The organism is Flavobacterium glucosi (assembly GCF_048286535.1).
Lineage (GTDB): Bacteria > Bacteroidota > Bacteroidia > Flavobacteriales > Flavobacteriaceae > Flavobacterium.
In genome coordinates, this window is the sequence record NZ_JBLVPK010000003.1 from 115,343 (window position 1) to 173,013 (window position 57,671).

The 57,671-nt window shown below is 33.3% G+C and carries 55 protein-coding genes (2 of these 55 running past the window's edge); 20 read left to right on the forward strand and 35 right to left on the reverse strand.

The annotated features are described in order from the left end of the window. The 11 genes from hisB to ACNQGD_RS06395 form a co-directional block, all read left to right on the forward strand. A protein-coding gene (hisB, locus tag ACNQGD_RS06345; protein WP_417993451.1) for a bifunctional histidinol-phosphatase/imidazoleglycerol-phosphate dehydratase HisB crosses the window boundary here: on the forward strand, positions 1-721 show its 3' portion. Its footprint begins 416 nt before the window's first position; the window shows 721 of its 1,137 coding nt (coding positions 417-1,137); its start codon lies off the left edge, out of view; its stop codon occupies positions 719-721. Between the two features lie 77 nt (positions 722-798). Continuing rightward, positions 799-1,380, forward strand: coding sequence for an imidazole glycerol phosphate synthase subunit HisH (gene hisH, locus ACNQGD_RS06350; protein WP_417998703.1), 582 nt, complete (start codon positions 799-801; stop codon positions 1,378-1,380). A 114-nt stretch (positions 1,381-1,494) separates the two neighbouring features. After that, positions 1,495-2,265: a 1-(5-phosphoribosyl)-5-[(5-phosphoribosylamino)methylideneamino]imidazole-4-carboxamide isomerase gene (locus ACNQGD_RS06355; RefSeq protein ID WP_417998704.1), complete on the forward strand. Its 771-nt coding sequence runs from the start codon at positions 1,495-1,497 to the stop codon at positions 2,263-2,265. A gap of 9 nt (positions 2,266-2,274) precedes the next feature. Further along, positions 2,275-2,634 carry a four helix bundle protein gene (locus ACNQGD_RS06360; protein WP_417998705.1) on the forward strand — a complete coding sequence of 120 codons (360 nt, stop codon included), beginning with the start codon at positions 2,275-2,277 and terminating at the stop codon, positions 2,632-2,634. 33 nt (positions 2,635-2,667) lie between these two features. Continuing rightward, positions 2,668-3,423: an imidazole glycerol phosphate synthase subunit HisF gene (hisF, locus tag ACNQGD_RS06365; protein WP_417998706.1), complete on the forward strand. Its 756-nt coding sequence runs from the start codon at positions 2,668-2,670 to the stop codon at positions 3,421-3,423. Positions 3,424-3,506: 83 nt separating this feature from the next. Further along, the gene (gene hisIE / locus ACNQGD_RS06370; RefSeq protein ID WP_417998707.1) at positions 3,507-4,106 is read left to right on the forward strand and encodes a bifunctional phosphoribosyl-AMP cyclohydrolase/phosphoribosyl-ATP diphosphatase HisIE; all 600 of its coding nucleotides are present in this window, start codon (positions 3,507-3,509) and stop codon (positions 4,104-4,106) included. 137 nt (positions 4,107-4,243) lie between these two features. Then, positions 4,244-5,377 (forward strand): alpha/beta hydrolase, encoded by a 1,134-nt coding sequence (locus ACNQGD_RS06375; RefSeq protein ID WP_417998708.1) that lies wholly within the window; start codon positions 4,244-4,246, stop codon positions 5,375-5,377. Between the two features lie 64 nt (positions 5,378-5,441). Next, a complete protein-coding gene (locus tag ACNQGD_RS06380; RefSeq protein ID WP_417998709.1) occupies positions 5,442-6,875 on the forward strand; it encodes a leucyl aminopeptidase family protein in 1,434 nt (477 codons plus the stop codon). Between the two features lie 3 nt (positions 6,876-6,878). Continuing rightward, positions 6,879-8,093 (forward strand): ATP-grasp domain-containing protein, encoded by a 1,215-nt coding sequence (locus ACNQGD_RS06385; protein WP_417998710.1) that lies wholly within the window; start codon positions 6,879-6,881, stop codon positions 8,091-8,093. A gap of 146 nt (positions 8,094-8,239) precedes the next feature. Next, entirely contained in the window at positions 8,240-9,295 is a 1,056-nt protein-coding gene (locus tag ACNQGD_RS06390; RefSeq protein WP_417998711.1) for an alkaline phosphatase D family protein, read from the forward strand. Between the two features lie 51 nt (positions 9,296-9,346). Continuing rightward, positions 9,347-11,002 (forward strand): M1 family metallopeptidase, encoded by a 1,656-nt coding sequence (locus ACNQGD_RS06395; protein WP_417998712.1) that lies wholly within the window; start codon positions 9,347-9,349, stop codon positions 11,000-11,002. A 43-nt stretch (positions 11,003-11,045) separates the two neighbouring features. Here ACNQGD_RS06395 and ACNQGD_RS06400 read toward each other — a convergent pair whose 3' ends face one another. Beyond that, positions 11,046-11,882, reverse strand: coding sequence for an AraC family transcriptional regulator (locus tag ACNQGD_RS06400; RefSeq protein WP_417998713.1), 837 nt, complete (start codon positions 11,880-11,882; stop codon positions 11,046-11,048). A 157-nt stretch (positions 11,883-12,039) separates the two neighbouring features. On the opposite strand from ACNQGD_RS06400, the gene ACNQGD_RS06405 reads away from it, so the two are divergent. Beyond that, positions 12,040-13,035, forward strand: coding sequence for a phytanoyl-CoA dioxygenase family protein (locus ACNQGD_RS06405; protein WP_417998714.1), 996 nt, complete (start codon positions 12,040-12,042; stop codon positions 13,033-13,035). A 50-nt stretch (positions 13,036-13,085) separates the two neighbouring features. Here the strand turns inward: ACNQGD_RS06405 and ACNQGD_RS06410 are convergent, their stop codons facing one another. From ACNQGD_RS06410 to ACNQGD_RS06485, 16 genes are all read right to left on the reverse strand, one after another. Beyond that, on the reverse strand, positions 13,086-13,961 hold the full coding sequence (locus ACNQGD_RS06410; RefSeq protein ID WP_417998715.1) for a sugar phosphate isomerase/epimerase family protein: 876 nt from the start codon (positions 13,959-13,961) through the stop codon (positions 13,086-13,088). A 24-nt stretch (positions 13,962-13,985) separates the two neighbouring features. After that, positions 13,986-14,879 (reverse strand): hydroxypyruvate isomerase family protein, encoded by an 894-nt coding sequence (locus tag ACNQGD_RS06415; RefSeq protein ID WP_417998716.1) that lies wholly within the window; start codon positions 14,877-14,879, stop codon positions 13,986-13,988. Positions 14,880-14,888: 9 nt separating this feature from the next. After that, complete coding sequence (locus ACNQGD_RS06420; RefSeq protein WP_417998717.1) at positions 14,889-16,127, reverse strand: nucleoside permease; 1,239 nt, start codon at positions 16,125-16,127, stop codon at positions 14,889-14,891. A 58-nt stretch (positions 16,128-16,185) separates the two neighbouring features. Further along, on the reverse strand, positions 16,186-16,923 hold the full coding sequence (locus tag ACNQGD_RS06425) for a 3-keto-disaccharide hydrolase (protein WP_417996304.1): 738 nt from the start codon (positions 16,921-16,923) through the stop codon (positions 16,186-16,188). Positions 16,924-16,955: 32 nt separating this feature from the next. Next, complete coding sequence (locus ACNQGD_RS06430) at positions 16,956-18,413, reverse strand: Gfo/Idh/MocA family protein (protein WP_417996303.1); 1,458 nt, start codon at positions 18,411-18,413, stop codon at positions 16,956-16,958. Positions 18,414-18,514: 101 nt separating this feature from the next. Then, positions 18,515-18,895, reverse strand: a complete 381-nt coding sequence (locus tag ACNQGD_RS06435; RefSeq protein WP_417998718.1) for a c-type cytochrome — start codon at positions 18,893-18,895, stop codon at positions 18,515-18,517. Between the two features lie 13 nt (positions 18,896-18,908). Beyond that, positions 18,909-19,961, reverse strand: a complete 1,053-nt coding sequence (locus ACNQGD_RS06440; RefSeq protein WP_417998719.1) for a sugar phosphate isomerase/epimerase family protein — start codon at positions 19,959-19,961, stop codon at positions 18,909-18,911. 40 nt (positions 19,962-20,001) lie between these two features. After that, positions 20,002-21,165, reverse strand: a complete 1,164-nt coding sequence (locus ACNQGD_RS06445; protein ID WP_417998720.1) for a Gfo/Idh/MocA family protein — start codon at positions 21,163-21,165, stop codon at positions 20,002-20,004. A 10-nt stretch (positions 21,166-21,175) separates the two neighbouring features. Further along, complete coding sequence (locus tag ACNQGD_RS06450; RefSeq protein WP_417995180.1) at positions 21,176-22,879, reverse strand: GMC oxidoreductase; 1,704 nt, start codon at positions 22,877-22,879, stop codon at positions 21,176-21,178. A 54-nt stretch (positions 22,880-22,933) separates the two neighbouring features. Next, positions 22,934-23,497: a gluconate 2-dehydrogenase subunit 3 family protein gene (locus ACNQGD_RS06455; RefSeq protein ID WP_417998721.1), complete on the reverse strand. Its 564-nt coding sequence runs from the start codon at positions 23,495-23,497 to the stop codon at positions 22,934-22,936. A 498-nt stretch (positions 23,498-23,995) separates the two neighbouring features. After that, positions 23,996-25,186: an ATP-grasp domain-containing protein gene (locus tag ACNQGD_RS06460; RefSeq protein WP_417995178.1), complete on the reverse strand. Its 1,191-nt coding sequence runs from the start codon at positions 25,184-25,186 to the stop codon at positions 23,996-23,998. A gap of 15 nt (positions 25,187-25,201) precedes the next feature. Further along, positions 25,202-26,032, reverse strand: a complete 831-nt coding sequence (locus tag ACNQGD_RS06465; protein ID WP_417995177.1) for a type 1 glutamine amidotransferase — start codon at positions 26,030-26,032, stop codon at positions 25,202-25,204. A gap of 40 nt (positions 26,033-26,072) precedes the next feature. Further along, positions 26,073-27,179: a carboxylate-amine ligase gene (locus ACNQGD_RS06470; protein ID WP_417995176.1), complete on the reverse strand. Its 1,107-nt coding sequence runs from the start codon at positions 27,177-27,179 to the stop codon at positions 26,073-26,075. A gap of 265 nt (positions 27,180-27,444) precedes the next feature. Next, positions 27,445-28,392 (reverse strand): ATP-grasp domain-containing protein, encoded by a 948-nt coding sequence (locus tag ACNQGD_RS06475; RefSeq protein ID WP_417995175.1) that lies wholly within the window; start codon positions 28,390-28,392, stop codon positions 27,445-27,447. Between the two features lie 18 nt (positions 28,393-28,410). Further along, positions 28,411-29,124: an esterase family protein gene (locus ACNQGD_RS06480; protein ID WP_417995174.1), complete on the reverse strand. Its 714-nt coding sequence runs from the start codon at positions 29,122-29,124 to the stop codon at positions 28,411-28,413. Positions 29,125-29,409: 285 nt separating this feature from the next. Beyond that, positions 29,410-29,808 carry a glyoxalase gene (locus ACNQGD_RS06485; protein ID WP_417995173.1) on the reverse strand — a complete coding sequence of 133 codons (399 nt, stop codon included), beginning with the start codon at positions 29,806-29,808 and terminating at the stop codon, positions 29,410-29,412. A 68-nt stretch (positions 29,809-29,876) separates the two neighbouring features. Here ACNQGD_RS06485 and ACNQGD_RS06490 point away from each other — a divergent pair, with 68 nt between their 5' ends. Continuing rightward, entirely contained in the window at positions 29,877-30,260 is a 384-nt protein-coding gene (locus tag ACNQGD_RS06490) for an acyl-CoA thioesterase (RefSeq protein ID WP_417998722.1), read from the forward strand. A 40-nt stretch (positions 30,261-30,300) separates the two neighbouring features. On the opposite strand, the gene ACNQGD_RS06495 is transcribed toward ACNQGD_RS06490, so the two are convergent. Together ACNQGD_RS06495 and ACNQGD_RS06500 are read right to left on the reverse strand one after the other, a co-directional pair. Beyond that, complete coding sequence (locus ACNQGD_RS06495; protein WP_417995171.1) at positions 30,301-31,557, reverse strand: mechanosensitive ion channel family protein; 1,257 nt, start codon at positions 31,555-31,557, stop codon at positions 30,301-30,303. Further along, entirely contained in the window at positions 31,550-31,828 is a 279-nt protein-coding gene (locus ACNQGD_RS06500; protein ID WP_417995170.1) for a DUF3817 domain-containing protein, read from the reverse strand. Before ACNQGD_RS06500 ends, ACNQGD_RS06495 begins: the two co-directional genes overlap by 8 nt. Positions 31,829-31,930: 102 nt before the next feature. Here ACNQGD_RS06500 and ACNQGD_RS06505 point away from each other — a divergent pair, with 102 nt between their 5' ends. The 4 genes from ACNQGD_RS06505 (at position 31,931) to ACNQGD_RS06520 (ending at position 36,976) form a co-directional block, all read left to right on the forward strand. Beyond that, positions 31,931-32,458 carry a DUF6155 family protein gene (locus ACNQGD_RS06505; RefSeq protein WP_417996293.1) on the forward strand — a complete coding sequence of 176 codons (528 nt, stop codon included), beginning with the start codon at positions 31,931-31,933 and terminating at the stop codon, positions 32,456-32,458. A gap of 106 nt (positions 32,459-32,564) precedes the next feature. After that, positions 32,565-34,109: a DEAD/DEAH box helicase gene (locus ACNQGD_RS06510; RefSeq protein ID WP_417998723.1), complete on the forward strand. Its 1,545-nt coding sequence runs from the start codon at positions 32,565-32,567 to the stop codon at positions 34,107-34,109. A gap of 150 nt (positions 34,110-34,259) precedes the next feature. After that, a complete protein-coding gene (locus ACNQGD_RS06515) occupies positions 34,260-35,597 on the forward strand; it encodes a DEAD/DEAH box helicase (protein ID WP_417998724.1) in 1,338 nt (445 codons plus the stop codon). A gap of 98 nt (positions 35,598-35,695) precedes the next feature. Beyond that, positions 35,696-36,976 carry an NAD(P)/FAD-dependent oxidoreductase gene (locus ACNQGD_RS06520; RefSeq protein WP_417998725.1) on the forward strand — a complete coding sequence of 427 codons (1,281 nt, stop codon included), beginning with the start codon at positions 35,696-35,698 and terminating at the stop codon, positions 36,974-36,976. 242 nt (positions 36,977-37,218) lie between these two features. Here the strand turns inward: ACNQGD_RS06520 and ACNQGD_RS06525 are convergent, their stop codons facing one another. Together ACNQGD_RS06525 and ACNQGD_RS06530 are read right to left on the reverse strand one after the other, a co-directional pair. Further along, on the reverse strand, positions 37,219-38,448 hold the full coding sequence (locus ACNQGD_RS06525; protein ID WP_417998938.1) for a multidrug effflux MFS transporter: 1,230 nt from the start codon (positions 38,446-38,448) through the stop codon (positions 37,219-37,221). Positions 38,449-38,567: 119 nt separating this feature from the next. Further along, positions 38,568-39,278, reverse strand: coding sequence for a sulfite exporter TauE/SafE family protein (locus tag ACNQGD_RS06530; RefSeq protein WP_417998726.1), 711 nt, complete (start codon positions 39,276-39,278; stop codon positions 38,568-38,570). 115 nt (positions 39,279-39,393) lie between these two features. On the opposite strand from ACNQGD_RS06530, the gene ACNQGD_RS06535 reads away from it, so the two are divergent. Next, positions 39,394-39,813 carry an Lrp/AsnC family transcriptional regulator gene (locus ACNQGD_RS06535; RefSeq protein WP_417998727.1) on the forward strand — a complete coding sequence of 140 codons (420 nt, stop codon included), beginning with the start codon at positions 39,394-39,396 and terminating at the stop codon, positions 39,811-39,813. A gap of 323 nt (positions 39,814-40,136) precedes the next feature. Here the strand turns inward: ACNQGD_RS06535 and ACNQGD_RS06540 are convergent, their stop codons facing one another. After that, positions 40,137-40,643 carry a DUF2911 domain-containing protein gene (locus ACNQGD_RS06540; RefSeq protein ID WP_417998728.1) on the reverse strand — a complete coding sequence of 169 codons (507 nt, stop codon included), beginning with the start codon at positions 40,641-40,643 and terminating at the stop codon, positions 40,137-40,139. 184 nt (positions 40,644-40,827) lie between these two features. On the opposite strand from ACNQGD_RS06540, the gene ACNQGD_RS06545 reads away from it, so the two are divergent. Both ACNQGD_RS06545 and ACNQGD_RS06550 read left to right on the forward strand, forming a co-directional pair. Further along, the gene (locus ACNQGD_RS06545) at positions 40,828-42,744 is read left to right on the forward strand and encodes a DUF294 nucleotidyltransferase-like domain-containing protein (protein WP_417998729.1); all 1,917 of its coding nucleotides are present in this window, start codon (positions 40,828-40,830) and stop codon (positions 42,742-42,744) included. 2 nt (positions 42,745-42,746) lie between these two features. Continuing rightward, positions 42,747-43,343, forward strand: a complete 597-nt coding sequence (locus ACNQGD_RS06550; RefSeq protein WP_417998730.1) for a 3'-5' exonuclease — start codon at positions 42,747-42,749, stop codon at positions 43,341-43,343. Positions 43,344-43,351: 8 nt separating this feature from the next. Here the strand turns inward: ACNQGD_RS06550 and ACNQGD_RS06555 are convergent, their stop codons facing one another. The 13 genes from ACNQGD_RS06555 to ilvD form a co-directional block, all read right to left on the reverse strand. Further along, positions 43,352-43,843 (reverse strand): 4'-phosphopantetheinyl transferase family protein, encoded by a 492-nt coding sequence (locus ACNQGD_RS06555; protein ID WP_417995151.1) that lies wholly within the window; start codon positions 43,841-43,843, stop codon positions 43,352-43,354. Positions 43,844-43,860: 17 nt separating this feature from the next. Then, complete coding sequence (locus ACNQGD_RS06560; protein WP_417998731.1) at positions 43,861-44,118, reverse strand: acyl carrier protein; 258 nt, start codon at positions 44,116-44,118, stop codon at positions 43,861-43,863. 99 nt (positions 44,119-44,217) lie between these two features. After that, positions 44,218-45,498, reverse strand: a complete 1,281-nt coding sequence (locus ACNQGD_RS06565; RefSeq protein ID WP_417998732.1) for a beta-ketoacyl-[acyl-carrier-protein] synthase family protein — start codon at positions 45,496-45,498, stop codon at positions 44,218-44,220. After that, positions 45,499-45,933 (reverse strand): 3-hydroxyacyl-ACP dehydratase FabZ family protein, encoded by a 435-nt coding sequence (locus ACNQGD_RS06570; protein WP_417998733.1) that lies wholly within the window; start codon positions 45,931-45,933, stop codon positions 45,499-45,501. Positions 45,934-45,935: 2 nt separating this feature from the next. Further along, positions 45,936-46,988, reverse strand: a complete 1,053-nt coding sequence (locus tag ACNQGD_RS06575; RefSeq protein ID WP_417998734.1) for a type III polyketide synthase — start codon at positions 46,986-46,988, stop codon at positions 45,936-45,938. Beyond that, positions 46,985-47,698: a methyltransferase domain-containing protein gene (locus tag ACNQGD_RS06580; protein WP_417996282.1), complete on the reverse strand. Its 714-nt coding sequence runs from the start codon at positions 47,696-47,698 to the stop codon at positions 46,985-46,987. Before ACNQGD_RS06580 ends, ACNQGD_RS06575 begins: the two co-directional genes overlap by 4 nt. Beyond that, entirely contained in the window at positions 47,699-48,829 is a 1,131-nt protein-coding gene (locus tag ACNQGD_RS06585) for an NAD(P)/FAD-dependent oxidoreductase (RefSeq protein ID WP_417998735.1), read from the reverse strand. A 237-nt stretch (positions 48,830-49,066) separates the two neighbouring features. Further along, a complete protein-coding gene (locus ACNQGD_RS06590; RefSeq protein WP_417998736.1) occupies positions 49,067-50,341 on the reverse strand; it encodes a mechanosensitive ion channel family protein in 1,275 nt (424 codons plus the stop codon). A 228-nt stretch (positions 50,342-50,569) separates the two neighbouring features. Beyond that, entirely contained in the window at positions 50,570-52,477 is a 1,908-nt protein-coding gene (gene acs / locus ACNQGD_RS06595; RefSeq protein WP_417995159.1) for an acetate--CoA ligase, read from the reverse strand. Positions 52,478-53,000: 523 nt separating this feature from the next. After that, complete coding sequence (gene ilvC, locus ACNQGD_RS06600; protein WP_417998737.1) at positions 53,001-54,470, reverse strand: ketol-acid reductoisomerase; 1,470 nt, start codon at positions 54,468-54,470, stop codon at positions 53,001-53,003. A gap of 100 nt (positions 54,471-54,570) precedes the next feature. Continuing rightward, a complete protein-coding gene (ilvN, locus tag ACNQGD_RS06605) occupies positions 54,571-55,095 on the reverse strand; it encodes an acetolactate synthase small subunit (protein ID WP_417998738.1) in 525 nt (174 codons plus the stop codon). 94 nt (positions 55,096-55,189) lie between these two features. Continuing rightward, positions 55,190-56,884 carry a biosynthetic-type acetolactate synthase large subunit gene (ilvB, locus tag ACNQGD_RS06610; RefSeq protein WP_417998739.1) on the reverse strand — a complete coding sequence of 565 codons (1,695 nt, stop codon included), beginning with the start codon at positions 56,882-56,884 and terminating at the stop codon, positions 55,190-55,192. Positions 56,885-56,965: 81 nt separating this feature from the next. Then, on the reverse strand, positions 56,966-57,671 hold the final stretch of the coding sequence (gene ilvD / locus ACNQGD_RS06615; protein ID WP_417998740.1) for a dihydroxy-acid dehydratase. Its footprint extends 968 nt past the window's final position; 706 of the gene's 1,674 nt are visible here — the last part of the coding sequence; its start codon lies beyond the right edge, outside the window; it ends in the stop codon at positions 56,966-56,968.

Consider the following 57,671-nt stretch of genomic DNA (forward strand, 5'->3'; position numbering starts at 1 on the left):
CTTGGGTTCAAAAGCGATTTTCATCAATACGGACGAAGAATTGGGTGGGAATGAGATTTCTTCTAAAAGACACGAATTAGATTCTGTTATTGCTTTACAAACTACGGATTGGAAAACAATTTATGAATTTTTGAAATTAGAGGAACGTTCTGCTTCCATAGAAAGAAAAACCAACGAGACAGATATTTCCATCAAATTAAACCTTGACGGAACCGGAAAAAGTAAAATCGAAACAGGAATCGCTTTTTTTGACCACATGCTGGACCAAATCGCACGTCACGGACAAATGGACTTGGAAATTCTTGTAAAAGGAGATTTAGAAGTGGATGAGCATCACACGATTGAAGATACAGCAATTGCGCTTGGCGAAGTTTTTGCAAAAGCATTAGGAAATAAATTAGGTATCGAACGTTACGGATTTTGTTTGCCAATGGACGATTGTTTGGCGCAAGTTGCGATTGATTTTGGAGGCAGAAACTGGTTGGTTTGGGAAACCGAATTTAAACGAGAAATGGTAGGAAAAATGCCAACAGAGATGTTTTATCATTTCTTCAAATCTTTCTCGGATGGGGCCAAAGCTAACATTAATATAAAAGCGGAAGGAACTAACGAACATCACAAGATAGAAGCCATTTTTAAAGCTTTTGCAAAAGCAATAAAAGTAGCTGTAAAACGCGATACGGAGAAAATGATTTTGCCAAGTACGAAAGGGATGCTTTAAAAAATTATGAATTATAAATTAAGTTTTATTAAGTATTAAATCCTTAATAAAACTTAATTTCTTAATGGTTAAAAAGAATGAAAATAGTAATCATAAATTACGGCGCAGGAAATATTCAGAGTATTATGTTTGCCATCGAAAGATTGGGATTCAAAGCCGTTTTGAGTAATAATCCAGAAGAAATTAAAGCAGCAGACAAAGTTATTTTTCCAGGCGTTGGAGAAGCAAGTTCAGCAATGAAAATGCTTTTAGAAAGTGGTTTAGAGACTTTGATTCCTACCTTGAAACAACCCGTTTTAGGGATTTGTCTGGGCATGCAATTGATGTGCAACAAATCGGAGGAAGGGAATACAAAAGGTTTGGGAATTTTTGAGGTTGATGTGATTAAGTTCACACCAAAAGTAAAAGTACCACAAATGGGATGGAACCAAATTTATAATTTGAAATCGCCTTTGTTTGAAGGTATTAATGAGAACGAATACATGTATCTCGTACATAGTTTTTATGCCCCCAATTGTTCTGAAGCCATTGCTACCACTAATTATGAAGTAGAATACGCCTCGGCTTTGCAGAAGGATAATTTCTATGGAACACAATTTCACCCAGAGAAAAGTGGCGATATTGGAGAACAAATTTTGGCAAATTTCTTGAAATTATAAATTTTAATGGCAATGGCAAAATTCAATAACAATAACAATCGTAAGTGAGATTGCTTCGTTCCTCGCAATGACAAATCTGAAATCAAAAATCGTTAATCCTCAATCTAAAATCCAATGAGAATAATACCCGCAATAGATATTATAGATGGAAAATGTGTTCGCTTGTCAAAAGGTGATTACAATACCAAAATTATATACAATGAAAACCCGCTTGAGGTGGCCAAATCATTTGAAGCACATGGAATTGAATATTTGCATCTGGTTGATTTAGACGGTGCAAAATCAAGCCAAATTGTCAATTATAAAATATTGGAACAAATTGCTACACAAACCAAATTGAAAATTGATTTTGGTGGTGGATTAAAATCGGATTCTGATTTAAAAATCGCTTTTGAAAGTGGTGCAAATCAAATTACCGGAGGGAGTATCGCTGTAAAAAACAGAACATTATTCGAAAAATGGATTGCAGAATATGGTTCTGATAAAATTATTTTGGGAGCAGATGCCAACAATGAAAAAGTGGCTGTTTCTGGTTGGTTAGAAGATTCAAACGAAGATCTGATTCCTTTTATACAAGATTACCAAGGCAAAGGAATTCAGTATGTAATTTGTACTGATATCGCCAAAGACGGTATGCTTGAAGGCCCTTCTTTTGATTTATATAAAAAAATACTTGATGAATGCAATATCACTTCGAGCGGAGTCGAGAAGTTGGAACAAGCCAACGGCATAAAATTGATTGCTTCGGGAGGAATTTCTACTTTTGATGAATTACCAAAACTAGCCGAAATGGGTTGTGAAGGAACAATAATTGGTAAGGCAATTTATGAAGGACGAATTTCGTTGAAACAACTGGAACACTATATTTTAAGTATGAATTATTAAGTATTAAATATGAGTGAAGACGTAATAAAAATAAAAAGTTTTTCTTTTGCTATTAGAATTGTTAATTTATATAAAACGTTAAATAATAGAAATGAATATGTGATTAGTAAACAAATATTACGCTCCGGAACTTCTGTAGGCGCAAATATTAGAGAGGCTAAAAATGCAGAAAGCAAAGCTGATTTTATTCATAAAATGGGTATTTCTCAAAAAGAAGCAGATGAAACATTATATTGGCTTGAACTTTTACAAGCAACAAATTATATTTCAAATGAAGAATTTTTAAGTCTAAATAATGATGGTGTAGAAGTTTTAAAATTAATAAAAAGCATAATTATTACTTCTAAAATCAATATCAAAAAAACTTAATAATTCATCCTTACAATTTAATACTTAATTTAGATGCTTACAAAAAGAATTATACCCTGTCTTGATATTAAAAACGGAAGAACTGTAAAAGGTGTTAATTTTGTAGACTTGCGGGACGCAGGAGATCCGGTGGAATTAGCCAAAATATATTCGGATGAAGGTGCTGATGAATTGGTTTTTTTGGATATTTCGGCAACGGAAGAACGGAGAAAAACCTTAGTGGATTTGGTCCGAAAAGTCGCTTCGACTATTAATATTCCGTTTACCGTTGGTGGCGGAATTTCATCAGTTAGTGATGTTGAAGTATTGTTGCAAAACGGGGCTGATAAGGTTTCCATTAATTCATCGGCGGTGAAAAATCCGCAGTTGATTAATGATTTGGCACAAAAATTTGGAAGTCAATGTGTGGTTGTTGCGATTGATGCCAAACAAATTGATGGACAATGGATTGTTCATTTAGTGGGCGGAAAAGTACCTACCGAATTGAATTTATTTGATTGGGCTAAAGAAGTGGAGCAAAGAGGCGCAGGCGAAATTCTGTTTACCTCGATGGACAATGATGGAACTAAAAACGGATTTGCCAATGAAGCTTTGGCTACACTTTCGGACTTAGTTAATATCCCTATAATTGCTTCTGGTGGCGCGGGAAACATGCAGCATTTTGTAGACACTTTTTTAGAAGGAAAAGCTGACGCAGCATTGGCCGCGAGTGTATTTCATTTTAAAGAAATTGAAATCAAAACATTAAAAACAGCCCTTAAAAATAATAATATCGAAGTTAGGATATAGAAACAGATAATAGAATAAAGAGAAAAGAAAATCGGATTAGATAATCTTTCAATCTTTAATTTTTCAATCTTTAAATTAAAAACATGAACATAGATTTCTCAAAAAACACAGACGGATTAATTCCTGCCATAATTCAAGATAGTGAAACCAAAACGGTTTTGATGTTGGGTTTCATGAATGCCGAAGCGTATCAAAAAACGGTTGACACTAAAAAAGTAACATTTTATAGTCGTACGAAACAAAGGCTTTGGACAAAAGGCGAGGAAAGTGGCAATTTTTTGAATCTGATTGATATCAAAAATGACTGTGATAACGATACTTTATTGATACAGGTAAAACCAGAAGGACCAACCTGTCATAAAGGTACGGATACGTGTTGGGCTGACAAAAACAAAGGGGATTATGGCTTTATTTCGAATTTAGAAGATACAATCCAACTTCGAAAAGAAAATGCCGATTCAGAAAAAAGTTATGTTGCTTCATTGTTTAAATTAGGGATGAACAAAATTGCCCAAAAAGTAGGGGAGGAAGCAATTGAAGTAGTTATTGAAGCCAAAGATGATAACGATGATTTGTTTTTGAGTGAAAGTGCAGACTTGCTCTTTCATTACCTTATATTGTTACAAGCCAAAGGATTTAAGCTAAATGATGTTGTTGAAGTTTTGAAGAGCCGCCAAAAGTAAAATTCATCAAATAATTTTTACCAATACAAACCCAATAGGAAATTCATTTGCTATTGGGTTTTCTTTTTTCTTTTATTTCAAATTGCAATCCACTATATTTACTATTATTTTAAAATTAAAGTACCAGAATGCAAGTGATGAATTTAGATAATACCACATTGACGCAAGAATTAAACAATCCAATACTAAATACGGGATTATATATAATCCTTACAACTGACGAAGATGATGCAAGACCTGTTTATATTTCTGGGAATTTCAATAAATGGCGTACGCAGGACAAAGAGTTTATGATGGAAAAAATTGGCAGTAACGTATACCATTACAAATTTTTACACGATTTTGATTATCCTGCAACCCTTTTGTATAAATTTACGAAAGGGGATTGGAGTGAAGTTGAGATTGACAGTCACGGCAATCGTACTGAAAACCGTTCAACACGCAATCATACTGGCATTCAAAAAGAACATGTCGCAAGATGGAGAAAAAACTGGTTGCCGTTTAAGCAATCTTTTTTACCTCAAGTTCAGTTGATTTCAGATGAATTTATAATTCCGCAACTCAATAAAACCAGAAAAATTTGGGCTTTGTTGCCTCATGATTATGACCATTCAAACGAAAATTATCCAGTCCTGTATTTGCAGGATGCCCAAAATTTATTCAATGAATCAGCCGAATTTGGCAATTGGGAAATTGATAAAAAACTGGCCGTTATGTCGGAATATAAAATTGGAAAAATTATAATTATTGCTATAGAACATGCCGAAGAAGATCGGATAAAAGAATATAATGTTGGGAAAACGGTTTTAGGAAAAGGTCAAGGTAAAAAATACATTCGATTTGTAACAGATACTTTAAAACCGTATGTGGACAGTAATTTTCGAACTAAAAAAGAACGGGAATTTACAGGAATAGGAGGAAGTTCTATGGGAGGATTGATTAGTATTTTTAGTGGATTGCGAAACCCCGAAGTTTATGGGAAATTAATGATATTCTCACCATCACTTTGGGTTGTCCCAGAATTAAAAATCAATGCTAAAAAAGCTAATTCAGCGGATACAAAAATCTATTTGTATGCTGGTGGTGATGAAAGTGAAACAATGATTGAGCATGTAAAAAAGTTTCAGGAAGATTTGATTTCGAACGAATTTGTAAAAGACAAATCAAAGATTAATTTAAGTATTAATAGACAAGGGAAACATAACGAAACCTATTGGAGTGATGAATTTCCTAAAGCAATAGAATGGTTGTTTTTCAATACAAAAGAGTAATGTATTTCTTTTAAATAAATCACATTCAGTTTAATAAATAATCTATAGAAAATTAAAAGAACAAATGAAAACAAATACATTACAAAACCTAACTGATTTTTCAGGAACAATATTGATTCCGGCTTTTGAAACGTATTCAAAAAGTATTGTTCCTATAACTTTTAATGGATTAGAAGTAACATCTAAAGTTTTTTTTGGAAAAAAAGACACCCATTATTTAGCCGAAAAAAACAACAATACGCATATCTTTATTGGTTTAGGAAAAACGATAGAATATAGATCATTGAAAACTATTTTTCGTCGGATTTCATCAAAACAAAAAGATAGTTTCAGTTCGAATGTTGCTTTAGTTATACCCGAACAATTTACTCAGGATCAGGTTGAAGCCATGATTTCAGGGTTGCTTTTAGGAACCTATAATTTAGGCCATTTTAAATCAGATAAAAAGGAACATCCTTTTTTAGATTCTGAATTTACATTGAATTTAGTTTCTGAAAAAGATTATTTGGCTACAGCCAAAAAAGGAATTAAAATTGCCAAAGCACAATTAGCGACCTATAATTTAGTTGATTTACCACCGAATACAATTACTCCAAAATACTTGTCGAAATGGGCTATGGAGACTGGCGAAAAATATGGCTTTGATGTAGAAGTTCTTGGTTATGAAGCTTCAAAAATTGCAGGTCTTGGCGCATTTTTGGCGGTAGGAAAAGGAAGTGAAAATGAACCACAATTTATCATTATGAATTACACTCCCGTTGCCGAAGTGGAACACATAAAACATGTTGGATTGGTGGGGAAAGGAATAACCTTTGACACCGGTGGATTAAATATAAAAACGGCAGGAATGATCCACATGAAATGCGATATGGCTGGCGGGGCTGCGGTACTTGGAACCATGCAACTTATAGCCGATTTACAATTGCCCGTAAAAGTTACCGCTATTGTTCCTTGTGCCGAAAATTCAGTTGACAGCAAATCCTTTTTACCTAGTGATGTGATCCATAGTTATAGCGGACATTCGATAGAAATAATTGATACTGATGCTGAAGGAAGACTCATTTTAGCCGATGGATTATCGTATTTAATTAAAAATTTCAACCCGGAATATATTGTTGATATTGCCACACTTACCGGAAGCAGCGTTGGTACTTTTGGGTATGAATGTGGTGCTTTGTTTACCAATAATGAAGAAATGTCAAAAAAATTACAAGAAAACGGAGATGCAATCGGAGAGCGTTTGTGGCCCTTACCGCTTTGGGAGGTTTATAAATCAGATATTGAAAGCGATATTGCCGATGTCAAAAATTATAGCGGAAAACCAGTTGCCGGAGCAATAAGCGCCGCTAAATTTTTAGAATATTTTACCCAAGAACACAAAGCTTGGGCGCATCTTGATGTTGCAGGTGTAGCTTTTGGTGATGATGAGTTTGCTAAAAGTAAACATGCAACAGGATATGGAGTTCATTTATTAACTAAATTCATTGAAAATTTATAACGTATGGAAAACTCTAAAACCTTCCTTTGTATTTCAAATTATTTCAAGGGCGCCGATTTTTTAATCATTTTAAAAAAGTTAGGCAACAAAGTTTATTTAGTGACAAGTGAAAAACTGAGAGATAAACCCTGGCCACATCAACAAATTGATGAGATTTTTTATATGGAAAGTCAAGATGTCGATTGGAATTTAGAACATCTGTTGTTAGGTGTGGGTAATTTTATGAAGTCCACTAAAGTTGATGCCATTGTAGCTTTGGATGATTATGATGTCGAAAAAGCTACCTATCTCAGGGAAAACCTCCGTATTGACGGAATGGGACAAACTACGGGACGTTATTTTAGAGATAAACTGGCGATGCGCATGAGGGCCAAAAGTTGCGGAATTTCTATTCCTGCTTTTTGTTCGTTATTTAATGATCATGATATTAATACTTTTGCGGATACGACTCATGCTCCATGGGTTTTGAAACCACGATCAGAGGCATCGGCTGCAGGAATTATAAAAATACATGACAAAGAGAGTTTGTGGATTCATATCAATGAAATGGGAAACAACAGATTCAAATACTTATTGGAACAATTCAAACCAGGCGATGTGTATCATTGTGATAGTTTGATTTCGGATAGCAAAGTAATCTTTAGCTTGACTTCAAAATATTTAGCCACACCAATGGAAATTTCCCAAAGCGGCGGCGTTTTTCGTTCTACCAATATTAAATACAATTCAGAGGATGATAAAGCCATAAAAAAATTGAATGAGCAAGTCATGAAAGATTTTGGATTGAAACATGGTGCTGCCCATACAGAATTTATAAAAAGCAAGGAAGATGGTCAAATTTATTTTCTGGAAACTTCTTCAAGAGTAGGAGGAGCACATTTGGCTGAAATGGTAGCCGAAGCTTCTAATATTAATTTATGGAAAGAATGGGCGGCTATTGAAGATGCATTAGCAAAAGGAACAAAATACATTTTACCAAAAGTAAAAAAAGAATATGCAGGTATCGTTTTGACATTGTCAAAATTCCAGCATCCTAATTTATCGTTATTTTCAGATCCGGAAGTTTGTTTTAGAGTTCCGTTAGAAAATCATGCGGGTCTAATTGTCAAATCAGATAAGCAAGAAAGAGTTTTAGAATTGTTGGAAGATTATGGTAATCGTTTTGCCAATGATTTTACTGCTGTAGTCGAACAAAGTAAAGTAACTAACTTGCATTAAATGTTAGTACTCAACTAAAAAAAGCAACTATCTCTATTGAAATAGTTGCTTTTTTTATTTAAAGTTTACTTAAACTACAAATAGGTGGATTTTCATATCTTCGTCAAAAAGTTTAATAAAATAATAGTTTTCCACTACCTTTTCTCATGAAAAAAATACTTCTGATTTTTAGCTTGTTAGGATTCATTAGCTGTAAAACGTATGATACAACCAGCTTAATTGAATCTCAAAAACCAATTCAAAATGAATATTATACTATTGCTTTTGGTTCCTGTGACAATCAGAAGATTAAAAATGAACTTTGGCCAGCGATAGATGAAAATCACCCATCCGTTTGGATTTGGGGAGGGGATAATGTGTATTCAGATACTAAGGATATGGATTTTCTTAAAAATAATTATAAAATTCAGAAACAAGATACTGATTATCTCAAGTTTATTAAAGATAAAATCATATTAGGAACGTGGGACGATCACGATTATGGAGCGAATGACGGTGGGGAAGAATATCCTTTTAAAAGTCAAAGCCAAGAACTATTATTGGACTTTTTAGGAACTTCAAAAGAGGCTCCAGAACGAAATAGAGATGGAGTTTATTCGGCTAAAACTATTGTTGTAAATGGAAATAAAATAAAAGTTATAGTGTTGGACTCTCGTTTTTTTAGAACAGCACTGACTAAAGCCTTGGATTCAAAAAAACGTTTTCAACCTAATGTATATGGTGAAGGAACTATATTAGGAAATGCACAATGGAAATGGCTGGAAAAAGAACTTAAATCATCTGATGCGCAATTTAATGTGATTGTTAGCAGCATTCAGTTTTTATCCGATAAACATGGTTTTGAAGCTTGGGGAAATTTTCCGCATGAAATAGACAAACTGGAAAAATTGATTGTTTCCTCCAAAGCGAAAGGTACTTTTATACTTTCTGGAGATCGCCATATAGCCACTTTTTCTTCCAAAAAAGTTAGCGGATTATCCTATCCGTTAGTAGATTTTACCTCAAGTGGATTGACGCACACCTACACTTCTTTTTCAGGGGAAGAAAACCCTTATGTGAAAGGAGAAGTTATTAAAGATATCAATTTTGGTCTATTAAAATTTGACTTTAAAAATAATAAAGTGATGATGGAAATTCGTGGGAAAGAGAATAAACTACTTCAAGAATACGTTCAAGCATATCCTGAAAAATATTTTTTTTAGGTACTATATTTATAAAATTATAAAGTTTATTTTTGTTCAAAATGATTAATTATGAAAAAACAGTTTAGTATTATTTTTATTTCGTTTCTATTTCTTAACGGTATAAATGCACAAGGTTTACTAAATAAATCAGAGCAAATCTTTACTAGACAAGATACTTTGAGAGGTAGCATCACTAAAGAAAGAGCGTGGTGGGATGTAAAAAAGTACCATCTAGATATTAAAGTAAATCCCGCAGACAGCACAATTACAGGATCTAACACCATACAATATCAAGTTGTTCAGGAATACAATATCATGCAAATTGACCTGCAAACTCCTATGGAAATTAATAAAGTCATTCAGGATGGAGTAGTGTTAAAATACAAAAGAGAAGGAAATGCATTTTTTATTGAATTAATTGCGCCTCAAACAAAAGGAGCCTTAAAAGAGTTAACCGTTTTTTACGGAGGTAAACCAAAAGTAGCCGTAAATCCACCTTGGGATGGAGGAATCACTTGGAAAAAAGACAGTAATGGGAATCCTTTTATTGCTTCTTCTTGTCAAGGATTTGGTGCCAGTGTTTGGTGGCCCAATAAAGATCACATGTACGATGAAGTGGAAAATATGTTGATCAGTGTAAATGTTCCAAAAAACTTGACGGATGTTTCCAATGGACGTTTACTAAGTGTAAAGCAATTAAAAGATGGAACGAAAACCTATAATTGGTATGTATCAAATCCAATCAATAATTATGGTGTAAATATTAATATAGGGGATTATGTTTCGTTTTCGGAAAAATACAAAGGTGAAAAAGGAGATTTAGATTGCAGTTATTATGTTTTGAGAGACAATTTGGCGAAAGCCAAAAAACAATTTCAAGACGTCCCAAGGATGTTAAAAGCTTTTGAACATTGGTTTGGACCGTATCCTTTTTATGAAGACAGTTATAAGTTAGTTGAAGCTCCGTATTTAGGAATGGAACATCAAAGTAGCGTAACGTATGGAAATGGTTTTCAAAACGGCTATCGTGGTAGGGATTTAAGCGGAACGGGCTGGGGATTAAAATTTGATTTTATTATTATTCATGAGTCTGGACATGAGTGGTTCGCCAATAATATTACCTATAAAGATATAGCTGATATGTGGATTCACGAGAGTTTTACAAACTATTCAGAAAGTCTTTTTGTAGAATATTACTATGGAAAAGAAGCTGGATTTGAATATGTTCGAGGAACCAGAAAAGGAATAAACAATGACAAACCAATAATCGGAAATTACGGTGTAAACAACGAAGGTTCTGGTGATATGTATCCAAAAGGAGGGAACCTGTTGCATACTTTACGCCAGATTGTAAATAACGATGAGAAATGGAGAGGAATATTAAGAGGTTTAAATAGTACTTTTTATCACCAAACAGTTACTACAAAACAAATAGAAGATTATTTAAGTCAGCAAGTTGGAATCGATTTATCAACAGTTTTTAATCAGTATCTAAGAGATACCAGAATTCCAACATTAGAATATTTTTTCAAGGATAATCAAATTGGTTATCGCTGGACAAATTGTGTAACTGGTTTTAACATGCCTGTAAAAGTAACGCTGAATGGAAAAGAAGAATTGCTCAAACCAGAAACAGAATGGAAGCGTATTCCAGCAAATACTGAAAATTCAAAATTGGAAATAGACAAAAATTTTTATGTAGCCAGTTTTAATATTACGGAGTAAATGCCAAAAGGTGTGTTTCTAAAATATAGGAAGCACACCTTTTTTATCTTTTCTTAAATTGTATCGGATTTTCACCCACCACTTTTTTGAAAATCCTATTAAAGTATGACAGACTTTCAAATCCACATTCATAACAGGTTTCAGTTACATTTTTATCACTTTTCAAAAGTCTTTTCGCTTGTTCAATTCGATATTGATTTAAAAATTCTGTAAAGGTCAATCGTGTCATTTTTTTAAAATAACGACAAAAAGCTGCTTTAGATAAATGAGTCAAATGGGAGATTTCTTCAATAGATACAGCCCTTTGGTAGTTTTCTTCTATAAATTTATAAACTACTTTTAATCGCAATTGCTCTTTATTATTGTATAGATTTTCAAATGGTTTATCGTGTAAAAAAGTAATTTCATTAGATGTTGCTAAAATCTGAAATAATGAGAGCACTTCAATGAATTGTTCGAAATGAGATAAAAGATGAATTTTTTGAAGCCTTTTTCCAATTTTATCTTTCACAGTGCCATGAAAGCAAATTACTTTTTTTGAGTTCTCAAATAATTGATAAATAGAGGCCAATTCTGGAGTTGCTATAAAGTCATTTTTGAAAAAAGCTTCTTTAATCTGTAAAACTACTTTTTCATATTCGGTTTTAATTCCATAATCAAAATTCAAATGGGGAATATTGGAACCTATAAAAACCAAATCACTACCCTCAAAATTGCCAATATGATCGCCTACGCGTCGTGTTCCATTTGGTGCAACAATAAAAGTCAACTCAAATTCAGGATGAAAATGCCAATAATAAAAATCATTCAATTTTGGATTTACCAATATTCTAAAGGAACTCCCAGCTAATCTTTTTATATCCTCAAAAACTATTTTCATATTTGGCTAATGCGTTAATTGTTCAATATAATACATATACTTATTTAAAATTAGTAAAAAAAATCAATATAATACAAATAGTAGTAAATTTTGTGAAAGTAATTAGTGTCTTATTTTTCTAATTTTGAAATAGGTATAACACCAAAATATAAAAACTATGGAAAAGAATAATCAATCAAAGACACCAACGATGGTGCCCACAATGGCACCAAATAATGCTCACAAAGATATTCCGGGAAATCCATCTACAGCAAAATCCAGCACAACAAAATTAAATGATCGTTCTAATGGAAAACCTTTGCGTTTGCTTACTGAGGAAGATTGGGTATTTTGGATTGAAAACGGATACATTGTCATAAAAAATGCAGTTCCGAAAGAAAACGCAAAAAAAATGGCTGATTTTCTATGGGAATTTGAAGAAAAAAATCAAAATGATCCAGAAACGTGGTATGCTCCGCCAAGAGCCGAAATGCAAATGAAAGAGCTTACGAATAGTGGTATGGTTGAAGTTTACAATCATCAATACCAATGGGATAATCGACAAATGGAAAAAGTGTATAATGCGTTTGTCGATATTTGGGGAACAGAGAAATTATGGGTAACCATTGACCGAGCAAATCTTAATTTACCAATCCGTCCAGATTTTGATTTTAAAGGATTCATACATTGGGATTATGACCCAGAAACTAAACCTCAAAACGTACAAGGAGTTCTTGCATTAGCTGATCAAACGGATGAAAATATGGGAGGATTTCAATGTATTCCAGATTTATATCGAAATTATAATACTTGGAAACTGACGCAACCAGAAGACAGGAATCGTTTTAAACCTGATGTTACCGGGCTCGAAGATAAATTTGTAAAAGTAAAAATGGAAGCTGGTGATTTATTGATTTTCAACAGCACGCAACCGCATGGAATTCGCCCAAATATTACAAAAGATAAAGTAAGAATGGCACAATATATTTCTATGATGCCGGCTGAAGAGGATAATGAAGAACTACGTCAATGGAGAGTCAATTCATGGAAAAACAGAATTGCACCGGAAGGATATGCATTTCCTGGAGATCCTCGTAAATGGGAACAAACCAAATATAAAACCGCAGAATTGAGTGATTTAGGGAAAAAATTATTGGGAGCTGAGAAGTGGTAATAAAAAAGGGATACTGATGTATCCCTTTTTATATTTTTTTTTTAAAATATTTAGATTAAGTTTTTCTTAATATAATTAAAACTGGTTACAGCAGATTCTATTGGATTTGGTTTATAGTTCGATTCATGTTCCAAAAAGAACCGTTTCATTCCCGCAAGTTCCGCTTGCGCAAAAATGGATTTGAAATCTATAGTTCCAGTTCCTATTTCTGCATTCCAATCTGGATTTACTTTATCCATATCTTTTACGTGCCACATTTTGAAACGTCCAGGATATTTTTTGAATAATTGCAACGGGTCATTTCCTGAACGAATTACCCAATATAAATCCATTTCAAAATCAACTAAATTTTTATCGGTTTCATTCAATAAAATCTCATATCCATTAGTTAATCCAAATTTTGTGAATTCAAAATCATGATTGTGATAGGCTAATTTTAAACCTCCGGCTTTACAAAGTTCTCCAACTTTATTTATTTGTAAAGCTAGTTTTTTATAGGCATCACCAGTTGTTCCTCTTAATTCTGAAATTATATAGGGAACAGTTACATATTCACTTCCTAAATGATTAGCTGTTTCGATATATGATTTTACAAGATCAGTAGTACCATCTTTAATCATAGAGTTAAAATCAAAATGATTACTCGTAGCTTTCAAACCATTATCGTCAAGTATCGCTTTAAAATCATGTACAGAAGTTCCAAAAAAGCCTTTGTCTACTGAATACCCAAAAGTTTCCACTTCTGTAAATCCAGCTTTTCCAACTTGAGCTAAAACTCCTTTGACATCTTTTGGTAAAGTATCACGTAGTGTCCATAATTGAATTCCGATGGCTCTTTTTTTAGAGTCAAAAGCAAATGTAGGAGCAATGGCTAATGCGCCTAATGCTAAACCAGCATTAATTAAAAATTCTCTTCTTTTTATCATGGGTTATTTTTTAGATTAGTTAAATTAAATATCACAAATCGCAATAGCCTGCTTCAATGAAGCTAGTTTGTCCGGGTTTTTAGGAATGAATTCTTGACCCACAAAACCTTTGAAACCAGTTTTTGCAATTGCTTTCATTATTGCAACGTAATTTAATTCCTGTGTGTTATCAATTTCATTTCGTCCGGGAACGCCGGCAGTATGAAAATGTGCAATGTATTGATGGTTGTCTCTTATGTTTCTAATCACATCACCTTCATCAATTTGCATGTGATAAATGTCATAAAGGAGTTTAAAGTTTTCTGAGTCCAAGCGTTTTGCTAATTCTACTCCCCATGATGTTCTGTCACATTGGTAATCTTTATGGTCAATTTTGCTGTTTAACAATTCCATCACCAAAATAACATCATGCTTTTCAGCCAATGGAATTAGTTTTTGTAAACCAACAACGCAATTATTCCAACCTTCTTCATCAGTTATTCCTCTTCGGCTTCCGCTAAAGCAAATTAGGTTTTTATACCCTGCTTTAGCCACTAGCGGAATCATTTCGGTATAATTTTTTAAGAGTGTTTCATGAAACTTAATAGCATTGAAACCATCGACTAAATTAATCTCAGCACCGTTGCACATGGTAGAAACAAGATCATATTTCTTCAAAGTTGGCCAATCTTTTGGACCCACTAAATCAATACCAGTAATTCCCATCTTTTTGGATTCAATGCACAGAGTATCTAAATCTATGTCATTAAAACACCAACGAGAAACGGAGTGCTTTATATTTCCTTTTAATTTACCCAATGGTGTTTCTATTTCATTTTTTGGCAAAGCCAAAGCAGAAAATCCAGAAGGAATTCCCATCGCAACTGTTCCTGCTACTATTCCTTTTATGGCAGATCTTCTATTTAGATTAGTACTCATCTTTTATTTTTATGTAGCAGAAGATGTTTCTTCTACTTTGTTTTTTTCATTAAATAAAAGTGCAAAAAGGAAGAATACTGCCAAAGCAATTCCAGCAGGAATTATCCAAACCATTTCCCAATTTATTGCGCCGTCTAACATTTTATAATTGTCCGTTATCCAACCTGCAACTGCAAAACCAATCAGCATACCAACTCCGTAAGTAGCTAATGTAATTAAGCCTTGAGCAGCACTTTTATATTTTTCACCTGCTTTTGAATTGGTGTAAATTTGACCAGAAACAAAAAAGAAATCATAACAAATACCGTGTAAAGCTATACCTATAATCAGCATGAAACTTAAATCATCTCCATTACCATAAGCAAATAAAACATAACGAATTGCCCATGCTAACATCCCGACTAAAATTGTTTTCTTGAAGCCAAAACGAGTGAAAAATACAGGAATTAATAATAAAAATAAAGCTTCCGATATTTGACCAATTGCCATTTTTCCTGTAGGATTTTCGACGCCTGCTTCTGTCAAAAAGGGATGTGCATTTTGGTAATAAAAGGCAAGAGGAATACAAATAAGAATTGACGATATAAAAAAGATGGCGAAGTTTTTATCTTTTAATAACTTTAAGGCATCAAGGCCTATAATATCTCCTATTTTTATTTTTTCATCACTTACTTTTGGTGGTGTTTTTGGTAAAGAAAAACTGAATAAACCTAAAACTAAAGCTGCGATTCCTGCTAAAAGAAACGTGTTTTTAAGAAATCCTTCAGAAATTGCTTCTGCAGTATCCCAATGGAAAATAAAACTAATAGACAATCCTGCTAAAATCCAGCCAATTGTTCCCCAAACTCTAATATTTGCAAACTCTTTTTCCGGATCTTTCATTTGATTAAAAGAAACGGAATTTACTAATGCTAATGTTGGCATATATAAAATCATGTAACTTAGAACGTAGGTATAGAACATCCCAACCTCTTCTGACTGATACATTTGATACATTAAAAAGGCTCCTATAAGATGAAGTATTCCTAAAATTTTCTCCGCATTAAAATAACGGTCCGCTATTAAACCTATAATAAAAGGTGCAATAATTGCGCCCCATGATTGTGTAGAAAAAATTGCGGCAGTTTCTGATCCCGATGCTTTTAGATTATTTCCCAGAAACGTACCAAGGGTTACAAACCATGCTCCCCAGATAAAAAATTCTAGGAACATCATTATGGATAATTTAATTCGAATGGTGCTATTCATTGGTTTTTTGGTTTTTATTTTTTTGGTTTTGGTTGTTTTTTTAATTTTTAGCGATTAATTACATGCCAGCTTCACATCCGGTTGTAATCTTCATAGTATTCCATTCTTTTATTTGAATGTTTCTGAACCACACATTATCTCCGTGATCTTGCAAAGCAATTTTGCCTTTTTTGAATGCAGCAAAACCTGGCCAAGCAGCAAATTTACTTCCTGCTACCAATGTTTTAAAGTTGGCATCCCAAAGTGTAGTTTCTACTACTTTCACTCCATTTAATAACAGGGTCAGTTTTCCGAATTTACATACAATGTCAACAGCATTCCATTCTCCTACTGGTTTAACAGGCTCTGAAGTACTTTTTATTAGATCATACAAATCTCCTGATCTGTGTTTTTCAATTTTTCCGTCTGGATGACCGTCATTGTCTAATACTTGCATTTCCAATCCTGTTTCATAAGTATTTTTGAATTTTGTCAAATCCTCATTCACATAAAAAATAATACCGCTATTGGCATTTTTTGCTACTTTCCATTCTAATTTTAAATGAAAATTCTCGTATTCTACATCCGTTACAAGATCACCGCCTTGACCGTTTTGGGCCGCAGTAGGATCAAAATGCAACACACCATCTTCCACTTTCCACCCAGAACCGGCAGTTGTTTTTCCGTAACTATGCCATCCTGTTGTGGATTGTCCATCAAATATGGATTTAAATCCTTTAGCTATTGGTGCCTGTTGTGCATTTGCAGTTTGAATTAGTATCATAACAAGTAGTGAAGTACAAATATTTTTAATCATTTTTAAATTTTTAAATTATTAGATAATCTTGTTTATAAAGTTAAAGCTTTCCAACCTTGGCGATAGTCCCGTTTCACAAACTGATTCACTTCGTCAAAATTGGTAATTTTCATAGCGTCATTATCCCATAATAATTTTGCTGAACGGCCCGGATACACTTCTTCGCCAAGCTCTTCTCTCATTACATCATATCCTCTAATAGCAAGATTTGCCATTAACAAAGCTTCTGTTAAAGGACCGGCAATTTCAAAAGGAGAACTTAATTCTTTTTTTCCATAACCTGCTATTGCAGCTTCAACCCATTGTTTGTAATGTCCTTCGGAACCATCAATCACTCTTGCGTATTTTTGAGCAACTTGTAGATTTTCATTTTTACTTAGAGGAAGTAAACGAGGATTTAAACCATAAGTATCACACATCATTTTTCCTTTTGTACCTGTGAACAATGTTCCATTTCCACCATCTCCAAAAATTTCATTCGAACCTAATTCAGAAGGTCTTTCCGGTTGAATTCCTCCATCCATCCAGTGTACCGCTATGTCACCATTTGTTTTCTCCGTTTTTGGAAAGGTTAATGTAACGTGACTTGAAGGAGGACAACTCTCTGGGAAATACCCTCTTTGAAATTCATCTACATAAACAGAACCAACACTACATTGTACATCTTTGGCATATTTTAAGTTCAATACACTAAAAGGAGCTTCCAATAAATGGCATCCCATATCTCCTAATGCACCTGTTCCGTAATCCCACCAACCGCGCCAGTTGAACGGCACTAATTTATTTACATACTCTTTGTGCGGAGCAGTACCCAACCATAAATCCCAATCCAATTCTTTTGGAATATCCGCTTTATTGGCTGACCAAGGAATTCCTTGAGGCCAAACCGGACGGTCTGTCCAAGCATGAATCGTATGTACATCACCAATTAAACCCGCTTCATACCATTCTTTCATTATTCTGGTACCATCATTGGAAGCACCTTGATTTCCCATTTGAGTAACCACTTTATATTTTTTGGCAGCTTGAGTCAAAATACGAGCTTCGTAAATATCATGTGCCATAGGTTTTTGTACATATACATGCTTCCCTAATTGCATTGCGGCTAGTGCTTGAATAGCATGATTATGATCGGGAGTTGAAACTGAAACGGCATCGAAATTTTTATGCTCTTTGTCTAACATTTCGCGCCAATCCTTATAGAATTTAGCTTTAGGAAATGCATTTACACTTGAGGCAGCTCTTCGGGTATCTACATCACATAAAAATGAAATATCAGCTTTTCCACTGCTGGCAAACATAGCAATATCAGATTTACCTTTTCCGCCAACACCAATACTGGCTATTGATAAGCGATCACTTGGGGCGACAAATCCTCTTCCTAGCACATGACGGGGTACAATCATAAAAGCTGCTGCTGCAATTGCAGTTGTTTTTATAAAATCACGACGGTTATTGGTGATTTTATTCTCTTCTTCTTTTTGTTTCATTTATTTTGATACGGTTAGTTAATAGCAATAAGATAGTTTAATAAATGATGTGCTTTTTAATATTCTAAAGTTATATAGAATATTAAAAAGCACATTTGGAGTTATTTTTTTAAGGATAAAATGTATTTTGCCATGGAATTTGCATCATTCTTTTTCAGAGAAGCATGTGCAGACATCGGTATAGATCCCCAAACTCCAGAACCTCCTTTTATTATTTTACCGGATAAATAGGCAACATTTTTTTCATTAGAGGGATATTTTTTTGCAATGTCTAAATAGGAGGGACCTATGAGTTTTTTGTCTAATTTATGACATCCTATACAATCAGATTTAGCAATTAATTTTTCACCGTCCGATGTTTGAAAAATAGTGTTTGTTTTTTTAGTAGCTTTACTATATTTTCTGTCTAAATTATCATTAGAAAATGAGGTTAAGCTAATTAAAGCAACCCCAAAAAGCAAATATTTTAATTTCATTTTCATTTCAATTTAAGTTTTATAATCCTAAGTTTTTTCTGTTAAAAGCCTGATTTGTTCCCACAGCAGCAAAATCATCAAATGCTTTATCGGTAACTTTTATAATATGATTTTTTATAAATTCAGCACCTTCACGTGCTCCATCTTCTTGATTTTTAATGCAACATTCCCATTCCATAACAGCCCAACCTTTGAAATCATATTGTGCCAGTTTACTAAAAATAGTTTTAAAATCAATTTGCCCATCTCCAGGAGAACGATAACGTCCCGCACGGTTTACCCAACTTTGATATCCTCCAAAAGTTCCTTGCTTTCCTGTAGGATTAAACTCGGCATCCTTTACGTGAAAAGCTTTAATCCTTTCGTGATAAAAATCTATATATTGGATGTAGTCTAACTGTTGCAATACAAAATGTGATGGATCATAAAGCAAACAAGCTCTGGAATGGTTGTTTACAGCCTTCAAAAACATTTCGTAGGTTTCCCCATCAAACAAATCTTCTCCAGGATGAATTTCATAACAAAGATCGATCCCATTTTGATCAAACTCATTTAAAATTGGCAACCACCGTTTTGCCAATTCAGCAAAACCGTCTTCCACTAAACCCGGAGGCCTTTGTGGCCATGGGTGAAAATATTGCCAAAGCAAAGAACCACTAAAAGTGGCATGTGCATTTAAACCTAAATTTTGAGATGCTTTTGCAGCATACTTCAATTGTTGCACCGCCCATTCTTGTCTGGCTTTAGAATTACCATGTACATTTACAGGAGCAAATGCGTCAAAAAAATCATCATAAGCAGGATGAACGGCAACTAACTGACCTTGCAAATGCGTTGATAATTCAGTGATTTCTAATCCGTAAAAAGCAATTGTGCCTTTAAGTTCATCAGCATACGTTTTACTTTCTGCAGCCTTTTGCAAATCAATGAATCGAGTATCTAATGTTGGCATTTGGATACCTTTAAACCCTAAATCAGCAGCCCATTTACAAATTCCGTCTAAGGAATTAAAAGGAGCTTCATCACTAATAAATTGGGCTAAAAATACCGCCGGACCTTGTATTGTTGTCATATTATATTTTTCTAAAACTGTTATGAATTCCTATATTTTGTTACAAAACGTAAGGAGTCCATTTTTTATCAGATTGTGATGATGCTACTACGTTATCAATAAATGCCATTCCTCGTAATCCATCTTCAACAGAAGGGAAGTCTAACATTTCAGGCGTTGGTTCTGTACCATCTAATTTACACCCTAGTGTTAATGCAAAGTTGCGATAAATATTAGCAAATGCTTCTAAATAACCTTCTGGATGTCCTCCAGGAGTACGACAACTATGGGTTGCAAATGAAGATAAATGAGCTCCATAATTAGATCCTGCTCTTAAAATCTGAGCTGGTTCATCTAACCATCTAACCATTAAAGTATTTGGGTCATGTTGAAACCATTCGATTCCACCTTTTTCACCATAAACTCTTATTTTTAAAGCATTTTCTTCTCCAGCAGCTACTTGCGATGCAATCAAAACCCCTTTTGCACCATTGTCAAACTTCAATAGTACTGCGCCATCATCATCCATTACACGTCCTTCGACTAATGTATTTAATTCTGCACAAACATCTGTAATTTTAGCACCGGTAATATATTCGGCTAAATGTGAGGCATGTGTTCCAATGTCTCCCATAACAGAACTTTTTCCTGATTTTGTAGGATCCGTTCTCCAGGCAGCTTGTGTATTCCCTTCTCTTTCAGATAGTTTACTTAACCATCCTTGAGGATATTCTACTAAAACTTTTCTAATCTTACCCAGTTTTCCTTCGCTAACCATTGCTTTCGCTTGTTTAACCATTGGATAGCCTGAGTAGGTATGTGTTAAACAAAGTAGTAGTCCTGTTTCTTCTACTTTTTGTTTCAATAGTTTTGCTTCTTCCAATGAAAAAGTCATCGGTTTTTCAATTACAACGTTAAAACCATGATCCAAAGCCATCATTGCAGGTGCAAAATGGGCAAAATTTGGTGTAACAATAGTAACAAAATCAATTCTTTCGTCAGCAGGTAAAGCTGCTTCCGCTTTAATCATTTCGTCATACGTTAAATACGTTCTTGATTCTGGAAGGAACAAGGCCTTACCAGATGCTATTGCGGTTTCTGGTTTTATACTTAATGCACCACACTTTAATTCAATTAGTCCATCCATATTGGCGGCTAAGCGGTGAATAGCACCTATAAAGGCATCTTGCCCACCACCGACCATTCCCATTCGTAATTTTCTCATAATGATGAACCTAAATATTTCCTTTTTTTAATTCTTTTACAGCATAATCACAAGCACGAGCCGTCAAAGCCATAAACGTTAATGATGGGTTTTGACATGCGATAGATGGCATACAAGAACCATCGGTAACAAATACATTACTCACTTCGTGCAATTGATTCCATTTATTTAAAACAGAGTCTTTGGGGTCATTACCCATTCTGGCAGTACCCATTTCGTGGATAGCCATTCCAGGATAACAATCGTTATCGTAAGTTTGCACATTTTTGATTCCAGATGCTTCCAGCATTTCGGCAGCATCATTCATCATATCTTCCCGCATTTTTGCTTCATTTTCTTTGTATTCACAATCAATAGCCAAAACAGGTTGTCCCCATTTGTCTTTTTTGTTGTGATCAATGTAAACCTTGTTTTCATAATAAGGCAACATTTCTCCAAAGCCACCCAATCCCATACTCCAAGAATCAGCTGGTAATGACATGGTCGATTTAAAATTTTCACCAAAAGCTAATTCGGCAACTTCTTTATGCCATGATCCTCTGCTGGCACCTCCTTGGTAACCAAAACCTCTTAAATAATCCCGTTTATCACCACCAACGTTCTGATATCTTGGAATATAAATACCATTCGCTCTTCTTCCATACGTGTATTTATCTTCAAAACCTTCAGCAGTTCCTTCAGCACCACAACGGAAATGATGGTCCATTAAATTATGTCCCAATTGTCCGCTGGCGTTACCCATTCCATTTGGATGCGCTTCTGAAGTTGAATTTAATAAAAGGAATGTTGATCCTAAAGTGGAAGCGTTTACAAAAACAATTTTAGCATAAAACTCCATGGTTTCATTTGTTTCTGCATCAATAACCATTACACCTTTTGCTTTTTTAGTATCTTTATCATAAATGATATGATTTACAATAGAGTAAGGTCTAACTGTTAACCTATTAGTTGCCATAGCAGCCGGTAATGTAGATGATTGTGTGCTGAAATAAGCTCCAAACGGACAACCACGACTACATAAATTTCTATATTGACAACTTCCACGACCTTTATGAGGTACGGTTAAGTTAGCGGTACGCCCAATAGTTAAAATACGTGATTTGTTATAATGTTTTTCTAATCTTTCTTTAACTGACTTTTCCACACAGTTTAAATCCATTGGAGGCAAAAATTTTCCATCTGGTAGAAGAGGCCAATTTTCAGCTTGCCCGCTGATTCCAACGAATTTTTCTACATAATCATACCATTTAGTAAGGTCTTTATAGCGAATAGGCCAGTCATTTCCATGACCATCTTTGGCGTTATCTTCAAAATTATGGTCACTAAAACGGTAACTTTGACGTCCCCACATTAAGGATTTTCCGCCAACATGAAATCCACGGTACCAGTCAAAACGCTTGTCTTCTGTATATGGGCATTCTAAGTCATTAACCCACCATTTTTCAGTAGCTTCATTGTATGGATAATCTCTTGTTTGAACAGGATGTGTAGCAATTTGTTCTTGTGTCAGTTTTCCTGCGTGTTCAAATTCCCAAGGCGCTTTCATGGCAGATTCATAATCTTTAATGTGCTCAATGTTCATACCGCGCTCCAGCATCAAAACTTTCAACCCTTTTTCGGTAAGTTCTTTTGCTGCCCAACCACCACTAATTCCTGATCCTACAACAATAGCATCATAGGTATTTTCCTCTTTTAAATTGGTATTTATATTCACGAGTAGTATTTTTTATTTAATAAAATAGTTAATAACAAAAGGTTCTAATAACAACTAGTTGGTAGCCCAAGCTTTTTGTCCGGGTTTGTATTCAGCACTTCCATCGTAGCGTCCTGGAACAGGAAGGTATTCACGGGCTTGTGTACAGCCAATTTCTGAAGAATAATAGCCCAGAAGAGTCAAATCTCTTGCAATCAAAAAGAAAGAAGGTGCTTTAGCGTTTGCAATTGTTTCATCTTTTAAAGCTACCATTAATTTCTGCCGTTCATCAATTGACATCGCCAAGAAATCTTTATTGAAATCTTTCAAGCATTTTGCTTGCATATCTTTCATTCCTGAAGCAAAAATCTCTTGCATTTTTGCTGGATAACAATCTTTAATCATCATAGGAATAAAAGCGCCAAGTCCTGCTGCTTTAGCTCCTGGTGAAGATGCTGTCGTCGGTATAATGATATCGGCAAATTCAGCTAAAACTTCCTCATCCGAAGCGGAAAAAAATACTCGATTCTTCTCATTTTCAGGCAAAGTAAAACTTTCAAATAAAACGCCCATCGTAGTTGCTGAGATTGCGCTTCCCATCAAAAACGCAACGCTTTTAAGTGCTTCTCTTCTATTCATTTGTTAATTATTTAAATTGTTGATTATTCTTAAATTATTATAACTTTACAATAATAAAGAAAAAAAAAATAGCTTAGTTTTTTTTATGTTAATTTATTGAATAATTCCATTTTTTTCAAATTATTAAGGGAATCACTTTAAAAAATTCATTAAACGCTATCTGTAATCTATTATAACAATAAAAAAAATATAAATTAAAATATAAAGTAGGCGTGAAAATCTCTTTATTTGTTGTTTTTAGTTTAATTTAATCAGTTATAACTTATAAAATTTAATTGAATTTCCATTTTAGTAAATTTCAATGCGTTAATATGACATTATTACTAAAAATTAAACTTAAAAATGAATTTTAATTAGTGTACCTATATTATGGTAAAGCAACAATAATAAAAAGTGTGTAATTCCAATAAAATAAATCGGTAAATAATAATCTAAATTGGATATAAAAAAATTGATAAGTACATGTAAGAAAGTGTAAAACTTGATTTAAAAAATAATTTACCTTTCAAATAATCCAAGCGTTCCGCCAACCCAATCTTTGTCTTTATTGAATTTGACACCTATCATTTCGCCTCGGCTCAATCGTACCAAGTTGCACAATAAAGTAGGTGCATCATCCTCTTTTTTCCAAACACAGAGAACACGAACTTCGGCTTTTACTTTTCCATCAGGAGATTGCACAATAGGAAGGTAGTTTACCTTTTTTTGAAGAATGTAAAGTTCTTTTTCAACAACAGCTTCAATATCCTCTTTTGTTACATGAAAAACAACTCCTGTTCCTGAGAAGGAAAAGAGTGGTTTTAAAACATAATTTTCTAAATCTTGAGGAATTTCTTTGAGCTCACTTAATAAGGTAGTTTCGATGAAATATTTTCCTTTTAAGAAAGGTAAAATAAATTTACTGATTCTAAAAAACCAATTGGGATGTCCTGCCCATTCTACATCAAGTTCATCAGAGAAATGAAAATTTAATTTCAAATCAGTACGCAAATCCAATTCATCAAAAATAACCCGATTATAGATTCTTTTTACCAGAACTTCATTGCCTTTTTCATTTTTATAGAACAGTTGCTTGTCTTTCTTTATGAGTTCAGTAACACAAACTATCGGTATACCAATATCTTTTCTACAGTAATAAAAATCAATCTTTGTATTTTGTTTTTCGGGTTCAATTTCAAGGAGAATTACATTTTCTTTTGGATGATTGTTACATATCGCATCTTCCAAAATATCAAGATATTCCTGCGGTTCCATGTTATTGATAAATGGGGTTAACTCGGTAAGAAAAGGATAGTGATTCTTGAATTTTTCATACAAATTAATCTGATAATTGTACAAAGAAGGGAAACCTTGCACTTCAATAAGTTTGGGTATAAGTACTCCGTCTTCTTCACAAATTCCAAAATCAATTGCTAAAAAAGTAGTGTGATTATCTTCATTTGGAACTTTATGGTTAAGTTCTAATGATTTATCTGTTAAGGATTTAAAATCTTCTTTTTGAATAAAAGCTACTACTTCATTACAACCTTCAATTAATTGTTTTTTGAGCTCTTTCGAAATAAAAAAAGGGGTTTCACCTAAACGGAAAGTAGGCATATAATTAAAATCGGAAGCAATATCATCTTTAAATTCTTGATATTTATTTTCTGTAAATTGAGCATTAAATAACTCCCGATATTTTGAAATCATCTCGAAATGAATTTATTAATTAGAAAGCATTTTTTTGGTTTTCATCAAGTCATTAATAGCAGATCTTAGAAAGTTTGGAATCAAGGTTTCATTCGTTCGGTATATTTTATCATCATCTAATAAATCTTCCAGCATGTTTCTAAACTTCTTTTTCCCTTTCATAGCCCTAATTTTTTCTTTTGCCTGTTTGTTTCTTAAATGAGAGACAAAGCTAATGGGATCTGCTTCGGGATGGAATTGAGTACCTACAAAATAGTCCGTAAACCGTACCGCCATAATCGCACGTTCGTATTGTACATGATCTCTAATTTTTTCTAAAGAAATAATTTTGGCTCCTTTTTTGGCAAAAACACTAAGTTTTGGCTGTACTACTTGATAATCTCTGGAATCAATTGCGTAAAAAGGATCTGCCAGTCCTTCAAACAAAGGATCTGTAAGCCCTTCTTTAGTTTTATGAATGGTCATTATACCAAAAGAAGTATCATTTCTTCGGGTCACTGTGGCCAACCCAAAATGCAAACAAGCCATTTGAAAAGAATGACAAATGAACAGTACATGCTTTTTAACAGCATTTTCACTATTCCATTTGTTCAATGAATCAATAAAAGCATAATATTTTACATCCCAATTTCCATCTCCAATCATAGGATTTCCGGGCCCTCCAGTTGAAATATAAATATCAAACGCTTTAATATCCGGTAATTCACATTTCACACGAACATCAAATATTTCAAAACTAACTACAGGACTAAACCTGTTTACAATATCAATAATACAACGCATCCCCTGATTAGGTTCTCCTTTGTACATATCCAAAAGCGCTATTTTTATAATTTTATTCGGCATAACTATTTTTAAAAAACAATGTGCAAAGATAATTTATATTTTATAAACCCCTTGTAAATTCGCCAGTTATAAAGTCCACCACTTTAGAAAGATCACCTGTTTCCTCAAAAACAGTCAATTGTTTGTCCGCTCCGGTTCCGTTTTTTAAAATCTCATGAACATAATTTATATCCTCGCGACTTCCCAGTTCATCAACCACATCATCAATAAAATCTAACAATTCTAAGATGAGCATTTTAGTTTCTACTTCTTTTTGAAGTCCAAAATCAATCATGTTATTATCGATTCCATAACGGGCAGCACGAAATTTATTTTCCTTTATCAACGCCAATCGATAAATATTGAAACTTGTATTGTTCATGTTCAATTTGTAGAGTTTGGCCACAATTGCTTGAATAATAGCTACTATGCAAATGGTTTCATCAACGGTTAAACACATGTCACAAATCCTGAATTCTATCGTGTTATAAAACGGATGTAAACGTAAATCCCACCAAATTTTCTTTGGATTATCAATACAATTTGTTTTTACCAAAGTGTCTAAATAGTTTTCGTACGAACTTACAGAATCAAAATATTCCGGTAATCCAGTCCTTGGAAATTTGTCAAAGACTTTAGTTCTAAACGACTTATAGCCTGTTTTTCTTCCTTCCCAAAAAGGGGAATTTGTCGAAAGCGCAAATATGTGCGGTAGGAAATACGTGGCCTGATTCATCAATTGCAAGCCAATTTCGCGGTTTTCAATACCTACGTGACAATGCATTCCGAAAATTAAATTAGAACGTGCCGCATCTTGTAATTCATTAACAATATCGTGGTATCTAGGGTCATCAGTTATGGGTTGATCCTGCCATTTTGAAAAAGGATGCGTTCCAGCACCACCAACAATTAGATCTTGTTTATCCGCTAATTCAACGATTTTCGAGCGCAGAAACCGAATCTCATTTTTGGCATCATTAACACTATGGCAAATATTAGTTCCAACTTCCACTACTGATTGATGCATTTCGGACTTTACCTGCTCATTTAAAATTATTTTAGCACCATCTACAATTTTTGATAAATGCGAGCGCAAATCTCTAGTTTCAGGATCAATAATCTGATATTCTTCTTCTACACCAAGTGTGAAAACGGGTAATTTTTTCATTAATTTATTTTTTTTAGGAGCTATTTATTCCGTCAGTTCGCTTCGCTCGTGTCCGCTTTCTATTTCAATCCTTTTTGTCCTGAAAAAGTTCAGGACAAAAAAGGATTTTCACTGCAATCGGGGCTAGGGCATTTCGTAATTAATAATACTTTTATTTAAAATTACATTTACAATTCTGTGGAATGAGAAATCGCTGTTTACTGTTCTTTATAGATTGTTGAGATTCCTCGTACATCTGAATGATAAACTGAACACTAAATATTGATTATTTTTCTCCGGAGGCATCTTTTATAAAAGTTCCCCAAGTCAAATTTATCTTTGCTGGTTTTTGTTTTTTTGCGGCAGCGATAGCCATTTTTGCAGCTTCTTCCACTACCCATTCAAAGTTTTCAGCACCCACCGATGTCAATTCGGCATCAGGTGCAGGATTACCAAAATCTATAGCATACGGAATTCCGTCACGGACTGCGAATTCTACCGTATTAAAGTCATATCCTAAACCTTTACAAAGACGCAAAGTGTAGTCTTTTATAGTTGCCAATAACTTTTTATCTACTGGAGGTCCATCAATTACATAGCGCAAATGATGCGGATTTCTGGGTTCATATTGCATAATGCGAACGGCTTTACAGCCCAAACAATATACTCTGAAATACTCTGTAAAAACAATTTCTTCTTGTAGCATCATCACTAACTGTCCCGTTTCCTGATGTTTTTCCCAAAACTCTTCTTTATTTTCTAATCGGTATACATTTTTCCAACCGCCACCAGCGTATGGTTTCATGTAAGCCGGAAATCCAATGTAGTCAAAAATTCCTTCCCAATCCATTGGGTATTTTAGATTTCTAAAAGATTTTCCGCTTGTATCAGTGGGATGTTCGGCAGATGGAAGAATCACCGTGTTTGGTAACGGAACTCCGAGCGTATCTGCCAAAGCATTATTGAAAAATTTATCATCAGCACTCCACCAAAAAGGATTATTAATGACATTAGTTCCTGTTAAAGCAGCATTTTTTAAATAAGCACGATAAAAAGGAACATCTTGCGAAATTCGGTCAATAATTACTGCATATTCTCCGTCTTGATTTTGAACCACTTTATTAATAACTACAGCTTCTGCAATAATTCCTTTTTCGTTTTTTGAATTGACACGATCAATAAATGCTTGCGGAAAGGTGTCTTCCATTCCAAATAAAATTCCAATTTTTTTCATCTTGATGTGTATATAATTTTAAAAAAATTTAATTCTTGATAAATAATGTGGAAACATTTCTTTCCAAACAGGCCAATCGTGTTTTCGTTCTTGCCGAATATCCAACCAATGATGAATATTCCTGTCGCTTAGAACTTTGCTTAATTTTAGATTAGCATCAAAACAAATATCCCAATTAGAAGTTCCTAAAACGATATCCATATTCCACAATTCAGAATCATCGAGTCCGTATAAATAATCTTCCGGACTGTTGTAAAACACATCGTCATTGTGAAAACCATCCATAAAACTTTTAATGTTGAAAGCTCCGCTCATCGAGAACAGATGACTCACGTAGCCTGGATGTCGAAAAGCAAAATTGGCCGCATGATACCCGCCAAAACTGCAACCCGCCATAACAACTTTTCCTGAGGAAGTATTATTTTTTACTTTTTCAACAATTTCATGACAAATCATTTTATCGTATCTGACATGATTTTCTATGCGATGTATGGGATGAATATTTTTATTGTAAAAACTGTCTTTGTCAATACTGTCCGGGCAAAATATTTGGACTAAACCCTGATCGATGTACCATCTTGCAGAATCAATCAATCCCATATCTTTATTTTCATGGTAACTGCCCATTGAAGTGGGAAATAAAATAATAGGATATCCTGCATGACCAAAAACTAACATTTCAATATCTCTGTTAAGATTGGGTGAATGCCATTTGAAATACTCTTCCTTCATAATTTTATTTTTAACAATTATAATGAAAAAATTCGTGTAAATGACACAACTATTTATGCTTAATTACGATTTATTGTATAAAAAATTACGAATGTCAAATCATAATTAAATTGTAAAATTTGAATCAATATCATGCTGTTTTTTAAATTATAAACAACAAATCAATTCTTTTAACATATTTCCAAAACTAAAAAATCAAATAATTTCAAAAGAACAAATGGAATTCTACTAAAATTTGGAGTTCATTCCCGTTAAATTTAATAATCAAAAAAAGGGATTTTTTTTTTATTCATTTAATTCAAACAATTGGACTTGACTTTTTAGTCTTTCAATTAACATGCTCATCATTCTTTTATTTATATTAGACGAGTTTTTTATGTAAACGCCATATTCATCTTGAGTAAATAATGCGATTATCATTCCTTTTAAAACATTCCTAAACTTGATGTCTTTTTGGATAGCATTTTCTATAACTGATAATTTTCTCTCAACGGTATGGGTATAAAAATCAGCTTTGTTTTTTGCTACATAATTAAGGAATGAAGCTATGAATAAATCGTTTTGTAATTTTAAAATAGGTCTAAGTACTTCATTTTGAAATGATTCTTCGGTTGAAGATTGGGTAGTTACAGAACCTATTTTTTGTCCTCGGAATTCTTTTAAAAAAGTATCGCGTTCGTTCATGGTTTTTTCTTTAAAAATAAAGAAAATAGCCCTAAGAAAAGTTTCTTTTTGCAGATATAAATAAAATTATGCGATTTCACACTAGGAAATGGGTAAAACCAGAAGATCTAAACCCAAACGGAACTTTATTTGGAGGTAAATTATTGGCTTGGATTGATGAAGAGTTAGCTTTGTACTCCATTATCCAATTAGAAAACACCCGAATTGTTGCTAAACATATGTCTGAAATCAATTTTAGAAGTTCAGCAAAACAAGGAGATATTATAGAAATTGGAATTGAAGTTTTAAAAATTGGAAACACTTCGCTAACGCTAAAATGTGAAGCAAGAAATATGATGACACGCGAAACGATTATCATGATAGATCACACTACAATGGTAAATTTAGATGCGGAAGGAAAACTAAAAGCACATGGAAAAAAAACGATAGAATTTGTTAAAGATCGGTTGTAGTTTTTCTTAGATTTTAGGAAAGTAAAACTACAAATTGTTGTTACACTTGAAAATCATTTTCGGAGGCAGTTTCAAAAATCTCCAAATCAAAATATTTTACAGAGGCAATTATATGATCGAATATATCTGACATGATGTACTCGTAATTCTCAAATCGTTTGTCATGCGAAAAAGCGTATACTTCAAGAGGAACTCCATGTGAAGTAGATTGCAACTGACGACAAAGCATTAACATATCTTTGTTTAATCCTGGATAATGGAATAGATATTCTGTTATGTATTTTCGAAATAAACCCAAATTTGTCAAATTCCGGCCGTTAATAGCAATTGATTTATCAACTTTTTGATTAACATTATATTCGTTAATTTCTAATTTTCGGCTATCAATATAATCCGATAAAAGATGTATTTTTTTCAAGTCACTTAATTCGGCTTCTTCCAAAAATCGAATGCTGCTTGTTTTGATCAGAATGTGTCTTTTAATCCGTCTTCCGTCTGAATTCAACATTCCGCGCCAGTTTTGAAACGAATCGGAGCTTAAACTGTAGGTTGGAATTGTGGTGGTCGTATTGTCAAAATTTCGAACTTTTACTGTTGCCAGATTGATTTCAATTACATCTCCATCGGCACCAAATTTATCCATTGTAATCCAGTCGCCAATTCGAACCATATCATTTATAGATACTTGGACACTAGATACAAAACCTAAAATGGTATCTCTGAAAATCAAAATTATCACCGCAGAAACAGCTCCTAAAATGGTTAAAAGCTCTTTTTTATCGATCTCAAATAATTTTGAAATAATTAATGTAATTCCAATAACCCACAGCATAATCATGATTACCTGAATAAAACTGTCAATGGGTTTGTCGCTATATCTTGGTTTCAGCTTTAAATAATCCCTTAAAGCATTAAAAATAGTACGGATAATCCATAAAACTAAAATTATAATATAGATTCCAACCAATTTTCCGAAAAAACCTTCCCAATATTCAAATCGGTCTAAAATTATTGGAACTGATTTGTAAATAAACAATAGTGGAATTAAGTGTGCGATGTATTTGGCCGTTTTGTTGGTTACAAGTAAATCATCAAATTTGGTTTTGGTTTTTTGGGCAATAACGGCCATAATAGTAACCAAAACAAGTCTAAAAATTACGTATATGACATACGACAGTACACACAAAACAATAATGTTCAACACCAAGCTAAAATAAGAAGCCAGACTGCTTCCTAAGCCCCATTTTCTGAATACGGGATATAGAAAAGTGAATATTTTTTCTATGAGTTTATACATTTCGTAAGTATTTCTTTTCTATGTAAAAAGTACCAAAAGGAGGAATTGACGCGATACAAATGATAAAATACTTTTTGAAACCCCACTTTTCACTAAACTTTAAAATTGTTGCCAAAATAATGTAGGCAGTAAATAACACGCCGTGAGCCATCCCAATGTGTTTGACATAAATGGGATCATTAAAAATGTATTTCATTGGCATAGCAAAGAAAAATAACAATAAGGCGGATATACCTTCTACTATTGCTGTAACCTTAAAAATCTTAAGCATTTATTTTTTTTTAAGTAATAATTGACAAAATTAAGTATTATCATTGATTTACGGAGCATTCATTCCTAAAGTAAATTACTTTTGTATTCTTAAACTTTGATAATGAGCAAACGCGATTTAAAAAAATACTTAGCAGAACTTAATAAGGAGCAACTCGAAGAGCAGATTATCGAATTGTACGAGAAATTTATTCCTGTAAAAGTTTATTATAATTTTGTTTTTAATCCAAAGGAAGAAACTCTTTTACAGGAATGCAAACTCAAAATTTCGAATGAATATTACCCTTTAAAAAAAGCAGGAAGACGCAGTAAACCAAAAATGAGGCGTTCTGTTGCTCAAAAATACATTAAGCATTTTACACTTTTGGGCGTAGATCCATTCATAATTGCTGATGTGATGCTTTACAATATTGAAATTGCACAAACATTCTCTTCGGAACACATTATAAAACAGGACTTATTTTTTAAAAGTATGTTTAATTCCTTCGAACAAGCCGTAATTTTCTTGATTGCAAATGGGATATTAAATAACTTCAAAGCAAGGATAATAGGAATTCATAACGAAACCATAACACAGAAATGGTATAACGAACCTGAATTTGATGCGATTATAGAGCGATTTGAATATTAAGTTGTTTCATAATTCAATTTTATTTAATCAATCGATTTTTTTTTAATTAAAATTGACAATTAAACTGTTTTTTAGGCGTATTTTTGCAAAAATCCAACAATAAGCAATGTCCCAAAACACTTTAGAAATAGAAATCGAAGACAAAAAAGAACTTTATGCGTACCAAAAAGGCGACATTGACGCCATATTTGAACGCATCGATAATGCACCGCCACAACATCATTTGTTATACCAATTGCCTACTGGTGGTGGGAAAACAGTAGTGTTTTCAGAAATCGTACGCCGTTATCTATCACAACACGATAAAAAAGTAGTTGTCTTAACACACCGAATTGAGTTGTGTAAGCAAACTTCAAAAATGTTGAAGGGTTTTGACGTAAAAAACAAAATCATCAACAGTAAAGTTAAAGAACTTCCGGATCAAAACGATTACTCTTGTTTTGTTGCCATGGTGGAAACTTTGAAAAACCGTATCAATGACGAAAAATTACATTTAGATAATGTAGGATTGGTAATCATTGATGAGGCGCATTACAATTCCTTCAGAAAATTATTAAGCTCATTCAAAAATGCCTTTATACTAGGAGTTACCGCAACCCCTTTAAGTTCGAATATTAAATTACCAATGCATGAAAGCTACGATGAATTAATTGTAGGAGACACCATTAGTTCTTTGATCGCTAATGGCTTTTTAGCCAAAGCAATTACCTATAGTTATGATGTGGGTTTGACTTCCTTAAAAGTAGGTATCAATGGGGATTATACTGTTAAATCATCGGATGATTTATACACCAATATGGCCATGCAAGAGAAATTATTGCATGCGTATACCGAGAAATCGTTAGGCAAGAAAACCTTGATTTTCAACAACGGTATCAATACCTCTTTATATGTATATGAAACCTTTAGAGAAGCCGGTTATGCGATTCGTCATTTGGACAACACCAGTAATAACGAAGAAAGAAAAGATATTTTACATTGGTTCAAGCATACACCAGATGCAATTCTAACATCGGTTGGGATTCTTACCACTGGTTTTGATGAACCTACCGTGGAAACGATTATTCTAAATAGAGCGACAAAATCTTTGACACTTTATTATCAAATGATTGGTCGTGGTTCCAGGAAACTACCTAATAAAGATATTTTTAATGTTATCGATTTAGGAAATAATGCAGCACGATTTGGATTGTGGAGTGAACCGGTAAACTGGCAACACATCTTTAAATCACCAGAGTTTTACTTGGAAAATTTACGAGATGATACGGAAATTGAATTGTATTTCAAATACAGCATGCCACCGGAATTACGAGCAAAATTCAGCAAAACAGAAGTCGTGACTTTTGATGTCGATGAAGAACATAAACTCATCATCAAACTAAATTTGCGTTCCAAAGAAGTACTGGATAAATCATTAGAACAGCACGCCGCCATGTGTGTGGATAATTCGGAGACGTTACAAGAAGCTAAAATATTAGGAAAACTGTTAGATGACGATATTGATTGTCGCATCAAACGCTATTCAAAATGTTTGAGTCAATGTAGTAAAAATTACCGCGAGTGGCTTGTTGACGATTACAAATTAAAACTGGTATTGTTAACCGGGAAAAAATATCGCGAGAAAATCATGAATGAACCGGATGAAGATTAATATTTTCTTTTCCAGAAGCTAATCCCGCTGTACACTATACCTGTTGTGGTCTCGTAAAAAAACGAGACCACAACAGGATGCCGTTTCCATCGGGGCTAAAAATTACGTTTACAAAACAACTATTTTTTATAAAATATAAAATCCAAAAAAATGCCAAAACAATTCTCTGATTTAGGAATTTCAGCACCCATATTAAAAGCGATCACCGAATTGAAAATTGTTGTACCCACAGAAATTCAGCAAAAAACAATTCCATTACTTTTATCAAATACTACAGATTTAGTTGGACTTGCTAAAACAGGTACAGGAAAAACGGCAGCTTTTGGATTACCCATTTTACAGTTAATAGATACTGATTTACCAGTTGTACAAGCTGTTATTTTAGTTCCAACCCGTGAATTAGGACATCAGATTTTTAGAAACTTAGAAGATTTTTCAAAATATTTACCTCAAGTTTCCATTGCAGCAACTTGTGGAGGAATTCCAATCAAACCACAAATAGAACGACTTTCATTACCTACACATATTGTGGTGGCAACACCTGGTCGTTTAATCGATTTGATTCAGCGCAAAGCAATAAATTTAAAAGAAACCAGATTCCTCGTACTTGATGAAGCCGATGAAATGGTTACCATATTAAAAGAAAGCTTAGACGAAATTGTAGCAGAATTACCTCCAGCACATAAAACTTTTTTATTCTCGGCAACTATGCCCGGAACTATAAAACAATTGATTCAGAACTACTTAAATAAAAATGTGGTGCACGTTAGTGCCAACATGGAAACAATAGGAAATCAAGGAATTGACCATGAATATATTGTAGTAAATCCTATTGAGAAACTGGATGTTTTGATGCATTTTCTGAATTCTAAAGAAGGAGAACGCGGAATTATCTTTTGTAAAACGAAAGCTGCAGTCAATAAATTAGCCAAAAATTTAGCCATCAATCGATTTTCTTCGGGCGCTTTGCACGGCAGTTTATCACAAGGAATTAGGGATAGAATCATGGAGCAATTCCGTGAAGGACATATCAATATATTAGTCGCTACCGATTTAGCAGCAAGAGGGATTGACGTAAAGGAAATTTCGTATGTAGTCAATTATCATTTGCCGGATGTTTACGAAGCATACGTTCATCGTAGCGGAAGAACAGCGAGAGCAGGAGCAAAGGGGCTTTCGTTGACGATATTACAACCGGAAGAAGTAATAGAAATTGCTGATTTCGAAAAAGAATTAGGAATAAAATTTACCCAGTTCAAAAAACCAACTGTTGCTAGCATCGAAGAAAATAATACGTTGCTATGGGCGAAGCAAATTTTCAAGACAAAACCCAATCATGATGTTGCTCCAGACTTAAAAGAAAAAATTAAAACGGTTTTCCATCATTTGACCAAAGATGAATTAATTGAAAAATTATTGGCTAATTATATGCTGCAAAACAAAAATGAACCTTTAGAAAAGCCAGTCAAAAAACTTAAAAAGAACTAAACATTTAAAGTTTTTTTAATAATTAATATTATATCAGCATCCATAAATAATGTATATTTATGGATGCTTTTTTAATTTATAGACTATAAAACCACGATATGGAAATTATAATAATAGGAGGAGGATTTGCAGGATTGAATCTTGCTAAAGAATTAGTAAATGAAACAGGAATCAATGTAACCCTCGTTGACAAAAACAATTATAATTTCTTTCCGCCACTAATATATCAGGTTGCAACCGCTTTTTTAGAACCCTCAAGCATCAGTTACCCTTTTCGAAAATTTTTCTCGGGGAAAAAAAATCTACAATTCCGTCTGGGAAACTTACTAAAAGTAAATCCTTCAGAAAATACAATTATTCTCAATAATGGAGAATTAAAATACGATTATCTGGTTTTTGCCACAGGTGCTGAGACTAATTATTTTGGAATGGAAAACGTAAAGAAAAATGCCATTCCGATGAAAACGCTGAATGACGCCATCGTAATGCGCAATACATTGCTTAAAAATTTAGAGAAAGCAGCCATTTGCAAAGACATTCGCGAACGCAGAAAACTCTTAACTATTGTAGTCGCCGGTGGTGGACCTACTGGAGTTGAAGTTTCGGGCATGTTTGCTGAGATGCGTAAAAATATTTTGCTAAAAGAATATCCGGAATTAAGTACTACAGCAAGTAATATTTATCTCGTTGACGGTGCTAATGCAGTTTTATCTCCAATGAGCAAAGCTTCACAGGAAGATACACTAGAAGCGCTGACAAAATTAGGCGTTGTAGTAAAATTAAATACAATTGTGGTTGATTATATTGATGATACAGTCTATTTTGGAAATGGGGAAACAATTCAAACCAAAAATTTAATTTGGGCTGCAGGAGTTACTGCAAAAGTTTTCGAAGGAATTCCAGCAGAAAGTTATGGTCGCGGAAAAAGAATGGCCACTGATGCTTTTAATAAAGTTAACGGTACGGAGAATATCTACGCTATAGGAGATACTTGCATTCAACTTACAGATGTCGATTTTCCTAATGGACATCCGCAAGTGGCGCAAGTTGCTATTCAGCAAGGAATAAATTTGGCTAATAACTTTAAACTAATGAGCCAAAAAAAGCCATTAAAACCCTTTAAATATAATGATAAAGGATCTATGGCTATTATTGGAAAAAATAAGGCTGTGGTTGATTTACCAAAACCAAAAATGCATTTCAAAGGTTTTTTTGCCTGGGCAATATGGTTATTCATTCACCTTATTTCATTGATAACGTATCGCAACAGGATACAAACATTCTTCAATTGGATGATTGCTTATTTTGCAAAAGATCAATCTTTACGTATGATTATCAGACCTGATAAAAAAATAAAGACAGAAGTAAAACAAGGATAAATTAAACCGTTGGGTGTAATTCAATTTGTTAACCACATAGAAACATAGATTTTAATATTTTTTGGAAGGCGTTTCACTTCTTTAGAGAAAACCATAGCTCTGTGAACCTAAGAATTGGGATATATGACTCTTTTTTTTCTATGTTTCGAGCCTGCACTGAGCAAAGTCTAAGTGTGGTTCAATTTTTTTATTTAAGATTAATTGAATTTTTTTAAATTACACCCAACAAGTCAAATCCATAATTAATGAACTATTGCAATTCCTTCTTCAGGAGAAATTGCAATGGTTTTTTTTATGTTTCGTTTTCCAAAAATTAAAATGATCAATGCAAGAATTGTTGTAACGGTCATAATAGTAACCATAGGCAATATAGAATCTTTTACAAAAATACCCACTGCAAAAGACGCCAAAGCTCCCAATCCTAACTGTATAGCGCCCATTAATGCCGAAGCACTTCCCGCATTTCTGGAGAAAGGAGCAAGCGTAAGTCCTGCTGTATTGGGATTTGATATTCCTAAACAACCTAAAAATATGAATAGCATCGCAATGGTTTCATATAAACCCAAAAGATCATTCGTTGCCAAAATAAGGAATAAAATACTAACAATTGATTGTGTAATCAATGCCCCATAAATCATTTTCTCACTGGTAAATTTTCTTAATAATAATGAATTAAGCTGACTGGCACCTATAAAACTTAACGACATAAAAGCAAAAATCCATCCGTAGGTTTTAGCATCGACTTTGAAAATATCCATAAATAAAATAGGGGAGGCAGCTACATAAGTAAACAATCCGGAGAAAGCGATAGCTCCCGTAAAAGCATAGGTATAAAACTGGGGCTCTTTTACAATACTGATGAAATTTGTAATAATAGGTTTTGGTTTTAATGAAATTGAAGTGTCTGGCTTAAAAGTATTTGGCAACCCAATTTGAGCTGCTAAAAGAATCAAAATTCCCATACACATCAATATAAAAAAGACCGTATGCCAGCCATAATCTTCTGTTATATAACCGCCAACTGTAGGTGCTAACATTGGCGAAAGCCCCACAACCAGCATCAATAAAGAGAATACTTTAGGAATATCTTTCACAGGAAATAAATCCCGAACCATAGAAACCGAAGCTACGGTCGCTGCACAACTCCCAATGGCTTGGATAAAACGTAATCCAATAAAAGTATCAATATCTGTTACAAAAACACACCCTAATGAGGCTAAAATGTAAACTAACAATCCTATAAATAAAGGTTTTTTTCTGCCAAAACGATCTAATAAAGGACCGTAAAGCAATTGTCCGGCTGAAATTCCAATGAAATAACTGGAAAGTGTCATCGAAACATTAGCTACAGAAGTATTTAAGTCTTTAGCAATTCCTGCAAAACCTGGCAAATACATATCAATTGAAAATGGACCGAGCGCCGTTAAAGAACCTAAAATTAGTATTAATTTGATGTATTTTTTTTTTGTCATTTCGGAATTAGTCATGAAAATTGAATTTTTTGCAAAGGTAAATAATTAGGAGCCGAATCAAATGTTAGATCCAATAAATTTAAACTGTTACCAAAAAAGATTGCATGAAATGAAGCAAATTAATTTTTAATTAATAACATAATTCCGGACAGAAAAAGTAACCCTAACATAATTTTCTTTAAAAGAGCATCATTTAGTTTTAAATATACTTTTTTGCCCAATACCAGTGCCACTATAAAAAAGGGCAGAACATAAAGAGCATTGCATAATTGATTTAAAGTTAGAATGCCTTCAAATGCCAAAACAGGTATTCTCATCAATGTTACTAAACCCAAAATACCAAACATAGTGGCTCGTAATGTCTTTACATCAGAAGTTTCGTTATTGACTAAAATAACATATAATGGGCCTCCTGTTGAAAAAACACCCGAGAAAAACCCACCTAAAAATCCTAATATAAATTTCATTTTCGATATTAATTGTATTTCTTTTTTAGTTCTTAAACTGTTTAAAACGAATAAAATAATAAAAACACCTAAGGCTTTTTTTAAAATCATCGGTTTTCCGTACGTTAAAACTAAAATTCCTGCAATAAGACCAATAAATGAAGATAAAGCTATTTTTTTAAGAAGCGGTTTATCTATATATTTCCATTCTTTATATACATGAATAGGAGTTGATATAAAATAAAATATAGATAAATAAGCAATGGCATCTGACAATGGCATAACTAATAGTAAAAAAGGCAAAGCGACTAAAGCACCTGCAAAACCAGTAATAGTTTGAACAAAAAAACCAGTAAAAATTCCTATTGTAAGCAATAATAGCATCGTATCCATATTGCAAAATTAGAAGAACAGACAGTCAAACTAAAACGCAATCAACGGATTTAATGTTGTTATTCCACAATATAAATGTAATTTTGGCTGTATTAAAATTTTATTTATGGTAGATGCACTTGATTTAAAAATAATAGAAAGTCTTAAAATTAATTCAAGAACTTCATTTGTAGAAATTGGCAAAAAAATAGGGCTTTCTCCATCGTCAGTAAGAGAGCGCATTCAAAAATTAGAAGACACAGAAGTTATTAAAGGTTATAATCTTCAACTCAATAATAAAAAACTTGGTTTTGGCTTAGAAGTTTTTATCATGTTCAAGTTGTTTAGCGGAAAACTTATAGTTTTTAGTGATCATTTGGATGAATTTTCTGAAATTTATGAAATCTATAGAATTACGGGAACTCATAATATTTTCATGAAAGTTGTTTTAATTGATCAACTGCACTTGCAACAATTTATTGATCGGCTTTTAGTTTATGGAGAGCCTACAACGCATTTAATCTTATCTGATCTGAAGGATTTATAGTTTCTTTGATCTATTTATATAATAAGAACAGCAATCCAAATATGGATTAAAAATGTTTCTTTTTCCTTTTTTACATGGAGCAGTTTTATATTGTAATGATACTTTTTATCATAATTGTGGATTTAAATTAAATGTAGTTGATACTATTGTTTGTTATGTATTTATAGATAATTTGGAACAAAAGCTCAAATATTCTATTATTATAAAATGCACTATAATTTATATTATGTAAAATAGAGTATGTGATTTATTTTACTTACAGATTGAATAAAATAATAACAGCATCACTTATTGGTGATGCTGTTTCATAATTTAAAAGAATATTACTTTACGGTAATTGGTATAATCCAATTATCCCAACGTAAGGAAATAGTATTTTTTTCAATAGTATACGCTAATTTTTCAGCTTTTGATTTAGCTACTTTTTGCTTAACTGTAACTCTAAGTTGATCTTCTTTTTCTTTATATTTATAAGCTCCCCATTGTTTAGCTTCTTTATTAAAAATAATAATACATTCCTTGTCATTTGGTTTTATAAAGAAAGAATATTTTCCCGCAGGTAATTTTGATCCTTCAATAGTAAGTTCTTTGTCTGTTTCAAATGTTGTTGCGTCATTTGCACCAGCGCGCCAAACTTGGTTAAACGGTACTAATTTACCCCAGATTTCTCTAGCTCTTACAGAAGGACTTCCATAATTAATTGTAATTGTAGCGCCATTAATTTTGCCGGAAACCACTTCCTTTGTACTCGTAGGTTTCTCTTGAGCATTTATAGAATTTATAATCAAAAATGCAATAAGTAAAAGATGTGTTTTTTCAAGTAATCTCATGATTTAAAATGATTTAGTTTAGCTTATAAAAATAAAATAACTTCATTTGATTTAGCATAATTCTCTTTAATTTTAAGAAAAAATTATGAACTTTATAAATTAGTTATTTTACTGCTGTATTGACAGTATTATAATTTATTATTTTGTTATTTTTACAAACAATACACCACTTATTTGACCAACTATGAATACAATTGCTGAGCACATTGCCGATTTTTTAAAGGAATATCCACCATTTAATCACTTGACATTTGAAGAGTTATCTGAAATAGCTACTAGCATTAGAGTTGTAAATCTAGAGAAACATAAAACATTATTCCAAATTAATGATGTATTACACGACAGTTTTTATGTTGTTGCTTCAGGTACAATCAATTTATCTGTGATTTCAGATGCTGAAGAAACGTTATTAAATAAGTGTCATGAGGGTGATATTTTTGGGTTACGTCCCTTTTTTGCCAAGAATAATTATATGATGACCGCCAAAGCCAGAGAAGAAAGTATTGTTTATGCTATACCAATTGATACTTTTCGTCCTTTTGTAGTCAATAATTCAGAAGTTCTAAACTTTTTACTAGAGAGTTTTGCAACAAACACGCGAAATCCAAATGACAAAGAAAATTTAAGAGGCAAACTTATCTCTGACAATGTTTTCTATTCTGATCAGCAATCAGAAATGCAATATTTTCAATCTTTATCTTATACTATTTCACCATTAAAAGCAACAATTACCTCAATTGTACAAGAAGTTGCTCAGTTAATGACTGAAACATTAAAAAACAATATAATCATTTGTGACAACAACTTTCCTATCGGAATTGTGACTGACTGTGACATGCGTTCCAAAATTGCGACCGGTCGATTTCCTGTAACAGTTTCAGTAGATAAAATAATGTCATCTCCCGTTATTACTGTTGTGGAAAATGTTTCCTTGGCAGAAGCTCAACTCCTTATGTTGAAACATAATGTAACCCATTTATGTGTAACACAAGACGGGACTGATAAATCTGATGTAAAAGGAGTCATTTCTGAACATGATTTGATAGTTGCCCAAGCTAATAATCCCGGTGTTTTAATTAAAGAAATCAAGCGTTCCCAAAATCCTAAAGAATTAAAACAAATTCGAGAACGTTTAACAGATTTGATTCAAACATCCATTTCTAAAAATATACCGCTTTCTCACGTTTTTAATATTGCCAGCGAAATTAATTTAGCAATAATTAAACGTTCTGTAGAGTTATCAATTTTAGATTTAGGCTCACCTCCTGCCCGTTTTGCTTGGCTAAGTATTGGAAGCCAAGGAAGAAAAGAGCAGTTATTATTAACGGACCAAGACAGTATCTTAATTTTTGAAGATGTTTCAGCTGATAAATATCGTGAGGTGAAAGATTACTTCCTGAAACTTGGAAAAAAAACAACTGCTACACTCGAAAAAATTGGTTATGAATTATGTCCAAATGGACACATGGGAAGCAATATGCTTTGGTGTAAATCACTGACTGACTGGACAAAACAATATGACAGCTGGATGAATACTCCAGGGGAAAACAGTAATGATTTAAGTAGCATTTTCTTTGATTACGAAATCACTTTTGGAGAACAAAGAATCGAAGATGCCATTGGAAATATTGTTTTTAAAAATGCAAAAAACAATACGCTGTTCTTTGACTTCCTAGGAAACGATGCCTTGAGAAAAAATTCACCACTGACTTTTTTCAAAAATTTCATTGTTGAAGAAGAGGGTCCTAACAAAGAAAAATTTGATGTAAAAACACGTGCTTTGATGCCGTTGATTGATGGTGCTCGTTTGTTTACTTTAAGTTTTGATATTAGAGGCATCAACAACACCTTTCAGCGATTCAAGCAATTAGCAATTACTGATCCTAAACATGCTGAAATTTATCTTAATTGTGCTGAAGCATTTTTGATTTTATCAAAATTCAGAACCTTGGAAGGCTTAAAAAATGATAATTCAGGTCAATTTATAAATTTGAATGAATTATCAAAAATTGACAAAGAAAAATTAAAGAATGCTTTAGCTCCTATGAGAGAATTGGAAGAATTAATAAAAAATAAATTTCAACTTACTCAATTTTCATAATTATGTTAGACTGGTTAAAAAATATTAATAAAGAATATCCAGAATTTTGGAAAACCTACCTTTCTAAATTTGATAAGAAATCAAGCCGATTTGTTGTGCTTTCTACAGAAACTTCTGGTTTGAATCCTGTCAAAGATGTTATTTTATCAATCGGTTCTTTTGCAGTAATCGATGACAGTATTGTTATTGGGGATAGTTTCGAGGCCGTATTACTACAATACAAGTTTCTTCATGATAACGGTCTCTCAAATGATTTTTTGGTAGAAAGCAAAATGAAAAAGCTTGGCGAATTCGAAGCCATAAAATTATTGATAGATTTTATTGGGAATTCCGTTTTAGTTGGTCATCACATTGATTTTGATGTTGAAATGATTAATGCAGCTTTAGAAAAGCTTGACTGTGGAAGATTGAAAAATGAAGCTTTAGATGTTGATATTATGCACAGAAAATTGCATGATATCAATGATAAACAATTTTCTCTTGACGAACTTTGTACGGTATATAACATTCCTAAAAGTGACCGAAATTCATCTGCGGAAGATGCCTATAAAACGGCCTTATTATTCTTAAAATTAAAATCAAGACTGGGGATAAAATAATATTTGTTCTAATCAATCAGTGTAATTCCTTCCCAAAATCGACCATGATGACTTATAGAAACGGGTTTGATCAATTTAGTATGCTCATCAATTATAAAAGGAATTCCATTCGTTTTTTGAATGGAATCGTTTAAATTTAATTTTTTGACAGCTTCAAAATTATCTTTATTCACTACGGCAATCGTATATATAAATTCATCCGAAATTATCGTTTTAGTAAAATACCTATTTCCTTTTATTGAAACTGAGCCCAAAATTTCATTTTCGTAAAAACATTCTAGTTGTAAAGGAAAATACCCTCTAGTTCCTGTTTCCCGATTGTAGATTTTGTAAGCCGCTTCTTTTCTGCTCCATAAATTCCAAACCATAATTTCTGGATTTAAGGCATCAGCGATTAGTAATTGCTCTTTTACAGTAAAGATTTTATCTAAAAACCGGTTTCGTTTCCAATTGCTTTCTTTTTGGGCTAAAGCCAAATCTACTATATCATTTCCAATCATTTTTCACTATGAATTCACTAATTTTTCTCTAATAATTTAGTTTCAATAATTTCCATCGCTGCTTTTACGTTAACCATACGCTCCATAGCTTCATTATCAATTACAATGTCATATTTCTCCTCAATATCTAAAATGACATCTACTAAATTAGCAGAATTGATTTTCAAGTCATTTATAAAATCAGTGTTTTCAGTGAGGGCATCAAATGCTTCTTGATTTTGAATATACGGCTTTACTATATTTTTTAATACTTCTATTGTTTGTTCTTTATTCATAGTGTTCTGTTATTTAGTTTACAGCTATTAAAATCTAAAAATCAATGTTTTAATAGTTAATTCTAGTTGTTATTAATTTTCGGTTTCGTCTCCCTTGCCTTAGGGATGGGATTTATATTTCTTAAAAATTACGCATCCATTCACATCTCCAAACCCAAAACTGGCTTTTGCAATTATATTTAATTCCTTTTTAATAAGTTGTTGTGGTATTCTCGATTCATCAATTATTGCTGTAATTTCAGGATGTAAATCGCCACAATTGATATTCGGAAAAACAAATCCGTGATGCAATTGCAGTACCGAAGCCACACTTTCAATGCTTCCTGCACCTGACAAACAATGGCCTACCATTGATTTCAAGGAGTTTATGTATGGAAATTCTTTTCCATTTCGTCCTAAAGCTTCACTCCAATTCTGAATTTCTAAACTATCTTTTGATGTTGCTGTCAAATGGCCGTTGATTGCATCGATATCATTGGCAGCAATTCCTGCATTTGCGATGGCATCAGTTATGCATTTCTTTACAGCAATAGGATTTGGCGCAGTCATCGTTCCTAAACCGCGTTGACCACCAGAATTTACATTTCCACCCAAAACTTCAGCATAGATTTCAGCACCTCGATTCAATGCACTTTCTAAATCTTCCAAAATTAAAGCTCCTGCTCCACTTCCGGGAACAAATCCTGAAGCACTAGCAGACATTGGCCTTGAGCCTTGCTCTGGATTTTCATTATGCTTAAAAGTGCAGACTTTCATCGCATCAAATCCACCCCAAATATAAGGTCCCGAATCGCTTGTGCTTCCTGCTAAAATGCGTTTGGCCTGACCTGATTTTATGCGTTCATACGCCATTAAAATACTTTCGGTTCCGGTCGTACAGGCCGAAGAATTAGTGGAAACCTGATTTCCTAAACCTAATTTTCCGCCCAGATAAGCACTCACGCCGCTATTCATCGTCTGAGCCACGGCTGTACTGCCTAATCTTCTCGTTTGGAAATCATCTATTTTATAAATGCTTTCACGAAATTTATCAATTCCGGAAGTTCCAGTACCAAAAATAGTTCCGCTGTCCCAATCTGGTTCTTCATTAATTTCCAAAGACAACCCAGCATCTTTCCATGCATCTATTCCTGCAATTACACCATATAAAATACCGGTAGAATTGAAGTTTCTTAACTCTAATTCAGAAAAATATTTTAAGGCTAACTCAGTTGAAATTTCCGGTTTTCCTGCTATTTGACACGAAAATTGCAATCGTTCCAACTCAGCATCGTGCTTGATTCCCGAAATTCCGTTTTTTATTGCATGAGTAAAAGCGTCAAGTCCTACTCCATTTGGAGCAACAACACCAAGACCTGTAATTACGACACGTTTTTTCATTTATTTAGAGATTACCATACCTGAGATTATTCCTGTACAAACTACATCTCCTTTTTCATTTTTCATGATAACTTTACATTTTAATTTTCCGAATCTAAAGTATACTTTTTCTGAAATAACGGTCACTTTTTCTTTAGGAAAAACAGGTTTTAAAAATTCTATTTCAGTTGATGTTAAGGCTATTGAAATATTTCTAGTAAATGAATCATCTAATAGTAAAATCCCTAGACAAACCAATCCGATTTGTGCCATAACTTCCGTTAAAATCACTCCTGGTGTTATTGGATTATCTTTAAAATGTCCTTTATAAAAATCAAGGTTTTCATCAAAAGTGTAGGTTCCTTCCACCCCATTTTCATTAATTTGAACTATTTCGTCCACAAACAAAAACGGCTTAGAATAAGGTAATTTTGATATAATATTTTGACTCTCCATTGTTAAAACTGTAACAAAACTCTTTGTGCTGAAAAACCCGGACCAAAACTCAACATCAATCCCTTTTCTCCTTTTCTAGGCTGATTATCCATAATTCTTTCCAAAACATATAAAACCGTTGCACTTGACATATTTCCATACAAACGTAAAACTTCTTTAGTGTCGTCAATATTTTTACCTAAACTAGAAAACAAACTTTCAACAGTTTGAACAATTTTCTTTCCCCCAGGATGAAAAATTAAATGATCAATATCTTCCATTTTTAGATTGTTTTTTTCTAAAAACGGATGAATAATATCCGGAAAATGAGAAGCAATCGTTTCCGGAACTTCAATATCCAGAACCATTTGCAATCCAGAATTGGTGAGTTTAAAACCCATCATGTGAATATTATCATAGAAATGATACATCTCCTCTGCCAAAATTTCCGGACCGTCGTCGTCTTCATGTGAAGAAAGTAAAACGCAAGCTGCTCCATCACCAAAAATTGCAGCGCTTACAATATTTGCCATTGAGAAATCATCCAATTGAAATGTAGCCGTTGGGCTCTCAACAGCAATTACGGCAGCCCGTTTTCCGGGATTTGCCTGCAAGAAATTTTTAGCATAAATAATCCCTGAAATTCCTGCTGCACAACCCATTTCAGTAACAGGAAGCCTAACGATATCCTGACGCAATTTTAATGTATTTATCAAGTAAGCGTCCAGTGACGGAATCATGATTCCAGTGCAACTTACTGTAATAATATAGTCTAGATCTTGAGGGTTCCAATTGGCTTTCTTTAACGCTTTTTCTAAAACTTTTTCACCTAAATCGATGACTTCGCGAACATAAATATCGTTTCTTTCTTCAAAGGAAGTTTTTGTAAATACTTCAATTGGATCCATAATAGAATACCGCTTATCAACTGCTGCTCCTTCAAAAATTTTCTTTACTTTTCTTATGAACCGTTCGTCTTGGCCAACGAGCCATGCGTCCAAAAAAGGAATAATTTCATCTGTATTTCTGGAATATTTTGGTAACTGTTTTGTTACGGTTTTGATTTTTACACTCATATTTTAGAAATTATCCATTGGTAACGAAAAGCCCATTTCCAATGAATTTTATAGTTTTTAAAACTTAATTTTTTAGAAAATTTGATTAACTCTTCTTTTTTAAAACCTCTTAAAATTGAAGTTAATCCGTCTTCTCGAGACATCTCATTCAGTCGAAAAACAAAACACAACGCCTGAAATAAACGATAAGCAATTGCATTTCTATGCAAATCATTAATAACAATTCCAATGGTTGAATTCGTATAAAAAACATTTAATAAATAAATAATTTCATTTTCTTTAAAATGATGTAATGTCAAAGTACACAGTACAATATCATATTTTAATCCCTTAAATGATGTGTCGAATATATCTTCACAACGATAGCTAATATTAGGATAATTTTCAGATAATTTTTGCGCATGACTAATTGTAAAACTATTGGCATCAATGCCTATGAGCTCTAATTTTAGCTTGTTTTTTAATCCAAAATCAGCTAGAGTTCGCAACATATCACCATTGCCACAACCTACGTCTACAATTACAATTTCACTTGATTTAGAAATACTACTTATCAAATCCTCAACGCCTTGTAAAGTTAGCAGATTCCCACCTAAAAGCTGATTGATTTTGGCTATTTTATCTAATGCATCACGTAAGATTTCTCCTTCCATGGCAAAATCATCCATAGTTTCAATCTTGTCGGTTCTGAATTTGGTATTTAGAAACATCTATGGATTTATAGTTATTGGGGTTCCGTGCGTATTCTTTATAATTTTAGATAATAAAAATGGAAATATAATTAATATACGCATCAATACGGCTGAAAGTTTCTGCTTTTGCAAAATATTCGATAACAATCGACCCATTTTAAGTCTTTTCTTGAAATTAAAATTCCATTCCTGGCTGTATTTTTTTTCTAGCTCCTTTCGGGATTTGATGTCATTGGCATAATATTTCTCCACTAATTCTGAAACAATTTTGGCACTATGAATTGCCATTGCCATTCCATTTCCACACAAAGGATGAATTAGTCCTGCGGTATCGCCAATCATTAGAATATGATTTTCGACGGCTTGTTTTTTCTCAAAAGATATTTGGCTTATGGTTAAAGGTTTTTCAAAAAGCAAATTACTTTTTTCGAAAATTACTCTTAAATGAGGGTTTTCAAAAACTACACTTTTTTGATATTCATCAATATTTTTAAACTGCTTAAAAGTCTTATAATCTGTTAAATAACAAATATTAATCATCTCGTTTTCGACTTTAGAAACACCGCAATATCCACCCTTAAAATTATGAAGACCAACACTGTCATTTGGAAAATCTCCCGAATAATGCGCCTTAACAGCCAACCAATATGATTTTTTTTGAATGAAATCCCTATTTAATTTTTGGTCAATAGTAGAACGTTTTCCAAAGGCTCCAATAACTATTTCGGATTTTAAAATGTTTTTATTAGCAGTCGTAACGGTAAATTGATTGGTCTCAAATACTATATTTTCTACATTATCTTGAAGAATTTTGCATCCATTTTCAAGTGCTTTTTTATACAAATGTTCGTCTAAAGCAAAACGGCTGATTCCAAAACCGCCAAGAGGTAAAATACCTTTTATTATTTTTCCGCTTACTGAAGAAAATTCAAGTTTTGTAATGTGTGTAGGTTTTAAATCATTTATGTTTAAATCCAACCAATTGAGATATGGCAACACTTCGTTAGAGATGTATTCGCCACAAACTTTATGTTTTGGAAAACTATTCTTTTCAACGACCGTTACTTGAAGTCCTAATTTAGATAAATGTATAGCGGAAGTCAATCCAGCCAAACCTCCTCCAACAATTATTACTTCTTTATCTTTCATATGGAAGTAAATTTATGGATTTGTTTGACATTACTGTTATGACAAATGATAAAAAAACAAGCCTAAATTATTTAATTTTATATAATAGCCCACAAAGCACACTAAAATTAGAGAATGCAAATCCTTTTAAAAAAAATAGCCACAAATCAGCACAAATTAATTAATGAAAATTCGTGAAATTTTAGGCTAAAATGAAACGATTAATTGATCAATTACTTTAATCAGTTTAGATCCAAATTACCTGTTGAAATTTCGAAAGTCGTTTCCTGTTGGTTCTTCAAAAACCTCCAGTTCAAATTCAGAAGTAATAGTCAATAGATGATCAAATATATCGGATATAATAGTCTCATATTTTAACCACTCTTTTTGTGAACTAAAGCAGTAAATTTCTAATGGCAATCCCTTCGAGGTTGCCTCTAACTGGCGCACCATTATTATCATGTCTTTATTAATATCGGGATGCGCTGTAATATATTTTTCGGCATAGATTCTAAAAACGCCTATATTAGTCAATCTTCGGATGTTGACGGATACGATTTCATTATCAATTATTTCGGAATTGAATTTTTGAACTTCATTTTCTTTACTGGTGATGTAATCTTGAATGAGTTTGTATTTTTTAAATTGGGAGAGCATTTTTTTATCACAAAATTGAAAACTACTGACTTTTAAATAAATAGCTCTTTTTATTCGTCTCCCGCCAGAATCACTCATACCGCGCCAGTTCTTGAAAGAATCTGTGATAAAAGCATAAGTAGGTATCGTAGTAATCGTTTTATCCCAATTTTGAACTTTTACGGTATTTAAATTGATCGACATTACATCACCGTCAGCATCATATTTTGGCATTGAAATCCAATCCCCTACCCGAACCATGTCATAAACGGACATTTGGATACTGGCAACAAACCCTAGAATAGTATCTTTGAAAATTAAAAGCAAAATAGCCGTCATGGCTCCCATGGCACCTAGAAAATAGAAAGGACTTTTACCTAATAGTAAAGATAAAATCAGGATTCCTCCAATAAAATAGACTACAATTTTAAGTACCTGAATGTAACTGGTAATTGGTTTGTCTTTTAAAATTAAGGTATTGGATACAATTTCATCAAAGACGGATAATAAAGTAATAGCAGAGTGGATTATTACTATAATTATAAAGATATTTGATAGAATAATTACATATTCAATTACTGTTGGGAAATCTCCAAAGATGTATGGAGCAACCAAAACAATAATGAAAGCAGGCACTAAATAGGCGATTTTTTCAAAAACTTTTTTTTCTATTAAGACATCATCCCAGACTACTTTTGTCTTTAAAAAAATTTTATGCACAAAACGAACAATGACAATTTTAGTTAAATACCAAGATAAAAAGCTTATTATAAATAACACAAAAATAAGCGTCAAAAGTTTTAAATACAAAGCCAGCGTTGGATCTAAACCAAAATCTTCAATAAACCATTTATCTAACCAGAGCGCGATGTTGTATCTTTTTTCAATTTGAATCATAAGGAATTTAGCTTTATATGTAAATATAGCTTTCCTATTCTAAGCAGTCAAAAACTACGCCCGCATTGTGTTTTCATTAACATCTTGTTTATTTATCGGTATCTGTTTTCATGCGCTTTACATTACATGTATCATCTTGATATATCGATTTTTAAAACTAAAAACCCCTTTCAAAATTTAAATTTTGAAAGGGGTTTGAATTAAAATTTGTATTTTACAGTAAGGATGTTATAATTTTCCTTCTTTTATTTCTTCAACAATTTCCGGATTTAATAAGGTTGAAATATCTCCAAAATTAGAATAATCTCCTTCAGCAATCTTTCGAAGGATTCTTCTCATGATTTTTCCGGAGCGGGTTTTTGGTAAACCTGAAACAAACTGAATTTTATCTAGCTTAGCAATTGGTCCAATATGATCTGAAATATGTTGGTTAATCTCTTTGGTTAAATTTTCTTTATTTCTGGTTTCTCCGGTCTCTTTAAGGATTACAAAACCATATAATGCATTTCCTTTTATGTCATGTGGGAAACCTACAATTGCTGATTCAGCTACGGCTGGATGTTCATTTATGGCATCTTCAATAGGTGCTGTTCCCAGGTTATGGCCTGAAACAATTACCACATCATCTACTCTACCAGTTATTCGATAATACCCTACTTCGTCCCGTAAAGCACCATCACCTGTAAAAAATTTACCTGGAAAAGCGGAGAAATAAGTGTCTTTATAGCGTTGATGATCGCCCCAAATAGTTCTGGCAATTCCTGGCCATGGGAATTTAATACATAAACTGCCAACTACTTGATTTCCTTCTATTTCATTGCGTTTTTCATCCATTAATACCGGTTGGATTCCTGGTAATGGTAAAGTAGCATACGTAGGTTTTGTAGGGGTAACAAATGCCAAAGGCGAAATCATGATACCGCCGGTTTCCGTTTGCCACCAAGTATCTACCACAGGACATCTTTTATCACCAACGTGGTCATTGTACCAGTGCCATGCTTCTTCATTGATTGGTTCACCAACGGAACCAATAACTTTAAGCGATTTTAATGGATATTTTTGTACAAATTCTATGTTTTCTTTTGCCAAAGCACGAATTGCAGTTGGTGCAGTATAAAATTGTGTTACTTTATGCTTTTCGATTACTTCCCAAAAACGACTAAAGTCAGGATAGGAAGGAACTCCTTCAAAAATTACTGTTGTTGCACCGTTCAATAATGGTCCATAAAGAATATAAGAATGTCCTGTAATCCAGCCTATATCGGCAGTACACCAAAAAACATCATTTTCTTCATAATTGAAAACATTCTTAAAAGTATAAGCAGTATAAACCATATACCCTGCGGTAGTATGTACCATCCCTTTTGGTTTCCCGGTTGAACCTGAAGTGTATAGTATAAACAATGGATCCTCGGCATCCATTATTTCAGCAACATTATTATCTGATGCTTGGTCCAAAAGCGGTTGCAACCATTGGTCACGCCCTTCTTTCATATTAATATCGGAATGAATTCTTTTAGCTACTAAAACTTTTTCGACAGAAGTACATTTTTCCAATGCTTCGTCAACGATTTCTTTTAAATCAATGGTTTTGTTACCACGAAAACCTCCATCAGAGGTGATAACCATTTTACACTCACTGTCATTGATACGAGTAGCCACAGCTGTAGCCGAAAATCCAGCAAAAACAACGGAATGTATCGCTCCAATCCTGGCACAAGCTAATACCGATACCGCTAATTCAGGAATCATGGGCAAATAAATACAAACTCGATCTCCTTTTTTTATGCCTTGCTCACGCAATACGTTGGCCATTTTACATACCCGTTGGTGCAATTCATTATACGTAATGTGTAATGCCGCTTCCGAAGGATCATTTGGTTCAAAAATAATCGCCGTTTTTTCTCCTCTTTTAGCAAGATGCCTGTCAATACAATTTTTAACAATATTGACTTTGGCTTCAGTAAACCATTTGATGTCGGCATCAGCCATATTAAACTCAACAACTTTATCCCATTGTTGGTACCAAGTGAAATTTTCTTCTGCTATTTTACCCCAAAATTTTCTAGGTTCACGAACTGATTTATTGTAATGTTTAAAATATTGTTCTAGATTTTCAATTTTGTAGTAGCTCATGTTATAATTTTTTATAAAAGTATTAAATCTCTCGCTATTCTTAAAATTATTTAAATTATAAATACTCCCTAAAAAAAATAGATTATCAATTAAAAAAGCACTTTTAATACTAATTTGTTTAATTTTTGCTGTTTTGTCAAAAACAAGTAAAATACAATAAGGCGAGATCGATTTAAATCTACATCACCTTATGTATCAACAAAATTTAACAACAATTATTTTAGCATTGTAAAAAAAGTTTTTTTAAACAATAATTAACCAAAACTATTTCGTTCCTATCAAGTATTTCTACTACTAAATTTGTAACATGACTTATTTAAAATAATCATGAAATTTCCACTACTTTCATTTTGTTTAATAGGGACTACTTCACTCAACTTTAAGCTCGTTTAAAGTTAAGTGAATGTACAAGCATCTATATCTATTTCTCATTTTTAATAAATTTTAACTAATTCAAAATATTAAAAAACGAATGATATAGCGCTAATCCCAACACACGCTCTTGTGTGGTAATTCCTAATTTTTATCCTATTTTTTTCATGGCAGTCATTGATTCTCTCAACCACTCTCCTACTGCTTCAATTGGATGCTGACGAATACTTTTGTTTACAGCAATAAGAACTGCATTATCTACTCCATTTGAAGTTGAAAAAGGTTTTCCTATTACATTCGTATCGACTGTTTTCATGAATTCAGTTAATAACGGTTTACAAGCATGGTCAAATAAATAACAACCATATTCAGCTGTATCCGAAATGATTCTGTTCATTTCATATAATTTTTTTCGAGCTACCGTATTTGCAATCAATGGCAGTTCGTGTAACGATTCGTAATATGCGGATTCTTCAATAATTCCTGTTTGCGTCATTGTTTCAAAAGCCAATTCTACACCCGCTTTTACCATTGCAATCATCAAAACACCATTGTCAAAATACTCTTGCTCAGAAATATGTGCTGCTGTTGGTGCTGTTTTTTCGAATTTAGTTTCTGCAGTTGCACCTCTCCAAGTCAATAAATTGATATCATCATTTGCCCAATCAATCATCATGTTTTTTGAAAATTCACCAGAGATAATATCATCCATGTGTTTTTGAAACAACGGACGCATGATGTCTTTTAATTCATCTGCTAATTCATACGCTTCAATTTTTGCAGGATTTGACAAACGATCCATCATATTTGTAATCCCACCGTGTTTCAAAGCTTCCGTTACTGTTTCCCAACCGTATTGAATTAATTTAGAAGCATACGCCGGCTCGATTCCTTTTTCAACCATTTTGTCGAAACATAAAATGGAACCTGTTTGCAACATTCCGCAAAGAATGGTTTGCTCTCCCATTAAATCCGATTTTACTTCAGCTACAAATGAAGAGTTCAATACTCCAGCTTTGTGTCCACCAGTAGCAACAGCATACGCTTTTGCTTGTTTAAAACCCTCTCCGTTTGGATCATTTTCTGGGTGAACGGCGATTAAAGTTGGTACACCAAAACCTCTTTTATACTCTTCACGCACCTCAGATCCTGGACATTTTGGCGCACACATAATAACCGTGATATCTTTACGAATTTGCATTCCTTCCTCTACAATATTAAAACCGTGAGAATAAGCCAAAGTTGATCCGTTTTTCATCAAAGGCATAATCGCTGTAACTACAGCAGTATGTTGCTTATCTGGTGTAAGGTTACAAACCAAATCAGCTGTTGGGATTAATTCTTCATACGTTCCCACTTTGAATCCATTATCAGAAGCATTTTTAAATGAAGTTCTTTGTTCTGAAATTGCATCGGCACGTAATGCATAAGAAATATCTAAACCAGAATCTCTCATATTCAAACCTTGGTTCAAACCTTGTGCTCCACACCCCACAATGACTACTTTTTTTCCTGCTAAAGCTTTAATTCCGTCTACAAATTCTGATTGATCCATGAATTCGCAAACGCCTAATTGTTCTAATTGTAATCTAAGTGGTAATGAATTGAAATAATTTGCCATTTTTTATTATTTAATGATTGTAAAATTTAATTTTCTAAAAAGGAAAACGGTCTCTCGACTGCGCTCGAGATGACAACTGCAAACTGTGACTGAACACTGATTACTGTTTAAGTTCTTCTAATAAGGTTGAAATTTCCATTTTTACTTTGGAAACCGATATTCTTCCGGAACGTACAAATTGCATGATTCCAAAAGGTTTTAATTTTTCGTACAACGATTCTATTTCAGCACGTTGACCTGATTTTGTAATCACAAAGAAGTCTCTCGCAACCGTAACTATTTCAGAGTGGCTTTCCTTAATTATATTTTGAATTTGTTTTTCATCAAAAAGTAAGCTCGATTCAATTTTGAATAAGGCATTTTCCAAGAAAATAGTTTCTTCGTCAATATGATAAAATGCTTTGATGACTTCGATTTGTTTTTCGATTTGTCCTACTATATTTTGCACCCATTTTTCGGTTGTATCCACTACAATGATAAATCTGGAAACATTTTCAATTTCAGATTCGGATACATTTAAACTCAAAATATTAATATGGCGTTTCAAGAATATTCCAGATATTCTGTTTAATAAGCCAACGTTGTTTTCTGAATAAACAGAAATGGTGAATGTTTTATTTTCCATTTTTTTATGTTTAAAGTTTTTATGTTTAAAGTTTAAAGTTGAGCAACATTATTTTCAGGTTCCAACAACTTTAAACCTTAAACTTTAAACTATTTTAGGACAAACGAATGTCCGAAACCGATGCTCCTGTTGGAATCATTGGGAATACGTTATTTTCTTTTTCTACCATAACTTCCAAGAAATACGATTCTTTTGAAGCCATCATTTCGGCAACGGCAGCATCTAAATCGTCTCTTTTGGTTACTTTTTTTGCTTTAATATAATAGCCTTCAGCAATTGCTATAAAGTTAGGATTGGTCATTTCTGTAGAAGCATATCTTTTGTCAAAAAACAATTGTTGCCATTGACGCACCATTCCTAAAAATTCATTGTTCAAGACCACAATTTTCACTGGAACTTTGGTTTGAAAAATAGTTCCTAATTCCTGAATGGTCATTTGAAAACCACCATCACCAATAATAGCTACGACTTCACGATCTGGCATTCCCATTTTGGCTCCAATGGCAGCAGGCAATGCAAATCCCATAGTTCCTAAACCACCCGAAGTTACATTACTTTTTGTAGAATTGAATTTGGCATAACGACACGCAAACATTTGGTGTTGCCCCACATCCGAAACCATAATGGCATCTCCTTTAGAATGTTTGTTAATCATTTCAATCGTTTCTCCCATAGAAATGCCTTCTTTCTTTGGTTTTAACTCGTCATTGATTACCGCTTCTAATTCAATTTCATATTTTTCTTTGAATTCATTGTGCCAAGATTCATGGGTGTTACTTTCGATTAAAGGAAGTAAAGCGGTTAACGACTCTTTTAAATCAGCCAAAACTGCCACGGTAGTTTTCACATTCTTGTCTACCTCAGAAGGATCAATTTCAAAGTGAATTACTTTGGCTTGCTTTGCATACGTAGCTAGATTTCCCGTAACACGGTCGTCAAAACGCATTCCAAGGGCAATTAAAACATCACATTCATTGGTCAAAACATTAGGTCCATAATTTCCGTGCATGCCCACCATTCCTACATTTAATGGATGATCTGTTGGCATTGCCGAAAGCCCTAAAATGGTCCAAGCAGCCGGAATTCCTGATTTTTCTACTAAAGCTTTTAACTCGGCTTCCGCTTCGCTAAGAATGATTCCTTGTCCAAAAATAATAAATGGCTTTTTAGCCGTATTTATTAATTCTGCCGCTTCCTTAACCGTATCAAGATTTAAAACTGGTTTCGGATTGTAACTTCTAATACTGGTGCATTTTTTATAACTGAATTCGATTTCGTCAAACTGAGCATTTTTTGTAATGTCAATTAATACTGGACCCGGACGACCAGATTTAGCGATATAAAATGCTTTTGCAATGATTTCAGGAATTTCTGAAGCTTCCGTAATTTGATAATTCCATTTGGTTACCGGAGTCGAAATTCCAATAATGTCCGTTTCTTGAAACGCATCGGAGCCCAATAAATGCTTCCCTACTTGTCCTGTAATACAAACCATAGGAGTCGAATCAATTTGCGCATCTGCAATTCCTGTAACTAAATTTGTTGCTCCCGGACCCGAAGTTGCAATCGCAACTCCCACTTTTCCTGTTGCTCTTGCAAAACCTTGTGCAGCATGAGTTGCTCCTTGTTCGTGACGCACTAAAACGTGGTGTAATTGATCTTTAAATTTATATAATTCGTCATAAACAGGCATTATGGCACCTCCTGGATAACCATAAACCAAGTCTACTCCTTCTTCTAATAAGCATCTTATAACGGCTTCGGCGCCGGAAATTTTATTTGTTCCCATGGGTACGTTTATTATTTTTTTAGAATTAGAAACATCTATTTAAAATATCTTATTTTGTTTCTATCTTTTCTTTTTTGAAAATTATTTATCAGTTACACATCCTTCAGAGGCACTGGAGACCGAACGCATATATTTCAGCAACACTCCTTGTTTAATTGGTGATACAGGTTGAACCCAATTGGCTTTACGTTTTGCAAATTCTTCGTCCGATATTTTCATATTGATCGTGTTTTTCACGGCATCAATTGAAATCACATCACCGTTTTCTATTAAAGCAATTCCTCCACCTTCGTAGGCTTCCGGAGTAACGTGTCCTACTACGAAACCATGAGATCCTCCAGAAAATCGACCGTCAGTAATTAAAGCGACGGTACTTCCTAACCCAGCTCCCATAATAGCAGAGGTTGGTTTAAGCATTTCCGGCATACCTGGACCTCCTTTTGGACCACAATACCGAATAATAACCACGTTTCCTGGTTTTACTTCGCCTCCTCTGATTCCTTTAATTACATCGTGTTCGTTTTCATAAACCACCGCTGTACCTTCAAAAAATTCTCCTTCTTTACCGCTAATTTTAGCCACACAACCTTCTGAAGCTATGTTTCCGTATAAAATTTGAATATTTCCAGTAGCTTTTAACGCTTTTTGAATTTCATGAATCACGTCTTGTCCATCATTCAAATCAGGAACTGAAGCTAAGTTTTCGGCAATTGTTTTTCCGGTTACTGTTAAACAATCTCCGTGTAAAAGTCCTTCTTTCAATAAATATTTCATTACTCCCGGAACG

Excerpts from the sequence above, each read along its gene's own strand:
- hisH (WP_417998703.1), top strand. The coding sequence starts at position 799 with ATGAAAATAGTAATCATAAATTACGGCGCAGGAAATATTCAGAGTATT.
- ACNQGD_RS06355 (WP_417998704.1), top strand. The coding sequence starts at position 1,495 with ATGAGAATAATACCCGCAATAGATATTATAGATGGAAAATGTGTTCGC.
- ACNQGD_RS06360 (WP_417998705.1), top strand. The coding sequence starts at position 2,275 with ATGAGTGAAGACGTAATAAAAATAAAAAGTTTTTCTTTTGCTATTAGA.
- hisF (WP_417998706.1), top strand. The coding sequence starts at position 2,668 with ATGCTTACAAAAAGAATTATACCCTGTCTTGATATTAAAAACGGAAGA.
- hisIE (WP_417998707.1), top strand. The coding sequence starts at position 3,507 with ATGAACATAGATTTCTCAAAAAACACAGACGGATTAATTCCTGCCATA.
- ACNQGD_RS06375 (WP_417998708.1), top strand. The coding sequence starts at position 4,244 with ATGAATTTAGATAATACCACATTGACGCAAGAATTAAACAATCCAATA.
- ACNQGD_RS06380 (WP_417998709.1), top strand. The coding sequence starts at position 5,442 with ATGAAAACAAATACATTACAAAACCTAACTGATTTTTCAGGAACAATA.
- ACNQGD_RS06385 (WP_417998710.1), top strand. The coding sequence starts at position 6,879 with ATGGAAAACTCTAAAACCTTCCTTTGTATTTCAAATTATTTCAAGGGC.
- ACNQGD_RS06390 (WP_417998711.1), top strand. The coding sequence starts at position 8,240 with ATGAAAAAAATACTTCTGATTTTTAGCTTGTTAGGATTCATTAGCTGT.
- ACNQGD_RS06395 (WP_417998712.1), top strand. The coding sequence starts at position 9,347 with ATGAAAAAACAGTTTAGTATTATTTTTATTTCGTTTCTATTTCTTAAC.
- ACNQGD_RS06400 (WP_417998713.1), bottom strand. The coding sequence starts at position 11,882 with ATGAAAATAGTTTTTGAGGATATAAAAAGATTAGCTGGGAGTTCCTTT.
- ACNQGD_RS06405 (WP_417998714.1), top strand. The coding sequence starts at position 12,040 with ATGGAAAAGAATAATCAATCAAAGACACCAACGATGGTGCCCACAATG.
- ACNQGD_RS06410 (WP_417998715.1), bottom strand. The coding sequence starts at position 13,961 with ATGATAAAAAGAAGAGAATTTTTAATTAATGCTGGTTTAGCATTAGGC.
- ACNQGD_RS06415 (WP_417998716.1), bottom strand. The coding sequence starts at position 14,879 with ATGAGTACTAATCTAAATAGAAGATCTGCCATAAAAGGAATAGTAGCA.
- ACNQGD_RS06420 (WP_417998717.1), bottom strand. The coding sequence starts at position 16,127 with ATGAATAGCACCATTCGAATTAAATTATCCATAATGATGTTCCTAGAA.
- ACNQGD_RS06425 (WP_417996304.1), bottom strand. The coding sequence starts at position 16,923 with ATGATTAAAAATATTTGTACTTCACTACTTGTTATGATACTAATTCAA.
- ACNQGD_RS06430 (WP_417996303.1), bottom strand. The coding sequence starts at position 18,413 with ATGAAACAAAAAGAAGAAGAGAATAAAATCACCAATAACCGTCGTGAT.
- ACNQGD_RS06435 (WP_417998718.1), bottom strand. The coding sequence starts at position 18,895 with ATGAAAATGAAATTAAAATATTTGCTTTTTGGGGTTGCTTTAATTAGC.
- ACNQGD_RS06440 (WP_417998719.1), bottom strand. The coding sequence starts at position 19,961 with ATGACAACAATACAAGGTCCGGCGGTATTTTTAGCCCAATTTATTAGT.
- ACNQGD_RS06445 (WP_417998720.1), bottom strand. The coding sequence starts at position 21,165 with ATGAGAAAATTACGAATGGGAATGGTCGGTGGTGGGCAAGATGCCTTT.
- ACNQGD_RS06455 (WP_417998721.1), bottom strand. The coding sequence starts at position 23,497 with ATGAATAGAAGAGAAGCACTTAAAAGCGTTGCGTTTTTGATGGGAAGC.
- ACNQGD_RS06460 (WP_417995178.1), bottom strand. The coding sequence starts at position 25,186 with ATGATTTCAAAATATCGGGAGTTATTTAATGCTCAATTTACAGAAAAT.
- ACNQGD_RS06465 (WP_417995177.1), bottom strand. The coding sequence starts at position 26,032 with ATGCCGAATAAAATTATAAAAATAGCGCTTTTGGATATGTACAAAGGA.
- ACNQGD_RS06470 (WP_417995176.1), bottom strand. The coding sequence starts at position 27,179 with ATGAAAAAATTACCCGTTTTCACACTTGGTGTAGAAGAAGAATATCAG.
- ACNQGD_RS06475 (WP_417995175.1), bottom strand. The coding sequence starts at position 28,392 with ATGAAAAAAATTGGAATTTTATTTGGAATGGAAGACACCTTTCCGCAA.
- ACNQGD_RS06480 (WP_417995174.1), bottom strand. The coding sequence starts at position 29,124 with ATGAAGGAAGAGTATTTCAAATGGCATTCACCCAATCTTAACAGAGAT.
- ACNQGD_RS06485 (WP_417995173.1), bottom strand. The coding sequence starts at position 29,808 with ATGAACGAACGCGATACTTTTTTAAAAGAATTCCGAGGACAAAAAATA.
- ACNQGD_RS06490 (WP_417998722.1), top strand. The coding sequence starts at position 29,877 with ATGCGATTTCACACTAGGAAATGGGTAAAACCAGAAGATCTAAACCCA.
- ACNQGD_RS06495 (WP_417995171.1), bottom strand. The coding sequence starts at position 31,557 with ATGTATAAACTCATAGAAAAAATATTCACTTTTCTATATCCCGTATTC.
- ACNQGD_RS06500 (WP_417995170.1), bottom strand. The coding sequence starts at position 31,828 with ATGCTTAAGATTTTTAAGGTTACAGCAATAGTAGAAGGTATATCCGCC.
- ACNQGD_RS06505 (WP_417996293.1), top strand. The coding sequence starts at position 31,931 with ATGAGCAAACGCGATTTAAAAAAATACTTAGCAGAACTTAATAAGGAG.
- ACNQGD_RS06510 (WP_417998723.1), top strand. The coding sequence starts at position 32,565 with ATGTCCCAAAACACTTTAGAAATAGAAATCGAAGACAAAAAAGAACTT.
- ACNQGD_RS06515 (WP_417998724.1), top strand. The coding sequence starts at position 34,260 with ATGCCAAAACAATTCTCTGATTTAGGAATTTCAGCACCCATATTAAAA.
- ACNQGD_RS06520 (WP_417998725.1), top strand. The coding sequence starts at position 35,696 with ATGGAAATTATAATAATAGGAGGAGGATTTGCAGGATTGAATCTTGCT.
- ACNQGD_RS06525 (WP_417998938.1), bottom strand. The coding sequence starts at position 38,448 with ATGACAAAAAAAAAATACATCAAATTAATACTAATTTTAGGTTCTTTA.
- ACNQGD_RS06530 (WP_417998726.1), bottom strand. The coding sequence starts at position 39,278 with ATGCTATTATTGCTTACAATAGGAATTTTTACTGGTTTTTTTGTTCAA.
- ACNQGD_RS06535 (WP_417998727.1), top strand. The coding sequence starts at position 39,394 with ATGGTAGATGCACTTGATTTAAAAATAATAGAAAGTCTTAAAATTAAT.
- ACNQGD_RS06540 (WP_417998728.1), bottom strand. The coding sequence starts at position 40,643 with ATGAGATTACTTGAAAAAACACATCTTTTACTTATTGCATTTTTGATT.
- ACNQGD_RS06545 (WP_417998729.1), top strand. The coding sequence starts at position 40,828 with ATGAATACAATTGCTGAGCACATTGCCGATTTTTTAAAGGAATATCCA.
- ACNQGD_RS06550 (WP_417998730.1), top strand. The coding sequence starts at position 42,747 with ATGTTAGACTGGTTAAAAAATATTAATAAAGAATATCCAGAATTTTGG.
- ACNQGD_RS06555 (WP_417995151.1), bottom strand. The coding sequence starts at position 43,843 with ATGATTGGAAATGATATAGTAGATTTGGCTTTAGCCCAAAAAGAAAGC.
- ACNQGD_RS06560 (WP_417998731.1), bottom strand. The coding sequence starts at position 44,118 with ATGAATAAAGAACAAACAATAGAAGTATTAAAAAATATAGTAAAGCCG.
- ACNQGD_RS06565 (WP_417998732.1), bottom strand. The coding sequence starts at position 45,498 with ATGAAAAAACGTGTCGTAATTACAGGTCTTGGTGTTGTTGCTCCAAAT.
- ACNQGD_RS06570 (WP_417998733.1), bottom strand. The coding sequence starts at position 45,933 with ATGGAGAGTCAAAATATTATATCAAAATTACCTTATTCTAAGCCGTTT.
- ACNQGD_RS06575 (WP_417998734.1), bottom strand. The coding sequence starts at position 46,988 with ATGAGTGTAAAAATCAAAACCGTAACAAAACAGTTACCAAAATATTCC.
- ACNQGD_RS06580 (WP_417996282.1), bottom strand. The coding sequence starts at position 47,698 with ATGTTTCTAAATACCAAATTCAGAACCGACAAGATTGAAACTATGGAT.
- ACNQGD_RS06585 (WP_417998735.1), bottom strand. The coding sequence starts at position 48,829 with ATGAAAGATAAAGAAGTAATAATTGTTGGAGGAGGTTTGGCTGGATTG.
- ACNQGD_RS06590 (WP_417998736.1), bottom strand. The coding sequence starts at position 50,341 with ATGATTCAAATTGAAAAAAGATACAACATCGCGCTCTGGTTAGATAAA.
- acs (WP_417995159.1), bottom strand. The coding sequence starts at position 52,477 with ATGAGCTACTACAAAATTGAAAATCTAGAACAATATTTTAAACATTAC.
- ilvC (WP_417998737.1), bottom strand. The coding sequence starts at position 54,470 with ATGGCAAATTATTTCAATTCATTACCACTTAGATTACAATTAGAACAA.
- ilvN (WP_417998738.1), bottom strand. The coding sequence starts at position 55,095 with ATGGAAAATAAAACATTCACCATTTCTGTTTATTCAGAAAACAACGTT.
- ilvB (WP_417998739.1), bottom strand. The coding sequence starts at position 56,884 with ATGGGAACAAATAAAATTTCCGGCGCCGAAGCCGTTATAAGATGCTTA.